50 protein-coding genes (2 of these 50 cut by a window edge) are annotated in these 57,671 nt (G+C 63.3%); 25 read left to right on the plus strand and 25 right to left on the minus strand.

Translation table 11 applies throughout. The features are described from left to right. The 5 genes from phnE (SINAR_RS0103330) to phnN form a co-directional block, all read left to right on the plus strand. Window positions 1-769, plus strand: partial view of a phosphonate ABC transporter, permease protein PhnE gene (phnE, locus tag SINAR_RS0103330; RefSeq protein WP_027997735.1) — the 3' portion only. 194 nt of this gene lie to the left of the window's left edge; only the last 769 of its 963 coding nucleotides appear in the window; its start codon lies off the left edge, out of view; the stop codon is at window positions 767-769. 9 nt (window positions 770-778) lie between these two features. Further along, a complete protein-coding gene (phnE, locus tag SINAR_RS0103335; RefSeq protein WP_027997736.1) occupies window positions 779-2,299 on the plus strand; it encodes a phosphonate ABC transporter, permease protein PhnE in 1,521 nt (506 codons plus the stop codon). Window positions 2,300-2,428: 129 nt separating this feature from the next. Continuing rightward, window positions 2,429-3,136, plus strand: a complete 708-nt coding sequence (locus tag SINAR_RS0103340; RefSeq protein ID WP_027997737.1) for a DUF1045 domain-containing protein — start codon at window positions 2,429-2,431, stop codon at window positions 3,134-3,136. Window position 3,137: 1 nt separating this feature from the next. Continuing rightward, window positions 3,138-4,277 carry an alpha-D-ribose 1-methylphosphonate 5-triphosphate diphosphatase gene (locus SINAR_RS0103345; protein ID WP_027997738.1) on the plus strand — a complete coding sequence of 380 codons (1,140 nt, stop codon included), beginning with the start codon at window positions 3,138-3,140 and terminating at the stop codon, window positions 4,275-4,277. Further along, on the plus strand, window positions 4,274-4,861 hold the full coding sequence (gene phnN / locus SINAR_RS0103350) for a phosphonate metabolism protein/1,5-bisphosphokinase (PRPP-forming) PhnN (RefSeq protein ID WP_027997739.1): 588 nt from the start codon (window positions 4,274-4,276) through the stop codon (window positions 4,859-4,861). Before SINAR_RS0103345 ends, phnN begins: the two co-directional genes overlap by 4 nt. 26 nt (window positions 4,862-4,887) lie before the next feature. Here phnN and SINAR_RS0103355 read toward each other — a convergent pair whose 3' ends face one another. Continuing rightward, window positions 4,888-5,259, minus strand: a complete 372-nt coding sequence (locus SINAR_RS0103355; protein ID WP_027997740.1) for an ArsR/SmtB family transcription factor — start codon at window positions 5,257-5,259, stop codon at window positions 4,888-4,890. An 89-nt stretch (window positions 5,260-5,348) separates the two neighbouring features. On the opposite strand from SINAR_RS0103355, the gene SINAR_RS0103360 reads away from it, so the two are divergent. From SINAR_RS0103360 to hutU, 5 genes are all read left to right on the plus strand, one after another. Further along, window positions 5,349-6,533, plus strand: coding sequence for an MFS transporter (locus tag SINAR_RS0103360; protein WP_027997741.1), 1,185 nt, complete (start codon window positions 5,349-5,351; stop codon window positions 6,531-6,533). A 216-nt stretch (window positions 6,534-6,749) separates the two neighbouring features. After that, window positions 6,750-7,997 carry an imidazolonepropionase gene (gene hutI, locus SINAR_RS0103365; protein ID WP_027997742.1) on the plus strand — a complete coding sequence of 416 codons (1,248 nt, stop codon included), beginning with the start codon at window positions 6,750-6,752 and terminating at the stop codon, window positions 7,995-7,997. Then, window positions 7,994-9,529 carry a histidine ammonia-lyase gene (hutH, locus tag SINAR_RS0103370; protein ID WP_027997743.1) on the plus strand — a complete coding sequence of 512 codons (1,536 nt, stop codon included), beginning with the start codon at window positions 7,994-7,996 and terminating at the stop codon, window positions 9,527-9,529. The genes hutI and hutH overlap by 4 nt, the downstream gene beginning before the upstream one ends. A gap of 1 nt (window position 9,530) precedes the next feature. Next, a complete protein-coding gene (gene hutG / locus SINAR_RS0103375; protein WP_027997744.1) occupies window positions 9,531-10,346 on the plus strand; it encodes an N-formylglutamate deformylase in 816 nt (271 codons plus the stop codon). A 2-nt stretch (window positions 10,347-10,348) separates the two neighbouring features. Further along, window positions 10,349-12,022: a urocanate hydratase gene (gene hutU / locus SINAR_RS0103380; protein WP_027997745.1), complete on the plus strand. Its 1,674-nt coding sequence runs from the start codon at window positions 10,349-10,351 to the stop codon at window positions 12,020-12,022. Window positions 12,023-12,144: 122 nt separating this feature from the next. On the opposite strand, the gene SINAR_RS0103385 is transcribed toward hutU, so the two are convergent. The 6 genes from SINAR_RS0103385 to SINAR_RS0103410 form a co-directional block, all read right to left on the minus strand. Beyond that, window positions 12,145-13,359: an MFS transporter gene (locus SINAR_RS0103385; protein ID WP_027997746.1), complete on the minus strand. Its 1,215-nt coding sequence runs from the start codon at window positions 13,357-13,359 to the stop codon at window positions 12,145-12,147. A 72-nt stretch (window positions 13,360-13,431) separates the two neighbouring features. Beyond that, entirely contained in the window at window positions 13,432-14,865 is a 1,434-nt protein-coding gene (locus SINAR_RS0103390; protein WP_027997747.1) for a M81 family metallopeptidase, read from the minus strand. An 8-nt stretch (window positions 14,866-14,873) separates the two neighbouring features. Beyond that, on the minus strand, window positions 14,874-16,793 hold the full coding sequence (locus SINAR_RS0103395; protein WP_027997748.1) for a beta-N-acetylhexosaminidase: 1,920 nt from the start codon (window positions 16,791-16,793) through the stop codon (window positions 14,874-14,876). Between the two features lie 24 nt (window positions 16,794-16,817). Then, complete coding sequence (locus SINAR_RS0103400) at window positions 16,818-17,594, minus strand: SDR family oxidoreductase (RefSeq protein ID WP_027997749.1); 777 nt, start codon at window positions 17,592-17,594, stop codon at window positions 16,818-16,820. Between the two features lie 19 nt (window positions 17,595-17,613). After that, complete coding sequence (locus SINAR_RS0103405) at window positions 17,614-18,477, minus strand: MurR/RpiR family transcriptional regulator (RefSeq protein ID WP_027997750.1); 864 nt, start codon at window positions 18,475-18,477, stop codon at window positions 17,614-17,616. A 21-nt stretch (window positions 18,478-18,498) separates the two neighbouring features. Then, complete coding sequence (locus tag SINAR_RS0103410) at window positions 18,499-18,888, minus strand: RidA family protein (protein WP_027997751.1); 390 nt, start codon at window positions 18,886-18,888, stop codon at window positions 18,499-18,501. A gap of 116 nt (window positions 18,889-19,004) precedes the next feature. On the opposite strand from SINAR_RS0103410, the gene SINAR_RS0103415 reads away from it, so the two are divergent. Both SINAR_RS0103415 and SINAR_RS0103420 read left to right on the plus strand, forming a co-directional pair. Further along, complete coding sequence (locus SINAR_RS0103415; protein WP_027997752.1) at window positions 19,005-19,502, plus strand: hypothetical protein; 498 nt, start codon at window positions 19,005-19,007, stop codon at window positions 19,500-19,502. A 17-nt stretch (window positions 19,503-19,519) separates the two neighbouring features. Then, on the plus strand, window positions 19,520-20,992 hold the full coding sequence (locus SINAR_RS0103420) for a M81 family metallopeptidase (protein WP_033057090.1): 1,473 nt from the start codon (window positions 19,520-19,522) through the stop codon (window positions 20,990-20,992). 42 nt (window positions 20,993-21,034) lie between these two features. On the opposite strand, the gene SINAR_RS0103425 is transcribed toward SINAR_RS0103420, so the two are convergent. The 11 genes from SINAR_RS0103425 to osmF all read right to left on the minus strand — a co-directional run bounded on the left by SINAR_RS0103425 (window position 21,035) and on the right by osmF (window position 31,528). Beyond that, complete coding sequence (locus tag SINAR_RS0103425) at window positions 21,035-21,418, minus strand: VOC family protein (RefSeq protein ID WP_027997754.1); 384 nt, start codon at window positions 21,416-21,418, stop codon at window positions 21,035-21,037. Between the two features lie 218 nt (window positions 21,419-21,636). After that, window positions 21,637-22,137 carry a GNAT family N-acetyltransferase gene (locus SINAR_RS0103430; protein ID WP_027997755.1) on the minus strand — a complete coding sequence of 167 codons (501 nt, stop codon included), beginning with the start codon at window positions 22,135-22,137 and terminating at the stop codon, window positions 21,637-21,639. A gap of 2 nt (window positions 22,138-22,139) precedes the next feature. Then, window positions 22,140-23,273 carry an ABC transporter ATP-binding protein gene (locus SINAR_RS0103435; RefSeq protein ID WP_027997756.1) on the minus strand — a complete coding sequence of 378 codons (1,134 nt, stop codon included), beginning with the start codon at window positions 23,271-23,273 and terminating at the stop codon, window positions 22,140-22,142. 87 nt (window positions 23,274-23,360) lie between these two features. Then, complete coding sequence (locus tag SINAR_RS0103440; RefSeq protein ID WP_027997757.1) at window positions 23,361-24,590, minus strand: ABC transporter substrate-binding protein; 1,230 nt, start codon at window positions 24,588-24,590, stop codon at window positions 23,361-23,363. A 29-nt stretch (window positions 24,591-24,619) separates the two neighbouring features. Further along, window positions 24,620-25,477 (minus strand): carbohydrate ABC transporter permease, encoded by an 858-nt coding sequence (locus SINAR_RS0103445; RefSeq protein WP_027997758.1) that lies wholly within the window; start codon window positions 25,475-25,477, stop codon window positions 24,620-24,622. Beyond that, complete coding sequence (locus SINAR_RS0103450) at window positions 25,474-26,358, minus strand: carbohydrate ABC transporter permease (RefSeq protein WP_027997759.1); 885 nt, start codon at window positions 26,356-26,358, stop codon at window positions 25,474-25,476. The genes SINAR_RS0103445 and SINAR_RS0103450 overlap by 4 nt, the downstream gene beginning before the upstream one ends. A 12-nt stretch (window positions 26,359-26,370) precedes the next feature. Further along, the gene (locus SINAR_RS0103455; protein ID WP_027997760.1) at window positions 26,371-27,531 is read right to left on the minus strand and encodes a Gfo/Idh/MocA family protein; all 1,161 of its coding nucleotides are present in this window, start codon (window positions 27,529-27,531) and stop codon (window positions 26,371-26,373) included. 129 nt (window positions 27,532-27,660) lie between these two features. After that, the gene (locus SINAR_RS0103460) at window positions 27,661-28,398 is read right to left on the minus strand and encodes an ABC transporter permease (RefSeq protein ID WP_027997761.1); all 738 of its coding nucleotides are present in this window, start codon (window positions 28,396-28,398) and stop codon (window positions 27,661-27,663) included. After that, window positions 28,398-29,336: an ABC transporter ATP-binding protein gene (locus tag SINAR_RS0103465; protein ID WP_027997762.1), complete on the minus strand. Its 939-nt coding sequence runs from the start codon at window positions 29,334-29,336 to the stop codon at window positions 28,398-28,400. Before SINAR_RS0103465 ends, SINAR_RS0103460 begins: the two co-directional genes overlap by 1 nt. Then, entirely contained in the window at window positions 29,333-30,532 is a 1,200-nt protein-coding gene (locus SINAR_RS0103470) for an ABC transporter permease (protein ID WP_027997763.1), read from the minus strand. Before SINAR_RS0103470 ends, SINAR_RS0103465 begins: the two co-directional genes overlap by 4 nt. Before the next feature lie 78 nt (window positions 30,533-30,610). Beyond that, entirely contained in the window at window positions 30,611-31,528 is a 918-nt protein-coding gene (osmF, locus tag SINAR_RS0103475; protein ID WP_033056973.1) for a glycine betaine ABC transporter substrate-binding protein OsmF, read from the minus strand. Window positions 31,529-31,764: 236 nt separating this feature from the next. Here osmF and SINAR_RS0103485 point away from each other — a divergent pair, with 236 nt between their 5' ends. From SINAR_RS0103485 to SINAR_RS01000000133025, 6 genes are all read left to right on the plus strand, one after another. Beyond that, the gene (locus SINAR_RS0103485) at window positions 31,765-33,138 is read left to right on the plus strand and encodes an FAD-containing oxidoreductase (protein ID WP_027997765.1); all 1,374 of its coding nucleotides are present in this window, start codon (window positions 31,765-31,767) and stop codon (window positions 33,136-33,138) included. 240 nt (window positions 33,139-33,378) lie between these two features. Further along, the gene (locus SINAR_RS01000000133015) at window positions 33,379-34,278 is read left to right on the plus strand and encodes a LysR family transcriptional regulator (RefSeq protein WP_419761321.1); all 900 of its coding nucleotides are present in this window, start codon (window positions 33,379-33,381) and stop codon (window positions 34,276-34,278) included. A gap of 188 nt (window positions 34,279-34,466) precedes the next feature. Continuing rightward, window positions 34,467-35,441, plus strand: coding sequence for a Bug family tripartite tricarboxylate transporter substrate binding protein (locus tag SINAR_RS0103495; protein WP_027997766.1), 975 nt, complete (start codon window positions 34,467-34,469; stop codon window positions 35,439-35,441). A gap of 168 nt (window positions 35,442-35,609) precedes the next feature. Continuing rightward, on the plus strand, window positions 35,610-36,065 hold the full coding sequence (locus tag SINAR_RS1000000134655) for a tripartite tricarboxylate transporter TctB family protein (RefSeq protein WP_050577418.1): 456 nt from the start codon (window positions 35,610-35,612) through the stop codon (window positions 36,063-36,065). 20 nt (window positions 36,066-36,085) lie between these two features. Then, on the plus strand, window positions 36,086-37,585 hold the full coding sequence (locus SINAR_RS0103505) for a tripartite tricarboxylate transporter permease (protein ID WP_027997767.1): 1,500 nt from the start codon (window positions 36,086-36,088) through the stop codon (window positions 37,583-37,585). Then, window positions 37,582-38,526, plus strand: a complete 945-nt coding sequence (locus SINAR_RS01000000133025; protein WP_033056975.1) for an amidohydrolase family protein — start codon at window positions 37,582-37,584, stop codon at window positions 38,524-38,526. The genes SINAR_RS0103505 and SINAR_RS01000000133025 overlap by 4 nt, the downstream gene beginning before the upstream one ends. Before the next feature lie 102 nt (window positions 38,527-38,628). Here the strand turns inward: SINAR_RS01000000133025 and SINAR_RS0103515 are convergent, their stop codons facing one another. The 6 genes from SINAR_RS0103515 to SINAR_RS0103540 all read right to left on the minus strand — a co-directional run bounded on the left by SINAR_RS0103515 (window position 38,629) and on the right by SINAR_RS0103540 (window position 44,767). After that, complete coding sequence (locus SINAR_RS0103515) at window positions 38,629-39,423, minus strand: dimethylarginine dimethylaminohydrolase family protein (RefSeq protein WP_027997768.1); 795 nt, start codon at window positions 39,421-39,423, stop codon at window positions 38,629-38,631. A gap of 29 nt (window positions 39,424-39,452) precedes the next feature. Further along, window positions 39,453-39,884: an OsmC family protein gene (locus SINAR_RS0103520; RefSeq protein ID WP_027997769.1), complete on the minus strand. Its 432-nt coding sequence runs from the start codon at window positions 39,882-39,884 to the stop codon at window positions 39,453-39,455. A 13-nt stretch (window positions 39,885-39,897) separates the two neighbouring features. After that, the gene (locus SINAR_RS0103525; RefSeq protein WP_027997770.1) at window positions 39,898-40,353 is read right to left on the minus strand and encodes an RbsD/FucU family protein; all 456 of its coding nucleotides are present in this window, start codon (window positions 40,351-40,353) and stop codon (window positions 39,898-39,900) included. A gap of 124 nt (window positions 40,354-40,477) precedes the next feature. After that, window positions 40,478-42,862, minus strand: a complete 2,385-nt coding sequence (locus SINAR_RS0103530; RefSeq protein WP_027997771.1) for an aldehyde dehydrogenase family protein — start codon at window positions 42,860-42,862, stop codon at window positions 40,478-40,480. A 4-nt stretch (window positions 42,863-42,866) separates the two neighbouring features. Then, entirely contained in the window at window positions 42,867-43,871 is a 1,005-nt protein-coding gene (gene deoC, locus SINAR_RS0103535; protein WP_027997772.1) for a deoxyribose-phosphate aldolase, read from the minus strand. 140 nt (window positions 43,872-44,011) lie between these two features. Further along, window positions 44,012-44,767 (minus strand): DeoR family transcriptional regulator, encoded by a 756-nt coding sequence (locus tag SINAR_RS0103540; RefSeq protein WP_027997773.1) that lies wholly within the window; start codon window positions 44,765-44,767, stop codon window positions 44,012-44,014. Between the two features lie 255 nt (window positions 44,768-45,022). Here SINAR_RS0103540 and SINAR_RS0103545 point away from each other — a divergent pair, with 255 nt between their 5' ends. Continuing rightward, on the plus strand, window positions 45,023-50,470 hold the full coding sequence (locus SINAR_RS0103545) for an alpha-2-macroglobulin family protein (RefSeq protein WP_027997774.1): 5,448 nt from the start codon (window positions 45,023-45,025) through the stop codon (window positions 50,468-50,470). A gap of 11 nt (window positions 50,471-50,481) precedes the next feature. Further along, entirely contained in the window at window positions 50,482-52,617 is a 2,136-nt protein-coding gene (gene pbpC / locus SINAR_RS0103550; RefSeq protein WP_027997775.1) for a penicillin-binding protein 1C, read from the plus strand. A 36-nt stretch (window positions 52,618-52,653) separates the two neighbouring features. Here pbpC and SINAR_RS0103555 read toward each other — a convergent pair whose 3' ends face one another. Next, on the minus strand, window positions 52,654-52,980 hold the full coding sequence (locus SINAR_RS0103555) for a DUF982 domain-containing protein (protein ID WP_027997776.1): 327 nt from the start codon (window positions 52,978-52,980) through the stop codon (window positions 52,654-52,656). A 370-nt stretch (window positions 52,981-53,350) separates the two neighbouring features. Between SINAR_RS0103555 and SINAR_RS0103565 the strand changes: the two genes are divergently transcribed. From SINAR_RS0103565 to ilvD, 5 genes are all read left to right on the plus strand, one after another. After that, the gene (locus SINAR_RS0103565; RefSeq protein WP_027997777.1) at window positions 53,351-53,830 is read left to right on the plus strand and encodes an Hsp20 family protein; all 480 of its coding nucleotides are present in this window, start codon (window positions 53,351-53,353) and stop codon (window positions 53,828-53,830) included. A gap of 120 nt (window positions 53,831-53,950) precedes the next feature. Further along, entirely contained in the window at window positions 53,951-54,457 is a 507-nt protein-coding gene (locus SINAR_RS0103570) for an Hsp20/alpha crystallin family protein (RefSeq protein WP_027997778.1), read from the plus strand. A 376-nt stretch (window positions 54,458-54,833) separates the two neighbouring features. Further along, window positions 54,834-55,763: a LysR family transcriptional regulator gene (locus tag SINAR_RS0103575; protein ID WP_027997779.1), complete on the plus strand. Its 930-nt coding sequence runs from the start codon at window positions 54,834-54,836 to the stop codon at window positions 55,761-55,763. A gap of 213 nt (window positions 55,764-55,976) precedes the next feature. Further along, window positions 55,977-56,300: a hypothetical protein gene (locus SINAR_RS1000000138420; RefSeq protein ID WP_419761322.1), complete on the plus strand. Its 324-nt coding sequence runs from the start codon at window positions 55,977-55,979 to the stop codon at window positions 56,298-56,300. A 77-nt stretch (window positions 56,301-56,377) separates the two neighbouring features. Further along, window positions 56,378-57,671, plus strand: partial view of a dihydroxy-acid dehydratase gene (gene ilvD, locus SINAR_RS0103580; protein ID WP_027997780.1) — the 5' portion only. Its footprint extends 380 nt past the window's final position; the window shows 1,294 of its 1,674 coding nt (coding positions 1-1,294); the start codon lies at window positions 56,378-56,380; the stop codon falls past the right edge of the window.

Below are 57,671 nucleotides of genomic sequence, written 5' to 3' on the forward strand. Positions count from 1 at the left end.
CTTCGATTTCGTCGGCCATCTCATGCCGCGCGATCCGATAGAGATCGTTCGCGCCCTTTTCGATCTGCCTTCGCCCTATGACGACGGCAGCTTCAAATATAATTACCCGGATGGGCGCCTCTATGTGACCGAAAGCCTCTACATCCCGGAATATGTTCACAAGATGCTGGAGACCGTGAACATCGCCATCTTTTCGACTGTTATCGGCGTCTTCTTCGGCTTCATCCTGTGCTTCCTCGCCGCGAAGAATCTCATGCCCAATCCCTGGATCAGGGGCATCGTCCGCCGGCTGATGGAAATCCTGCGCGCGTTTCCGGAAGTCGTCATCGCAGGATTTTTCCTGGCAATCCTTTCGCTCGGGCCCATTCCCGCCATCGCTGCGGTCTCGATCCACACGATCGGCGCGCTCGGCAAGCTGTTCTTCGAGGTGGTCGAGAATGCCGACATGAAGCCGGAGGAAGGCCTGCGTGCCGTCGGCGCCAACTGGATCGAGCGGGTCTGGTTCGGCATGGTCCCCCAGGTGCTGCCCAACTTCACCAGCTATTTTCTGCTCCGACTCGAAATCAACGTGCGCGCCTCCACGATCATCGGCGCCGTCGGCGGGGGCGGCATCGGCGAACTCCTGCGCCTGTCGATCGGCCAGGGCCATGAAGCAAAGACGCTCGCGATTGTCCTCCTGCTCTTCGCCACGATCTTCGCCGTCGATCAGTTCTCCGCCTGGCTTCGCCGCCGTCTCGTCGGCGACCAGGCGTTCCAGCTCGCGCAGTAGGACCGCATCATGATTGCCTCGACCAACCTCGATGCGCGCGAAATGCAAGCCATTGCAGCGCGCCACCCGCATCTCCTGCAGACGTCGGCCGCCAAGCGGCGCCGCACGGCACTGATAGCCGCCGGCGTCGTTCTTTACATGGTGTTCAGCTGGTGGTTCTTCTCGATCGGGCACGTGCTCGCCAATGCCAATTGGGGGATTGCCGGCACCTATCTCGCCGACTGGGTATCCTACGAAGTGCGTCCTGAGATCGCCATCGAGCCCGATGGGTCGATGAGCGTGTCCTTCGGGCGCAACTCGCCGCTTGGAGACGATCCGAACCCCGAATGGGTCGCGCTCGAAAAGCAAACGGTCACGCGCACCGTCGCCGTGCCGGCGGCCGCGGCGCAGGTCCAGAAGCCAAAGACCGCCTCCTCATTCAGCTTCATGGCGCCGAACGCGGCGCGCGGCGGTGACACGAATTCGACGCCGCAGGAAGATCTCGCCACGACCCGCACCGAAGAAGTCGTCACGCATGCCCTGGTGAAGTTCGATAGCTCGACGCGTATCGACGTCGCCGAAAAGCGCGTCACCGTCACGCATGCCGGCGAGACGCTCGTGCTTCAGGTCGACGGCGCGGACAGGGTAACGCCGGAGGGATCCCTTCCCTCCTGGGCGATCCAGAAGCGGCCGGGCGAGAAGGTGACGCTGTCCTTCGGCGCTACCGGCTGGGCCGAAGTGGAGGGCGATGAGGTTTCCATCCGCAACCGCTTCTTCGGCTGGGTGAATTTCCTGTTCGACACCAACTCGCCCTTTTTCGGGAAGTCCTATAGCGAAGTCGCCTCCCTGATCGTCTCCGGAGAACGAATCGATCCGGCGCGCTCCAACCTCTCGCTTGCCTGGAACAACATCCTCTACAACGCGGAATGGCAGCATCTGGACGTGTGGACTAAACTCCTGCAGACGATCGTCATGGCTTTCGTCGGAACGCTTTTTGCCTCCTTCATCGCCTTCCCGCTTTGCTTCCTCGCGGCACGCAACATCACGCCGAGCCGGGTCACCAACCAGCTGGTGAAGCGTTTCTTCGACTTCCTGCGGTCGGTCGACATGTTCATCTGGGCGCTGTTCTTCACGCGCGCCTTCGGGCCGGGGCCGCTCGCGGGCATTTCGGCGATCTTCTTCACCGACACCGGCACGCTCGGCAAGCTCTACTCCGAGGCCCTCGAGAACATTGACGACAAGCAGCGTGAGGGCGTCAAATCGGTCGGCGCCGCGCCGGTCGCCGTGCAGCGCTTCGGCGTGCTGCCGCAGGTCCTGCCGGTCTTTGCCAGCCAGGCGCTCTATTTCTGGGAGTCGAACACGCGCTCGGCGACCATTATCGGCGCCGTCGGCGCCGGCGGGATCGGACTCAAGCTTTGGGAGGCGATGCGTACCAATTCGGATTGGGAAAACGTCGCCTATATGGTACTGCTGATTTTGATGGTTGTCTTCGTTTTCGACGGCATCTCCAACGTGTGCCGCTCACGCCTGATGGGGCGGAAGGCACACTGATCCGAATTGTGCAGCCTGCCGATTTCATCATGATGTTGTCATGCAAATGGGCTAGCTGCGCATTTCATCCCGCGAATTATCGACTCGGGCAAAATGCCTTGAGGCGACTGATGAAGAGAGTGTGAACCCGTGCGCTACGCAATCTACTTCGCGCCGCCGTCCGATGACCGGCTGTCGCAGACCGCTTCCCGTTGGCTGGGACGCGACGCGTTCACCGGCGGCGCCCTTGACTGCCCGGAAAATCCGGCAGTAGGACGCGAGGAGCAGATGGCTTTGACGACCGAGCCCCGGCGTTACGGCTTTCACGGGACACTGAAGGCACCGTTCGGGCTCACCTCCGGCCGCAGTGAGTCCGACTTGATCGCGGCTTTCGACGAGTTCGCGGCGGAGATCGAGCCGTTCGAAGTGCCGAAGATCGCCTTGCATCAGATCGGCCCCTTCTTCGCGCTCGTCTCGGCTGAGCCTTGCCCGCCCCTGCAGCGCCTCGCGGACCAGGCGGTTCGCCGCTTCGAGCCATTCCGGGCGCCGCTCTCGGAAGCCGATCTCGCCCGCCGCAATCCGGAGAGGCTTACGCAGCGTCAGCGCGAGTACCTGGCGGCATGGGGCTACCCATACGTCTTCGAGGAGTTCCAGTTCCATCTGACGTTGACGGGGCCGGTGCCGGAAGAAATGCAGCGCCCCATGAGACAGGCGCTCGAGACGGTGTTCGCCGAATTCATCGGCAAGCCGCTTGCCGTCTCGACGATCGCGCTTTTCGCCGAAGAACGCCGCGGCGCCCCCTTCACCGTCCATTCCCTGCTGCCGCTCGGCGGCGCATCCGAACGAAAGATAGCATGACATGCCCAAAGAACAGGTTTTGACCAACGCCCGCATCGTTCTGGAAGACCGGATCCTCGACGGTTCGGTGCTGATCCGCGACGACAGGATCGCCGACATCTCCGAAGGGGCGAGTGCCACGGGCGAGGATTTCGAGGGCGACTACCTGCTGCCCGGGCTGGTCGAGCTGCACACCGACCATCTCGAGGCGCATTATTCTCCGCGCCCCGGGGTTCGCTGGCTGAAAATCGCGGCCATCCAGGCCCATGACGCCCAGGTCGTAACCTCCGGCATCACCACCGTTTTCGATTGTCTGCGCCTGGGTTCGGACGAGGACAGCGGCTTTCCGAAAGGCGAGATGCGAAGCATGGCCGATGCGCTCGCCCAAGCCAAGCAAGAGGGCCGTTTGCGGGCCGATCACCTGATCCATCTGCGCTGCGAAGTGTCGACCGCCGACGTGCTGGAGCACTATGAGGACTTCCGGAACGACCCGCAGGTCCGTCTGGTTTCACTGATGGACCACGCGCCCGGGCAGCGCCAATTCCAGACGATGGACCAGTACACGCTCTATTACAAAACCAAGCGCGGCCTTACCGACGACGCCTTCGCCGCATTCATCGAGCGTCAGCAGGCGCTCTCGGCGCGCTATGCGACACCGCATCGAAACGCCCTCGCAAAAGCCTGCGCCGAGCGCGGCATCACGGTCGCCAGCCACGACGATGCGACGGTCGAGCATGTCGAAGAATCGATCGGCTACGGCATTCGCCTCGCGGAGTTCCCGACAAGCTTCGAGGCGGCGGAAGCCTCGCACCGCGCGGGTCTCAGCGTATTGATGGGTGCGCCCAATATCGTGCGCGGCAAGTCGCATTCCGGCAATATCGCCGCGCGCGATCTCGCGAAGCGCGGCGTCCTCGACGTGCTTTCTTCCGATTACGTTCCCTTCAGCCTGATCCATGCGCCTTTCATACTGGCAGACGAGGTCGAATCGATCGGGCTTCCCGAGGCCATTGCGATGGTGACGGCGACGCCCGCCCGCACAGTTGGGCTCGAAGATCGCGGCCGGATCGCCGTCGGGCTCCGCGCCGACATCGCGCGCGTTCGCCGGCCGGAGGGCATACCGGTCGTCCGCTCCGTCTGGCGCGAAGGACGGCGTGTCGCATGACCGCCGCCGAGCGAGGATCCGGAACGCTCATCGTCGTCGTCGGTCCGAGCGGCGCCGGGAAAGACAGCGTCATGGGCTTTGCCGCCCGACATTTCGCGCAGCGCCCCGACATTCTCTTCGTCCGGCGGGCGATCACGCGGCCATCGGATGCGGGAGGCGAGGTGCACGAAAGCGTGTCCGCCGCCGAATTCGAGGAGATGAACCGGAGCGGCGCTTTCGCCGTTTCCTGGCAGGCGCATGGGTTGAGCTACGGCATCCCGGCCGACATCGCCGAAAAGATCGCAACAGGCATGACCGCGATCGTAAACGGCAGCCGTGCCGCCCTCCCCGCCATTCGCCAGGCGTTCGGTGCGATCGCCGTTGCCGTGATCACCGCCGAGCCGCCGGTGCTGGCAAAACGGCTGGCGGAACGCGGCCGGGAGAGCGAGGAAGACGTGCTGCGCCGCCTGACCCGGCAGGCACCCGACGTCATCGCCGATCCCGACGTAACGGTCATCGACAACAGCGGCAGGCTGGATGTGGCCGGCCGGCAATTCGTTGCGCTGGTCGAACGGCACTCAGCCAGAAGTCATCACCCTGCCTGAAGAAAGGCCGAGCGGTTGGGAAACTTTTATCCCGGCCCGCCCTGTGCCAAGGCCTCCTCCTCTGCTTCCTCGATCTTCTTGACCATGGGCAGGTCCGCCGCGGCGGCGATAATGGAGTCGAGGAGCCCGGGAAAGCGGATGTCGAGATCGTCCCGCCGCAGCGTGATCAACCGGCTGGTACCGGAGACCTCGGTACGCGTGATGCCCGCCTCGCGCAGCTTGGCAAGATGATAGCTGATATTCGTCTTGGAGCCGAAATCCGTGAAGTTCAGGCACATGGTCGGCCTACCCTCTCGGCGGGCCAGATAGCCCACGATCGCCAGGCGCGTCGGATCGCCGAGCGCCGCGAGGACATTGGACAAGATGATCTGATCGGCGATGGGATGCGGTAGGGTCATTGAATCAACGATTGCTGATTTCGGGATATTGACACGACGAGCAACGAAGTTCAATAGTTCAATATCCTTTGAACTAAGGGGATCTCCCCATGGACAAGCGCATCATCTGGCTCGCCGTTGGCTCTTTCACAATGAGCACGGTCGGCTTCGTCTTTTCGAGCCTTCTTCCGTCTATCGCCGCCGATACGCACACGACCATTCCCCATGCGGGGCATCTGATCACCCTGTTCTCGCTTTCCTATGCCATCGGCGCGCCGCTGCTTTCGGCACTGGCCGGCGCGGCGGACCGGCGTCGACTGCTGGTGGCTGCAATGCTCGTCTTCGTCGTCGGCAACGGCATCGCGGCGATGAGCGTCTCCTTCACCACGCTGCTGCTCGCCCAGATCGTGATGGGAATGGCAAGCGGCCTCTTTGCTGCCACAGCGCAAGCGACGGCGGTTTCGCTGGCAGGACCGGAACACCGCGCACTGGCGATCTCCATCGTGGTGGGCGGCACCACATTCGCCGTGGCGCTTGGCGCGCCGCTCGGCGCGCTGATCGCCGCCTTCTGGGGCTGGCGCGGCACGTTCGGGACAGTCGCGCTGGTTGGGCTCACCTGCGCTGCCATGCTCTGGCTTCGCCTGCCGCGGGGCCTCAACGGAACGAAGCTGACGATGTCCGAGCGCTTCGGCGCCATTGGTCGTCCGGGCGTGGCCTCGTCGCTCATGGTGACGTTTCTCTACCTCACCGGCGGCTTCATGATCATCTCCTATCTCGCACCGCTGGCGATCGATGGGGCCGGGCTGTCGCATCTGGCGCTGCCCGGTCTGCTCCTCGCCTTCGGGGTCGGCGCGGTGATCGGCAATCTCTCCAGCGGCTATCTGGCCGACCGGCTCGGCGCCACCCGCGTGGTGACAGCTTCGCTGATTTCCGCGCTCGCGGTCTCTCTGACGATCGCCTTCGGCCTGCACCTCCTCACGCGCGACTTCGCGGGCTTGCTGTTGATCGGCATCATGGTGCCATGGGGCATTGTAGGCTGGGCCTTCCCGCCGGCCCAGGCGAGCCGCATAGTCGGCTTTGCGCCGGAGGTTGCGCATCTGACCCTGTCGCTCAACGCCTCGGCGATCTATCTCGGCATCGCAGCCGGCACGGCAATCGGCGGACGCATACTGGAGAATACGGCCGCAGCGGATCTCGGCTTCTTCGCGGCGTTATTTCCAGTGGCTTCGCTGGCCGTTCTTTATGCAGGATTGCGCTCCCATCGGCGGCGCTTGGCCACCGCGCCGGCGGAATAGTTCCACATACGCAGGCGCGGCGGGGCAACTTCATACTGCCGCATCATCGCCAAGGGGATCCCGACACGGTCACCCGAAAAGCCCCGGATGGGAGTCCGGGGCTTTTTGCTGTGTTTCTGGCCGGCGGGTCACACCGCGCTACTTCACGGATCATATTTCCCCTTGTCATCTCCAGTGTTATGTATATACATTAACGGCAAAGAAGGACGGAACCTTATGGACGGAAACGAAAACCCGAGCTCTGTCGGAACCAGCCTCTGGCGTGATGCACGCCTTGCCACGCTTCGCGAGGACCTGGGGCCGCTCGGCGTCGTGGAAAACGGCGCCATCGCCGCGCGCGGAGAGCGGATCGTCTATGCCGGACCCGAAGACGATCTGCCTTCTGAGCTTGCTCGCGCCGACCAGATCTTCGATTGCGAAGGCCGTTGGATCACCCCGGCGCCGATCGACTGCCACACCCATATCGTTCATGGCGGCGACCGGGCCCGGGAGTTCCAGCTCCGCCTCGAAGGCGCGACCTATGAGGAGATCGCCCGTGCCGGAGGCGGCATCGCTTCGACCGTCAAGGCAACCAACGCCCTTTCCGTCGACGAACTCGTTGAGGCGGCACTTCCACGACTCGACACCCTGCTCGCGGAAGGCGTGTCCACCGTCGAGATCAAGTCGGGCTATGGTCTCAACGTCGAGACCGAGATCAAGATGCTTCGGGCCGCACGCCGGCTCGAGAGCCTGCGTCCGGTCCGCATCGTCACCAGCTATCTCGCGGCCCACGCGACGCCGCCGGAGTATCGGGGCCGAAACGGCGACTACATCGCCGAGGTCGTTCTGCCTGGGCTTGCTGCCGCCCACGCGGAGGGGCTCGTCGATGCGGTCGACGGGTTCTGCGAAGGCATCGCCTTCTCGCCTGCGGAAATTACCCTGGTGTTCGACAAGGCAAGATCGCTGGGCCTGCCGGTAAAGCTCCACGCCGAACAGCTCTCCGACCTCGGCGGCGCGAAGCTCGCTGCCTCCTACGGCGCGCTTTCCGCCGATCATCTCGAATATCTCGACGCTGCGGGCGCAGCCTCCATGGCCAAGGCCGGCACGGTCGCCGTCCTCCTGCCCGGTGCTTTCTACACCCTCCGGGAAAAGCAGCTTCCGCCCGTCGAAGCGCTCCGCGCGGCCGGAACGCGAATCGCGGTCGCCACCGATTGCAACCCCGGGACTTCGCCGCTGACCTCACTGCTCCTGACTTTGAACATGTCCGCTACGCTCTTCCGGCTGACGGTGGAGGAATGCCTGGCGGGCGTCACCCGCGAGGCCGCCCGAGCGCTCGGAATCCTGCGCGAGACCGGTACGATCGAAGCCGGCAAGTCCGCCGACCTTGCCATCTGGAACATCGATCAGCCAGCGGAATTGATCTACCGCATCGGCTTCAATCCGCTCTGCGAGCGGATTTTCAAGGGTAAAAGGATTCCCCGATGACCGTCATTCTCAGGCCCGGCTTCGTTCCTCTCAGTGACCTCGAAACGATCTACTGGACCGGCGCGCCGGCGCGCCTCGATCCCGCCTTCGATCCCGGCATTGCCAAAGCTGCAGCGCGGATCGCCGAGATCGGGGCGGGCAATGCGCCGGTCTACGGCATCAACACCGGCTTCGGCAAACTGGCTTCGATCAAGATCGACAGCGCCGACGTGGCGACGTTGCAGCGCAATCTGATCCTCTCGCATTGCTGCGGCGTGGGCCAGCCTCTCACGGAAAGTATCGTGCGGCTGATGATGGCGCTCAAGCTGATCTCGCTCGGCCGCGGCGCCTCCGGCGTTCGGCTGGAGCTCGTCCGGCTGATCGAAGCGATGCTGGACAAGGGCGTGATCCCGCTCATTCCCGAAAAAGGTTCGGTTGGCGCTTCCGGCGACCTGGCTCCGCTTGCCCACATGGCCGCGGTAATGATGGGCCATGGCGAAGCCTTCTTCCGCGGCGAACGCATGAAAGGCGATGCCGCCCTGATAGCGGCCGGACTGTCGCCGATCACGCTGGCGGCCAAGGAGGGCCTGGCGCTCATCAACGGCACGCAGGTCTCGACCGCGCTTGCCCTTGCCGGGCTCTTCCGCGCCCACCGCGCCGCGCAGGCTGCCCTCATCACCGGCGCCCTTTCGACCGATGCGGCCATGGGTTCGTCCGCGCCGTTCCACCCGGATATCCATACCCTGCGCGGTCATCGCGGCCAGATCGACACGGCCGCAGCGCTTCGCCGGCTTCTTGAAGGCTCTCCCATTCGTCAGAGCCATATCGAGGGCGACGAGCGCGTGCAGGATCCCTATTGCATCCGCTGCCAGCCGCAGGTCGATGGCGCCTGCCTCGATCTCCTGCGCTCCGTCGCAGCCACGTTGACGATCGAAGCCAATGCGGTCACCGACAATCCGCTGGTGCTTTCGGACAGTTCCGTCGTCTCCGGGGGCAACTTCCATGCCGAACCGGTCGCATTTGCCGCCGACCAGATCGCGCTCGCGGTGTGCGAGATCGGCGCCATTTCCCAGCGCCGCATCGCCCTTCTGGTCGATCCCGCGCTCAGTTACGGCCTGCCGGCCTTTCTGGCCAAGAAGCCGGGCCTCAACTCCGGACTGATGATCGCCGAGGTCACTTCGGCGGCGCTGATGTCGGAAAACAAGCAGCTCTCCCATCCGGCCTCCGTCGACTCGACGCCGACCTCGGCAAACCAGGAAGACCATGTGTCCATGGCCTGCCATGGTGCGCGCCGGCTGCTCCAGATGACGGAGAACCTTTTTTCGATCATCGGCATCGAGGCGCTTGCCGCGGTGCAGGGCATCGAGTGCCGCGCTCCGCTCACCACCAGCCCGGAACTTCAAAAGGCTGCCGCAGCCGTGCGCAGCGTCTCCTCCAGTATCGAGGAAGACCGCTACATGGCCGACGACCTCAAGGCCGCGGGCGAACTCGTCGCGTCGGGCCGGCTGGCCGTCGCCGTCTCCGCCGGCATTCTTCCGAAACTGGAGAACTGACATGGCCGTCTTCGAAATCCGGCAGGGCAGCTCGCCCGTCCTCCTCGGCTTTCCGCATACGGGTACCGATGTGCCTGCCTCGATTTGGGAACGGCTCAACGACAATGGCCGTATCCTCGCCGACACCGACTGGCAAATCCACGATCTCTACGGAGGTCTCCTGCCGGACGCGACGACGGTTCGCGCGACCTTTCACCGCTACGTCATAGATGCCAATCGCGACCCGGCAGGCGTCAGCCTCTACCCCGGCCAGAACACAACGGGGCTCGTGCCCGAAACCGACTTCGACGGCCAGTCTATCTGGAAAGAAGGCGACGGCCCGACGGACGCCGACGTAGCGGAGCGCCTGCGCGATTTTCACGCGCCCTATCACGCGGCGCTCGCCGCAGAGATCGCCCGTGTCAAGGCGATCCATGGCGTGGCGGTGCTTTACGATTGCCATTCCATCCGCTCGCATATTCCCTTCCTCTTCGAAGGCACCCTGCCGGACTTCAATATCGGCACCGATACGGGAAAGACCTGCGCTCCTGAGATCGAACGGGCAACCGCACAAATTGCAGCCGGGGCAGACGGTTACAGCCATATTCTCAATGGCCGCTTCAAGGGCGGCTGGACGACGCGTCACTATGGCCGCCCGGAACAGGGCGTTCACGCGATCCAGATGGAACTGGCGCAATCGACGCATCTGGCGACGGAAGCACCGCCCTTCGCTTTGGACAGGGAAAAAGTCGAAAGGCTTCGGCGTCCGCTGAAAGCCATTCTCGAATGCATCGAAACAATCGCTAAAGAGCTCAAAAGGACAGGGAGCGAGGCATGAACGTGAACAACCCGCGCCACAATATTCGCGAAGTGCGCAGCCCGCGCGGCACCGAGATCAGCGCCAAGAGCTGGCTGACGGAAGCGCCGCTCCGCATGCTGATGAACAATCTCGACCCTGATGTCGCCGAAAATCCGCACGAGCTCGTCGTCTATGGCGGCATTGGCCGGGCAGCCCGCACCTGGGCCGATTTCGACCGCATCGTCGCGGCACTGAACGACCTCAACGAAGACGAGACCCTGCTCGTCCAGTCCGGCAAGCCGGTCGGCGTCTTCCGCACGCACAAGGATGCTCCGCGCGTGCTGATCGCCAACTCCAATCTCGTGCCGCACTGGGCGAACTGGGATCATTTCAACGAGCTGGATAAGAAGGGTCTCGCCATGTACGGCCAGATGACCGCCGGTTCGTGGATCTACATCGGCACGCAGGGCATCGTCCAGGGCACTTATGAGACCTTCGTGGAAGCTGGTCGCCAGCACTATGGCGGAGACCTCAAGGGCAAGTGGATCCTGACGGGCGGCCTCGGCGGCATGGGTGGTGCCCAGCCGCTCGCCGCCGTCATGGCCGGCGCCTGCTGCCTCGCCGTCGAATGCAATCCGGACTCGATCGATTTCCGCCTGCGCACCCGCTATCTCGACGAGAAGGCGGAGACGCTCGAAGAAGCCATGGAGATGATCGAGCGCTGGACGAAGGCCGGCGAAGCGAAGTCGGTCGGCCTGCTCGGCAATGCCGCCGAAATCCTGCCGGAAATGGTCCGCCGCGGTATCCGCCCCGATATGGTTACGGACCAGACCTCGGCGCACGATCCGATCAACGGCTATCTGCCGAAGGGCTGGTCGATGGCCGAATGGAAGGCCAGGCGCGAGAGCGACCCGAAGGCGGTCGAGAGAGCCGCCCGCGCCTCGATGCGCGACCATGTCGAGGCGATGCTCGCCTTCTGGGATTCCGGCGTCCCGACCCTCGACTACGGCAACAATATCCGCCAGGTGGCCAAGGACGAAGGCCTCGAGCGCGCCTTCGATTTCCCCGGCTTCGTGCCGGCCTATATACGTCCGCTGTTCTGCAGGGGTGTCGGCCCTTTCCGCTGGGCGGCGCTCTCCGGCGATCCGGAAGACATCTACAAGACCGACCGAAAGGTGAAGGAGCTGCTGCCGGACAACAAGCACCTGCATAACTGGCTCGACATGGCGCGCGAGCGCATCGCCTTTCAGGGCCTGCCCGCACGCATCTGCTGGGTCGGCCTCGGCGATCGTCACCGTCTCGGCCTCGCCTTCAACGAAATGGTGCGCAGCGGCGAACTGAAGGCCCCCATCGTCATCGGCCGCGACCATCTCGACTCCGGCTCGGTCGCCTCCCCGAACCGCGAAACCGAGGCGATGAAGGACGGGTCCGACGCCGTCTCCGACTGGCCGCTCCTGAACGCGCTTCTCAACACCGCCTCCGGTGCAACCTGGGTGTCGCTGCATCATGGCGGTGGCGTCGGCATGGGCTTCTCGCAGCATTCCGGCATGGTGATCTGCTGCGACGGTACGGACGATGCGGCGCGCCGCATCGAGCGGGTCCTGTGGAACGACCCGGCAACGGGCGTCATGCGCCACGCCGACGCGGGCTATGACATTGCGCTCGACTGCGCTCGTGAGAAGGGCCTTCGCCTGCCGGGCATATTGGGCAAGTGATCTTAGTCGTTACGCTGTTTCAGTGAACACAGTCCGCACCTCACCCTCCGCCATCGTCCCTGTGCTTGTCACAGGAATGATGGCTGAGGGGGAGGCCCGGGAGGTACTGCCGCCTGTCATCTTCAGGACGCAGACTCTTTTCCTCGGCAATCGCCGTCGAGGAAAAGCAGCAGCATGAGCCCGGCGGCGCCTGCAAGGGAGCTTAGCAGCGCCGTTCCCGAATAATCTCCGATGCGCGTTCCGAGCGCGAAAAGAGCGGCGCCGAATCCCGCGCCCAGGAAGACGTTCACCGAGATGAGCGAACTGCCCAGTCCCGGCCGGTCTGCGATCAGCTCCTGCAGATAGGTGATCGGAATGCTGATCAGTGCCGCTGCGCCGAAAGCGCTGATGAGCGTCAGCGCATAAATGTGCCAGCGCTCGGTCGAAAGCCCGAGCAGGGCCATGTTGACGACATAGATCGCCGTGCCGAGCGCGAGCGCATCGATATGACTGAGCCGGTACTGGATACGTCCCCACACCACGATAAACACCACCTCCAGCAAAGCGACGATACCGACGATGATGCCGATATCGCTTACCTTGCCGCCGGCCGCACCGGTGACGATCAGCGGCAGGACCGCCGCAGTGACGTGCAGCATCGACGAAATGAGGGCGATGGCGAGAAGCCGCGCCAGAACGCGCAGCGACAATATCTCGCCGAAGGACGCGAGAAACGAGAGGCGTTTGCCCAAAGCACCGTCCACGCCCGCCTTTTCCGGCAGCAGCCGCAAGACGAGCACGAAGTTGGCGAGACAGCCGAGGCTCGCCAGCAGATAGGCCGGCAGCATGCTGCCGCGGGCGGACAGCACCAATCCGACCAGTCCGGGAACCACTACCCAGGAAAGCGATATGGCCGCACGAATGCCGGAATTGACGGCAGCCGTATGCCTGCCCCCCATATCTTTCGCAGCCGTGCGGACATAGGCGAAGAGCAGCGGATTGAGTGCGCCGTGAACGGGCAGCAGCATGAGGGCCGCAAGCACGAAGCTCCCCTTCGTCGGCAGCAGATAAACCGCCCCGTAGCCTACAACCCCGCAGAGAATGACCGCCAGCATCAGCGCCCGATAATTGCCGACGCGGTCGGCGACGATGCCGATCGTCACGCTGACCGCAACATTGACCAGTGCCGCTGCAAAGATCAGCGCCGAATAGAACCCGTCGCTCAACCCCAGTTCGGTGATGCCGACGACCGACTGGTAGGGCGACGTCGCTGCCCCCGAAAAGCCGAACAGAATGATGGCGATCATGCTTGTCCGGATGACCGGATTGCGCATGGCGATCAACAGCGGGGAAAACATGAGGGGGCAAAGTCCGCGGAAGGGGGAACGTCTCGATGAAACCCGCCGGAGACCCGGGGCGGGTTTACTGTTTCAGGTCCAGCGAGCTGACAGGCTGGCGCTGGGGTGAAACTCGAAATCGCGGTCGAAGGGGAAGATCGGCCGCTGCCGGCGCAGGCTTTCCAGCTTCTCGATATCCTGATTGACGACGCCGTTCGTCAGCGCCATCAGGTTCGGATTGGCGATCGGCGCAAGCTCCGGCGAGAGATAACCGGACTTGACGACGAGCAGCCGCACGGTCCCCGGGTCGAGACCGAGGCGGACAAAGTCCTCGATGTTGTGATAGGGGCGGCGTCGCGCCGACAATACGACCACTATGCTCCCGACCTGAACCACCGCCTGTCGCTCGGCAACCGGTCCCGGATCATCCAGATGCACCACCTCGGCCTCGACCTCTGCGGACGGGCTCGACGCGTCGAGACTGCCGCCGATCCGCAACGTCAGCTTCCCGCCCGCGCCGGCCGCGAAACAGGCATCGACGGCCGGCCGATCGGCAATGCCGGCGATCAACGCATCGCGCCAGCCGCGCTCGAGCAGCGCGATCATCACATCCGCCCGGTCGCCGACGCCGCCACCTGTGGGGTTATCGCCGGAATCTGCGAGGACTACGGGCGCCGTCGTTGCCCGCTCAGCGATGTCGAGCATGTCGGCAAGCGATCCGGTTACCGCTCCGAAATGAAAATTTTTCCTCTGCTGCCAATAGTTTGCAGCAATTTCCTCAGCCGCCTTCGAAGCGTCGGCCTTGTCCGAGCCGGTGACGACGGCGCAGGCGGTCGCTCTCGGCTCGTCGGCCCAGACGTAGCCCACCATCAGATTGGCGTCGAGGATGCCGGGCCGCCTGTCGAATTCAGGCAGAGCACGATAAAGGCTCGACGCCGGCTCGTCCTCCGTCGAGGTGCGTTCCCCGGGGAGGAGAAGCGGCACAGGTGCCCAGGCGACGCCGGGCCGCTTCCCGGAACGAAGCGCCTCTACCAGCATCGACCAGGCCCGCACCATGGTTTCGCGCGTATCGATATGCGGCGCCGTCCGGTAGGCCGCGAAGATATCGATTTGATCGATGATCCGCTGACTGACATTGCCATGGAGATCGTAGCTGACGGCAAGCGGGCAATCGGGGCCGATGACGGCGCGGGCGGCGGTGATCCAGTCGCCCTCGGCGTCGTCCATCCCGTCGACCTTGACCGCGCCGTGCATGGCAAGGTAGAGCCCATCGACAGGCAGGGCCGCCTTCAGCCGCTCCAGGAATTCGGCTTTGAAGGCGTCATAGGCCGGGCGCGAGACGGGGCCGCCGGGTACGGCCCGCGCATGCAGGAGCGGCACGTGGTCTATTCCTTCGGCGCTCAGGAAGTCGAAATAATCCGACCGCAAGAGGTCCTCGCCCCTCAGAATCCGGAAATCTTCGAGCGTCATCAGTACGGGCGAATAGGTGCTGCATTCCGTATGGATTCCACCGACGGCGATCCGCATGGCTCAACTCACAGAATGGGGCTCAATGGCGCGATCGCGGCAAAGCGCAGCCAGTCCTTCTTGTCCTTCGGGGTCCAGGCCGCCTCGGCGATTGCCGGCAGCCGGGGAAAGACGAGGCGGTTGAAATATGCGCGCGACAGGAAATGCTCAGACCAGATGCAGGCCTGGACGCCCTTCATCCGGCTCTTCAGCTCTTCCGGGAACTCTCCTTCCGCCTCATAGGCATAGGTGTGCGCCGGCGTCGCCGTGCCGGCCCAGCTCGCGCCGGGCTCCTGCCAGGCATCCGCCTGGGCCATGTCGAGATAGTAGGCCTGGCCCGGGGTCATCACGACGTCGTAGCCTTCGCGCGCAAGTTCGATGCCGACTTTCGGGTTCTCCCAGGCCATCAGCAGCGTGCCCTCGGTTCCGACGCCGCCGCCATGCGCGACCTCGTTCCAGCCGACAAGTTTGCGCCCGCGCGCCGTCAGCATCTGTTTCACCTTCTTGAGGAAATAGGACTGCAGCGCGAAGGTGCCGGAAATCCCTTCCTGCTCCATGAGTTTTCGCGCCAGCGGTGACGCGAGCCATGAGCCGTCGGCCACCTCGTCGCCGCCGACATGGATATAGCGGCTCGGAAAGAGCTCGACCATTTCGTCGAACACCTTCTCAAGGAACTCATAGGTGTGCGGGATGGCCGGGTTGAGGGCATTGTTCGGATAGCCTTGGACCGAATGGTAGCTTTCCGGCGCCTCCTGCCCATCGGAGAGTTCGGGAAGCGCCACGAGCGCGGCAGTGCTGTGACCGGGTATGTCGATCTCCGGGACGACTTCGATGCTGAGCGCCGCGGCATGCGCGACGATCGCCTTCACGTCCGCATGGCTGTAGAAGCCGCCGACCGGTTCGGCGCCGTTGCCGAGTTGAGGCAGCATAGGCTCGTCCGGACCGCGCATGACGCCGAGCGTCGTCAGCGTCGGATAGGCCTTGATTTCCAGCCGCCAGGCTTCGTCGTCGGTCAGGTGCCAGTGGAAAATGTTGAGCTTGAACCAGGCGAGAATATCGATGAGCCGCATGAGGTCGGCGGTCGGGTAGAATTGCCGCGAGACATCGAGATGACACCCGCGCCAGCCATAGCGTGGCCGGTCCGCTATTGCGCCGGCGGCGGGAAACCTGAATTCGCCTTCGTGGTTTCGCGCTCCGTCGATCAACTGCGCGAGCGTCGTCAGGGCATATTGCCTGCCGGCCGCCGCTCCGTACTCAAGCCGGATCTCCCGGTCGGAAAAAGCAAGCGTGTAGGCTTCGCCTTCGAGCTCCGCTTTTTTCGTGAAGACGATCGGCAGACCTTGCGGGGATGGCGCAAGACTGAAGGGAGCGTGACCGGCAGAAAACAGCCGATGGAAGAGCGCGAGAACGGTGGAGACGGCATCGATCTCGTCCGCATTGCTGTCCGCTGCGGGATAGAGCACGTCCGGGACCGTGTCTCCGGGCGCCGCGTCGATTTCCGCAGGCCAGGGCTGCAGCGCGAAGGGAAGCTCGAGCCAGCCTTCGGGAAGACGCACCGGCGGCAGCTCGCTCGCGGCGCCTTCGAGGCGGAGAGAGGAAACCGCCACGGGAGCATGGCGGCCATCCGACAGCGTCAGATAGGCCGATTTCGCTCCATCCGTGCAATGCTTCGCCTCGCGGTGCAGGCCGCTGACGGTGAAGGTCCAGTGCTCGCCGTGGGCGAGCGTCAGTCCTTCGGGTGGCGCGAATTCATGAAAATTGGCGTTGCGGCGCAGGAAAACCGCGTTTTCGCAAGCGGCCCCGTCAACAACTCGAGTGAGCGACGTGTAGACCAGCCGGAAGCCGCTGAGCGGCCCGCCCGACAGATTGAAGAGGCTGAAGGTGAAGCGCCCGAACGGGCCGCCATCCGGTTGCCAGGCAGACTCGAGGCGATAGAGAACCGGCAGCATGAACATCCTCCCAAGGTGGATTCGTCAGTAATGGATCGATTGCGAGAAGGTCCGCGCGACGTCCGCCTGTCCTGCGGTCAGCCCGCAGTCGACGGGCAGGCAGATACCGGAGATGGCTCCGGCGGCGGGGCTGGCAAGGAAATGCACCGCTTCGGCGACGTCCTTCGGGTCGACGATACGCTGCAAGGGATACCAGCGCTTTGCCTCCTCGAAGACCTGCGGATTGGCGGCTGCGCGTGCCTCCCAGGCCTGCGTGCGCACCGTGGCCGGCGCCACCGCATTCGCGCGGATGCCGAACTTGCCGTATTCGACGGCGATCAGTCGCGTCAGATGCAGAAGGCCCGCCTTGGCGGCGCTATAGGCCGGATGGCCGAAAACATTCATGCCGTTCACCGAGGCGATGTTGACGACCGAGCCCCGGCTCTCTTTCAGCATTTCCTCGACAGCCCGGAAACAGAGAAAGGCCGCTTCGAGGTTGAGTGCATTGTCCATGCGCCAGATATCCTGCGTGGTGTCGTGCAGGCTGACGGCGCGGGCAGCCCCCGCATTGTTCACGAGGGTACGCACGCTGCCGACGGACGCGGCAGCCTCCGCCATTGCGGCCACGCTTGCGGCGTCCGTCACATCGCAGGAAACGGCCAGGAAGCGCTCCGTTCCGCCGAGATCACGCGCCGTCCTCTCCGCCGCCTCACTGTCGATGTCGGCCACGAGAACGGTGTCGTGACAGTCGCCCAGGCGCGCGGCGATAGAGCGGCCGATATCACCGGCGGCTCCTGTGACGATCGCAACGGATTTCGGCATGGGCGTTCCTTCTGCCACGTCAGTCTCCGAGAAGCTGTCGGTCGTCGCCATCCCTGTGCACCACGAGCTGCTGCTTGATGCGTCTGAGCGTCACCGTCGCCTGCGGCTGGACGCGGTAGGCGACGAGGCTCGCGACGATATCGAGCAGTGCGATATAGGCGATACGGGTGGAGGTCGGACGATAGATGTTGTTTCCTTCCGGCAGGTCCACCGGCACGGTGATATCGGCTGCCTGTGCGACCGGGCTGCCGCTCTGGGTAAGCGCGATCGTCGGCACCTGGGCCTCCCGCGCAAGCGTGAAAGCGCGCACCATCTCCGCGTTGCGTCCGGAAAAGGACGAGCCGACGATGACGTCGGCAGGCCGTGCGGCCGCCGCCATCATCATCTGCATGCTGTGATCGGAACTCGCAGTGATGCGCATGCCCAGGCGGAAGAGACGGTTCTGGAACTCCCCGGCGATCATCGAGGAATTGCCGCCCGAACCGAAGGCATAGATCATTTCCGCCTGCGCCAGCCGGTCGGCTGCCTGCTCGATCGCGGCAAGATCGAGAGAACGGTGCAGCAGGAAGAGCGCATTCTGCGCCTTACTGATGATATCCTGCGCCACATCGCCGGGCTCCTGGCTTTTCGGCTCCGGCTTCAGGTAGCGCATCCCGATATAGGGCGTGCGGGCCAGTTGCACCTTGAAATCGGAAAAGCTCTCGCAGCCGAGCCGCCGGCAGAAGCGCGTGACCGTCGGCGGCGAAACGTCGGCTTTACCCGCAAGTTCGATGATCGAAGCGTTCACCGCGAACTCGAAATCATTGAGCAGGATGTCGGCGATGCGGTTTTCCGACTGGGAAAGCCGCCCCTTCTCCTCCTGCAGTGTCGCGAAAATATCCATCGAACGGCGCCCTCTCCCTGCTCAGGCGTCCTTCGGCTTGTACGCGACGCAATCGATTTCCACCTTGCAGTCGACCATCATGGACGACTGCACACAGGCGCGCGCCGGCGGATGAGCTCCGAAATATTCGTGATAAATCCTGTTGAAGCTCCAGAAATCCCGCGGGTCGTCCAGCCAGACGCCAACTCTCACCACATGCTCGACACCGTAACCGGCCTCTTTCAAGATGGCCAGAAGATTGCCGATCGCCCTGTGCGTCTGCGCGACGATATTTCCGTCGATGATCTCGCCGTCTTCCATTGCGACCTGACCGGAGACGTGAAGCCAGCCGTCCGCCTCCACGGCACGTGCGAAAGGCAACGCTTTTCCGCCTGCGCCAACCTGTTCGGCACCATAGCGTCTGATCGACATGAAAGACCCGCTCTGCAAATTATTTTCTTTATCCATTGACAAGGGACCACAGAATGCGGAATTTGACCAGAGAAAATCGTCGTTTATGAAAAGAATTTCAATGCAGGCGAAGATACATGCGGAATCCTTTCCAGAATCCGTTTCCCGATAGCGACACGGCGCGCCACTTCATATGGGAGATGTTGGTCACCCGCGATATCGACGCTTTCCTGGCCGCCGATTGGTCGATGGTAGCCGACGATTTCGTCGAGGAGAGCTTCATCGGCATTGACGGACGGCGGGAGACGAACCCGGACAAATGGCGGCTCACCTTTCCCTCGCTCGCCGTCTATCGCGATGAATGGCTGCGCCAGGCGCGGGATTTCGCCGGGCAGTCCTTTGCCGAGGATCCGCGGCAGGCGATCTTCACCACCACGACCCTGGAAGACATCGAGGTCGAGGGAGAACTTGCCCTCGCGCGCAAGAAGTTCGACGGCGGGCTGAAGAAAGCGGACGGCACCTTCGACGTGATGAAGTGGCAGACGGTTTACTATTGCCGTCTACACCGGGGCCGCTGGAAAATCTGCGGCTTCACCGGCTATCTCCCCAATCCGATGGGGGCCGAACTGAGTTGACGGACAAAGCGAAGCCATTGCGCATCTTCACGGCGGCGCTCGCGACGGAGACGAACACTTTTTCTCCCATCTGCATCGACAGGCGCGCATTCGAGGCATCGCTTTACGCTCCGCCCGGAAAGCACCCGGAAACGCCGACGCTCTGCACTGCGCCGATCACCATCGGCCGCCGCGTGACCGCGCAAAAAGGCTGGGAACTCATCGAAGGAACAGCCGCCTGGGCGGATCCTGCCGGTCTCGTCAATCGCCAGACCTATGAGGAGCTGCGTGACGAGATCCTCGGCCAATTGCGTGACGCCATGCCCGTCGATGCCGTCGTTCTCGGTCTGCATGGTGCGATGGTCGCCGACGGTCATGAGGATACCGAGGGCGACCTGCTTCAGCGCGTACGCGAAATCGTCGGTCCGGACGTGCTCGTCTGCGCCGAACTCGACCCGCATAGCCATCTCACAGCAAGGAGAGTGGCGGCCGCGGACTTCTTCGTCTTCTTCAAGGAGTTCCCGCACACCGACTTCGTCGAGCGCGCCGAAGACCTCTGGCGGATCGCGATCGATACGCTCGAGGGCCGCATAACGCCGGTGATGTCCATTTTCGACTGCCGGATGATAGACGTCTTCCCCACGTCGCGCGAACCCATGCGCAGCTTCGTCGACAAGCTGATGCAGATCGAGCGGGACGATGCCGATGTGCTGTCATTGTCCGTCGTGCATGGCTTCATGGCCGGCGACGTGGCGGAAATGGGCACCAAGATGCTGGTCGTGACCAACGGCAAGGCGGAGAAAGGCGAGGCTCTCGCCCGTGAACTGGGTCTGGAGCTCTTCTCCCGGCGCGGCACCTATCGCATGCCGGAGATCGACGAACGCCAGGCGGTGGCACAGGCGCTGGCCGCTCCGGCGGGGCCCGTGGTGATTGCCGACATGTGGGATAATCCGGGCGGCGGCACGGCGGGCGATGCAACGGTCGTGCTGGAGGAACTCATTGCGAGGAACGCGACCGACACGGCAATCGGCACGATCTGGGATCCGATGGCCGTGCGTATCTGCATGGCGGCCGGCGAAGGCGCCGAGATCCCGTTGCGCTTCGGAGCAAAATCCGCGCCCGGCACAGGCAGCCCGATCGACGGCATCGTCAAGGTCGTCAGGCTCGTGCGCAACGCCGAAATGCGCTTCGGCGAGAGTTTCGCCCCGTTCGGCGACGCCGCCCATATCCGCTTTCGCGGCATCGACATCATCCTGAACACGACCCGCGCGCAGAGCTTCGACCCGAGCCTGTTTTCCGTAATGGGCATCGACCCGACGTCGAAGAAGATTCTCGTGATCAAATCCACGAACCACTTTTTCGCCTCCTTCTCCAGGATCGCGTCCGAAATCCTCTATTGCTCGGCCGGGACGCCCTATCCCAACGACCCGGCGAGGACTCCCTATCGGCGCGCCAGGCGCGACATCTGGCCGATGACGGCTGACCCGCACGGGCTGGAACGTAGTGCATAGCGGCTTTCCGGCCGTAAATGCGTTGCTCAAAGTGTTGGATCGTCAGCGAGCCGCCGGCTGAAACAGTTCCACGACATTGCCTGAAGGGTCAATCAGCAATATCTGCGATCCGCCGGGTCCGGTGACGACGTCGTTGCGGAACCTCACGCCCGCGGCACGCAGCCGTTCGACCTCAGCGGCCAGATCGTCGACGACAAGGTGAATCCGGTTCCAGCCACCCGGTGCAGGGCATTCGCCGTCCGGCATCGGCCGACCCGCCGAGCTCAACGGGCCGCTCAACAATAGCCGCAGCCCTCCCCGCCTGACGTCCGCGAAAGCGGGAGCGTGGTTGGAGAGAAGAGAAAAGCCAAGATGTTTCGTGTACCACGCGACCGCGGCCGCGACGTCGTCGACCATGTAACGCACGTTGACGGTTGTTTCCGACATTCCTGCCTCCCGATTCAAGTGCACCAGAACAGCCCGCCAGGCGGACTTTCGCATGATTGCGACCCGGACGCCCCCTGTCCGGGGGCGCGTTGCCCCGGACCACATGTTCCCTTCAGACGCAGCGGCGTTCCATAGCGCCCGGCAGCTTGCTTCCAGCATGACACGACCGCCGTGTGCCGAACAGATAACCCGCCGTGAAAACATGCGGCAGGAGGCGATCAATCAGCGATGCGTCTTACCATTAGGACGTCGTCGATTTCCCGGCCCTCGTGAAGGAAGCCGCCCGGAATGCGCCCGACTTCGGCGAAGCCCTGGCGCTCGTAAAACCGGGCGCCGACCACGTTCTCGGCGCTGACCGCAAGCTCCAACTGCTTGATGCCCGCCTTTCGCGCATGATCCGCAACCGTTTCCAAAAGGCGCTTCGCAAGGCCCGTGCCGCGCTGTTCCTGGTGCACATAGACCATGACGAGCGTCGCCCGATGCGCCATTTTGCTCGCGCGCTGACGCATCAAGCCCATAATCCCCACAGGGACATCGCCCCGGAAGGCAACGAAGACCGAGGCATCGACCATTCTGCCGCGCCACTCCTCGGCTGACAATCCTTCCCAGTCTTCGGCGCTACTGGCAAATGAAGCTGACTCCGTCCGCAGCGCTTCCAGCCGAACGGTGCGGAAGGCCTCGACATCGTCCGTGCCGAGCAGCCTGATCGCAACTCCCATCGTCACGCCGCCGCCGGGTCGAAGAGGGCCATGTCGATGTCGGTCATTTCGACCCGGCGCTCGAAGGCGATGCCCTTTTCGTCGAAGAGGTGGCAATCGGCCGCGCGGATGCCGGTCTTGACCAGTTCCTCCGCGCGGATCGCAAGCGTCCCCGGCAACATGGCGCAATAATTCTCGCCCTCCCCGTCAAGCGCCGCATAGGCCACGGTATGAGCGCCGAGGCGCTCGATCACCGAGGGGTTGATCGGCAGCGTCAGGTCCGCCGCACCCATGCGGATATGTTCCGGCCTCACGCCGAGCGAGAGCGTTTGCCCGGCCATCCCCGCGCGGGGCTCGACGGGAACGACAAGCCTCTGCCCCTTGTAATCCACTTCCACGCCGGCATCGCCGACTCCCGTGCAGGTGACCGGCAGGAAATTCATCTTCGGATGCCCGATGAAGCCGGCAACGAATATGTTGGCGGGCTTGTGATAGAGCTCCAGCGGCGCTCCCGTCTGGGCGATCTCACCGGCATTCAGCACGACGATCCGGTCCGCCATCGTCATCGCCTCGACCTGGTCGTGCGTGACGTAGATCATCGTCGCCTTCAATTGCCGGTGCAGCTTCGCAAGCTCGATGCGCATGTCGGCGCGAAGCGCCGCGTCGAGGTTCGACAGAGGCTCGTCGAAGAGGAAGATCTTCGGTTCGCGCACGATCGCCCGGCCGATCGCCACGCGCTGGCGCTGGCCGCCCGAAAGCATACCGGGCTTCTGCTCCAGCCGCTGATCGAGATGCAATATGCGGGCGGCATGCTCGACCTTCGCCTTCAGTTTCTCCTCGGCCATCTTCTCGACCCTGAGCGGGAAGGCGATGTTCTCGAACACGCTCATATGCGGGTAGAGCGCATAGGACTGGAAGACCATGGCTATGCCCCGCCTGGCCGGTGGCAGATCGTTGACCCGCTTGCCGTCGATGACGATGTCGCCGGCGGTCGTCTCGTCAAGCCCCGCGATCATTCTGAGCAATGTGGACTTGCCGCAGCCGGAAGGCCCGACGAAGACCACGAATTCGCCATTCCCGACTTCGAGCTCGATGCTCTTCAACACCTCGTAGGTGCCGTAGAATTTCTGAACCTTGTTGAGAGTGAGCTGTCCCAATAAACTGTCTCCGGCCACCGGCGCAGCGGCGTTTTTTCCAACATGGAAGGCGGGACCGCCGGGCTGAAGCGCGGCGGTCCCGCCGGCTCATTTGTACTGCTCGAGGTCGGCCGCCGCCTTCTTCAGGGCATCCCCCGGCTCGGCTTTGCCGGTCACCACCGACTGGACCATCTCGATCATCGTGTTCTGGAAACCTTTGTAGTCCTTGAAGAGCGGCTCCGGACCACCATAGGCGATGCCGTCGATAAACGGCTTCCAGGACGGATCGGCCTTGACGAATTCGTCGACCTCAGGAGAGGGCCGAAGCGGCGTCAGCCCTGCGCCGCCCTGCAGTTCGTACTCGCCCTGCGGGCCGGGAGAGGTGATGAACTTGGCGAACTCGATCGCTTTCTCCTCGACGCCCGTATCCTTGAACACCACAAGGCTGTCGGTGATCAGCAGCGTGCCTTCGCCCTTGGCCGAAGGGCCGAGCGGCAGCGGCGCCACGCCCCAGTTGACCTTCGTTTCCTTCAGCCGGGCGGCGGCTCCGGAGCCCGCCTGGATCATGCCGACTTTGCCGTCAAGGAAGATGGCGCGGACTTCGTTCTGCTCGTAAGCCGTGGCCCCCTCTACGGAATAGGGAATGATGTCCTTGTAGGCCTGCAGGGCGGCGAGCACTTCCGGACTGTCGATGACGATATTGTCGCCGTCGATGACCTTGCCGTTATTGGTGTAAACCCAATGCATGAACTGGTGCATCGTGTTGTCGAAGGTCTTGGCCGGGAGTCCGTAACCCGCAATCCCGGTCTTTTCCTTGATCTGCTTGGCGAAGGCGATCTCTTCGGCCCAGGTTTTGGGCGGGACTTCCGGATCAAGGCCGGCCTGTTTGAAAAGATCCTTGTTCCAGTAGAGTGCCTTGGTCGTAAAGGCGATGGGCACGCCCCACTGCGTTCCCTCGAACGTCACCGTGTCGACAATGTTCGGATAGTAGCTCTTTTTCTCGTCCCCGGTCATCGGGATCGGAACGATCAGTTCGTTTTCAGCGAGTTCCTTGAGCGCGCGCGATCCGACATAGGCCATGCCGACCGGCGTGCCGGCCACGGCAAGCGTCGTCGCCTTGTCCTGGCACTGGGCCCAGCCGACGACTTCGGGCGTCACCTTCCAGCCGGGATTCTTCCCCTCCCATTCCTTGATGTATTTCTCATGGATAGGATCGATCGTGTCGCCGCAATAGATCCAGCTGATCTCCTGGTCAGCGGCCTGTGCAGCGATGCTGCCGAAGGCTGTCGACCCGAGCAAGGCAAGCGTCAAACAGGTAGCTTTGTAAGCGATTGTCACTGATTAGACTCCCCTATTTTGGTGGTTGTTTATTGTTTCACCGCGCCCGCGGTCAGGCCGCTGACGAGATAGCGCTGAAGGAAGAAGATCACGATCACGGCGGGCGCGATGCCGACGAAGCTTGCCGCCATCAGTTCGTTCCAGACCACTTCCTGCCGGCCGAAATAGGCGAAGAGGCCCACGGGCAGCGGCATGTATTCGGTCTTGGAGTTGAACGTCAGCGCGAAGATGAACTGCTGGGCATAGGAGCCGATGAAGGTGGTGATCGCCACGACCGTAATGCCCGGCATGGCGATCGGAAGGATCACCCGGCGCAGCGTGTAGAAGTGGCTCGCACCGTCGACGAAGGCTGCCTCGTCCAATTCGCGCGGGATCCGCATCATGTAGGTACGCAGAAGCCAGATAGCGGAGGGGATCAGGAAGGCGACACCGGGAACGATCATGGCGAAATAGGTGTTCAGCACGCCGAAGCTGCGCATCAGCCGAAAGAGCGGGATGAGCAGCACCGCGCCCGAGAACATGTTGACCGCCAGGAAAGCGGCGAGCAGCGCCCCGCTGCCGCGGAACCTGAACCGAGCAAAGGCATAGGCCGCCGGCACCACGAGCGCCAGCACGACGGCTGTCACGATGACGGAAATGAAGAAGGAGTTGAAGATGTAGCGGGCGAAGCCCGGCACGCTCACCCACATCGTGCGATAGGCCTCGAAGGAGCCGTTCTCCGGCCAGAAGCGGTAGGGAGAGGAAAAGAGGCGGCTCAGCGGCTTCAGCGAAACTAGGAAGCCCTCGACGAAGGGCGCAAGAATGAAGGCCAGGAAGACGAAGATGCCCGCATAGATGCCCACAAGCTCGTACCAGCGATAGCGGTTGATCATCGCGGGTTGGCTCATCGACTTTCTCCCGTGGCAAGGCGGTGGGTGACGCGGAAATAGGCGAGGCAGAAGATCGACAGGAAGATGCAGATCAGCACGGCTCGCGCGGCGCCCTCTCCGTATTTCTTCGAGCCGATCGCGGTCCGGTAGGTGTCGATGATCATCGTCGTCGTATCGCCGTTCGGCCCGCCCTGGGTCAGAATCCAGATGATGTCGAACGAGTTGAAGGTCGCGATCAGCGACAGCATCGACATGGTGATCATCGGCGGCACGAGGAGCGGCAGGGTAATGCGGCGGAAACGGTAGAAGCGTCCTGCTCCGTCGGTCCAGGCGGCCTCGTAGAGATCCTGCGGAATGGCCTGCATCGAGGCGAGCATGTAAAGCGTCACAAGGGGCACCCCGATCCAGACATCGGTGACGATCGTCGCCCAGAAAGCGGTGGACCCATGCGCCAGGAAAGCGACCGGGCCGTCCACAAGTCCCCAATTCTGGAGCATGCCGGAGATCATCCCGAACTGGCCGTTATACATCCAGCCCCACATGAAGATGCCGATCGCCATGGGCACGATCCACGGCGGCATGGTGAGCACGCGAAACAGGGCCCGCCCCGGCACTGCTGCGTTCAGCATCACCGCGCCGAATGTGCCGATGATCATCTTGATTGCCACGGAGAAGGCGGTCCAGACGAAGGTGCGGAGGATCACTTCCGCGAAGGTGGCATTGAAGATCTTGTCGTAATTGGCCGTTCCGACCCAGTTCGTCGTCTTCTTCAGCGAGGCATCCGTGAAGGACAGGATGAAGGTATCGACCAGCGGATAGGCGACGATCACCGTCACGTAGAACACGGCCGGAAGGAGCAGTATCCAGGCAAAGACGATCGTGCTGCGCCGAACGCTCATCCGCTCCCCCTCTCAAGCAGCACGGGCGTGCAGCGCTTCGTCGAAGCGGTCCCAGAGCGGCCGCAGATCGACGACCGTCCTCTTCATCCGCGCCTCATCCATGGACAGCGCCAGAATGCCCGCTTCCAGCGCATCGAGCGGCGACACCGGCAACGGGCCGCCATCCCGGACATGCGCGATGATCTCGGCCGCCATCTGCTCGTCGGCGCCGTAGTGTTGCGAGAGCGCCGTCTCCTTGGCGTAGCGCCTCTCCACGACCTTTTTGCCCGAGAGCACTTCGTGCACGTCGAGATAACCGCGAATGAAGTCGCCCTCCGCCATGCCGCGCGATCCGACGACGCAAAAGCGGCGGAACTGGTCCGGCACGTTGAGGTTGGTGTGGAAGGTCATCGCGACGCCGTTGGCGTACTCGACGATGGCGACCTGATAGTCGATGATGTCGCCGTCGCTGTCGAAGACCTTGTCGGAACCGAGCCAGCCGCTCGGCTTGCGGTGGAAAAGCTGCAGGTCGTTGACGCCGTCGCGCCTCGGGTCGTTGGTCGGGATAAAGCTCTTGCGGCCGCCGAAACTGGCGACGCGTTCCGGGCGCGCCCCGACCACCCCATTGTAGAGGTCGAGGTCGTGGCAGCACTTCTCGAGCATGAAGCTTCCGGCATAGCGCCCGTAGCGACGCCAGTCGCGCATGAAGAAAGCGCCATGATAAGGCTCTATGTGCTCGGCGGCCTCGATCGAAACAACGTGACCGAGCGTTCCCGCGGCTTGCGCGGCGCGCAGGTCGCGGTAGAGCGGCGCATAACGCAGCACGAGGCCGACCATCAGGCGGTCGGGTCCGTGTTTCGAAAGCAGCGCCGCAAGCTCCAGGCTCTGCTCGATCGTGCTGACGATCGGCTTCTCGCAGAAGACCTTGAGCCCGGCCTCGATGCCGATGCGGATATGATCGAGATGCATGTGGTTCGGCGAGCCGATCATCAGGAGATCGAGCTTTTCGCCGGCGATCAGCTCTTCAGGCGTCGCATAGGCCCTGCCGGCGGAAATGCATTTTTCGGTAAGCGTGCCAAGGCCCGCCGGCTCGGGATCCACGTATCCCGCAATCTCGAAGGCTTCGTCGATCGCCTTGAAGACGTAGCCCAGATACCCCAGACGGAATCCGAGTCCGATTATACCGACTTTCATGCTGACGCTGTTCCCTTGTCTCGACGTAATTATTTTTCGTAGACTGGGACAGATTTTTCGCCTCGTCAATAAAAAATCGGAAAATGCGGCACCGCGTGAAATTCATTTTCATCAAAGACGCGAGGCGCTTCAGATGTGCACTCGACCGGCGAATGCCCGTTCAAGCCCTTGGAGCGCATCGTGAATGAGGACGGCAAGCGCTCCAACGATCAGGCCGCCTTGGAGGACAAAGGCGAGATTGTTGGACTGAAGTCCGGCAATGATGACTTCGCCGAGCGTCTTTGCCGCGACCGTCGAGCCGATCGTCGCCGTCGCGAGGCTGATCACGACGGAAAGGCGGATGCCCGTCAGTATCACCGGCAAGGCCAGCGGAAGCTCGATCCTGAAGAGCCGCTGGCGACCGGTCATTCCCGCGCCGCGTGCGGCCTCCATCACGGTCGGCGGCAGCGTCGTCAGACCCGTCAGGGCATTTTCGAAAATCGGCAGAAGACCGTAGAGGAAAAGCGCGATCAGGGTCGGCTTCTCGCCGAAGCCGTAGACCGGGACCGCGAGGGCAAGAACTGCCACCGGCGGGAAGGTCTGACCGATGTTCACCAGGCTGCGCGAGAGCGGCAGAAACTCGGCGCCCGCCTTCCGCGTGACGATGATCGCCAGTGAGACGGCGACGACGGTTGCGGCCAAAGTCGCAACGAAGACGGTCCTCAAGTGCAGGATTGTCAGCCAGAACAGGCTGCCCTGGTTGTAGACGGCCGGCGCACTCTCCTGCACCAGCGGTTTCAGCAGCGGCTCGAACCAGGCGGGCTGCACCAGGAACGCCAGCAACACGGCAAGCACAACCAACCGGAACAGATTGGGCAAGGTGACCATCACTGCCGCCTCGCCGCACGCTTCACGAGCGCTTCGAGAGTGACCTTGCCCAGGATCGCGCCGTCCGCCGCAGCCACCGGCAGGGCCGAGCGGCCCGTCCACAGGAGCTCCGACAGCGCATCACGCTGGCTGAGGACTTCCGGAAGAGGTCGGCCTTCGGCCGAGCCGGGCTCGACCGCCTCGCCGACCGTTTCGATGCCGAGCAGCCGGAACGGCCGCTCGCTCGCGCCCACAAGCGTCTCGACGAAGGGCGTTGCGGGCCGGACGAGCATTTCGGCCGGCGTCGCGTACTGCACCACTTCGCCTTTGTCCATGACCGCAATCCTGTCGGCAAGGTGGAACGCCTCCTCCATGTCGTGCGTGACGAGGATGATCGTGGTGCCGAAATGTTTCTGGATGGCGGCCAGGTCGTCCTGTGCCTTGGCGCGGATGATCGGGTCGAGCGCGCCGAAAGGCTCGTCCATGAGGAGCACGTTCGGCTCCGCCGCAAGCGCCCTTGCAACGCCCACCCGCTGCTGCTGGCCGCCGGAAAGCTCGTGAGGATAGCGCGGCCCGAATTCCTCCGGATCGAGCTGGAACAGTTTCAAGAGCTCTTCGACTTTGGCGTCGATGCGGGTTTTCTCCCAGGCGAGCAACGTCGGCACGGTCGCGATATTCTGGGCGACCGTGCGATGCGGGAACAGGCCATGCCCCTGAATGGCGTAGCCGATGCGCCGGCGCAACTCGAAGCCCGGGATCGATCGGTTGTCCTCGCCGTCGATCTTGACCGTGCCGGCCGTCGGCTCGACGAGGCGATTGATCATTCTCAGAAGCGTCGTCTTGCCGGAGCCGGAGGTTCCGACGATGACGGTGACCGTATGCGGCGCGACCGTCAGCGATACGTCACTTACAACTGTCGTATCGCCGTAGCGCTTGGTTATTTCCTCGATTTCGATCATGCGGCATTGCCCCGATTGCGGTTTGGCGCGGTCATCTCGATCAGGGCGTCGAGTACGATCGCGGCGGTGAAGGCCAGCACGACGGTCGGAATGGCGCCGAGCAGCACCAGGTCCATCGCTGTCTGGCCCACCCCCTGAAAGACGAAGACGCCGAAGCCTCCGCCGCCGATAAGGGCCGCGATCGTGGCGAGCCCGATATTCTGCACGAGCACGATGCGGATGCCGGTCAGGATCACCGGAAAGGCCAGCGGAAACTCGACCGCGACGAGGCGCTGCCGGTCCGTCATGCCGATGCCCCGCGCCGCGTCGTTGGCCGCACGCGGCACGCCGGCAAGTCCGACGACCGTATTGGCGACGACAGGCAGCAGCGAATAGAGAAAGAGCGCAACGAAGGCAGGGGCGGCTCCGATGCCGCGAACGCCGATCACCGCAGCGCCGGGAACATTCGCCGCGATCCAGCCGAGCGGTGCGATCAGAATGCCGAAAAGCGCAATCGAGGGGATCGTCTGGATGGCGTTCAGTACATTGAGCACGCCGGCCCGCAGCCGTCCGACGCGGTGACAGAGGATCCCGAGCGGCAATCCGACAACGGCCGCCGCGGCAAGCGAGCCGAGCGCCAGCGTCACGTGGCGGGCCGCCTCGGCCCAGAACAGGTCGGCGCGGTTCGCATATTCCTTCATGATCGAAAGGTCGTCCCAGCGGCCGGCGACAAGCATCCCGCCGACAACGACGAGAACGCCCGCAAATACGAGGAGCCGCAGGCCAGGCCCCGGATTGAGACGGGTCAGGGCGTCCGTGAGCAACAGCGAGAAGGCGAAGACCAGAATCCAGAAGCCGGAGGCGGGCGACACGCGTGCATAGCTATTGTCGGGCGGTGTCAGGTGATCGGCCGCGACCCCGATCAGCAGGGCCAGGGCTGCCAGCGCGGCCAGCGCCGCGGCCATCCGCAAGAGCCGCGGCGTCCTCAAAAACGCGACGCCGGCGCCGGCGACCATGAGGACGAGGAACCCGTTGCCGAGCAGCGGCGGCAGAGCTTCCAGGATTGCCCGCGCTTCGCCCTGAACGATCCGGTTGGCGCGAAACGTCGCAAAAGGAGCGAGGAGCGCCCCATAGAGGGCGAGGATCGCAATGATCAGACCGAGCTTGTCGAAACGGAAGGCCAAGCGTTCCTTTTCCTGGATGATGCCAATCGCCATTCAGCCGTCCGTTCGACGCGAGATGAGGGAGAGCGCGGTCGAAGTCCCATCGGACCAGCGCTCTTCCCCGACGTCAAGCTATTTCAGGAAGCCGTTTGCCTTCAGGAACTCCTCGGCGACGGCCTTGGCCGACTCGCCGCCGACCTGCACGCGGCCGTTGAGTTCCTGCAGGGTCGTGAGGTCGAGCTTTTCGAAGACCGGCTTCAGGAGTTCTTCGATCGCCGGATTTTCCTTGAGAACCGCCTCGCGAATGATCGGCGCCGGCTGGTAAACCGGCTGAACGCCCTGATCATCCTCGAGCACGACCAGACCGGAAGGCGCAATCCCGCCGTCGGTGCCGTAGACCATCGCCGCATTCGCGCCGTTCGTCTGATTCGCCGCGGCTGCGATCGTGGCGGCGGTGTCGCCGCCCGAGAGCGTGATGAGCTGCTCCGGCTTCAGCTTGAAGGAATAGGTCGTCTGAAAAGCAGGCAAAGCGGCGGCGGAGTTGACGAATTCGGACGAGGCCGCGAGCACGACCTCACCGCCATCGGAAACGTATTTGCCGAAATCCGAGAGGGTCTTGAGGTTGTTCTTCTCGGCAACGTCCTTGCGCAGAGCGATCGCCCAGGTGTTGTTTGCCGGCGACGGCGTCAGCCAGACGATCTTGTTGGCGTCATAATCGAGCTTCTTCGCCGCTTCGTAGGCTTTCGCCGCATCTTTCCAGGCCGGGTCGTCGGCCTTCTCGAAGAAGAAGGCGGCATTGCCGGTATATTCCGGATAGATGTCGATCTCGCCGGCGATGATCGCCTTGCGCACCACGGGGGTGGCGCCGAGTTGCACGCGGTCCGTCGTCTTGATGTCGTTGGCGTTGAGGACCGAGAGGATGATGTTGCCGAGAACGCCGCCCTCCGTATCGATCTTCGAGGAAACGACGACGTCGGCTTCGGCCGCCGCGGTGGTGAGTGCAAGCGCAAAGGCGGCACCGATCAGTGTCCTGGTGAAGTTCAGTCGCATGATTGTCTCCCTCGGTTTTGACCTCAACTGTGATCACGCTTTCCGCGCTGCGTCCGGCCAAGACGTTCCATATATGTCAGTTTTCCGAAAAAAATCGAGCTTGAGCTCTCTGCCCTCGCGATCCCGTTCGGTGACGCCCTCGGTCGGGCGGCGCGCGTTGCCGTAAATCCGCATTGCAATCGGACGTAATGTGGACCACTCTTTCGCCCGGCGCCAGCATCTCCTCGGAGGTTGTCATGCACAAGCGTTTCGATGCGATCATCATCGGTGCCGGCCAGGCGGGACCATCCCTCGCCGGACGGCTGACGGATGCCGGCATGACCGTTGCGCTTGTCGAGCGCAAGCTCTTCGGCGGCACCTGTGTCAATACCGGCTGCATGCCCACCAAGGCGATGGTCGCGAGCGCCTACGCGATCCACACCGCCCGCCGCGGCGCCGAATACGGCATGACGACGGGTGCCGTCTCGGTTGATTTCGGCCGCGTTATGGCGCGAAAGGAAAAGGTCCGGCTCGATGCCCGCTCAGGCGTCGAGAAGTGGCTCAAGGGGATGAAGAACTGTGCGGTCTTCGAGGGCCATGCCCGTTTCGAAGGTCCGCGGGAGATCCGCATCGGCGACGACCTGATTTCAGGAGAGCGGATCTTTATCAATGTGGGCGGTCGCGCAGCGGTGCCCGACTTTCCCGGCGTGGACGACGTCCCCTATCTTACCAACAGTTCACTCATGGACCTTGCGGAGTTGCCGGACCACCTCATCGTCGTCGGCGGCAGCTATGTCGGGCTCGAATTCGCCCAGATGTTCCGCCGCTTCGGTTCCGATGTCACCGTCATCGAAAAGAGCGCGCGGCTGATTGGGCGGGAGGACCCCGAAGTCTCCGACGCGATCCGTGAGATCCTCGAAAAGGAGGGCATCCGGATTCGCACGGATGCGGAATGCATCCGCTTCTCGAAACATGCCGGTGGCGTCGCCGTCGGCATCGATTGCACATCCGGCGCGCCCGAGGTCGTGGGCTCGCATGTGCTGCTTGCGACCGGCCGCCAGCCGAATACGGATGATCTCGGCCTGGACAAGGCAGGCGTGAAAACCGACGCACGCGGCTATATCGAGGTCGACGACAGTCTGCGCACCAATGTTCCACACATCTTCGCGATGGGCGACTGCAACGGCCGCGGTGCGTTCACCCATACCTCCTATAACGACTTCGAGATCGTCGCCGCCAATCTCATCGACGACGATCCGAGGCGGGTGAGCGACCGCATCCTGACCTATGCGCTCTATATAGACCCACCGCTCGGCCGCGCCGGCATGACCGAGAGCGAGGCCCGCAAGAAAGGCCACAAGCTCCTGATCGGGACGCGCCCGATGACACGGGTCGGCCGTGCGGTCGAGAAGGGCGAGACGCAGGGTTTTATGAAAGTGATCGTCGATGCGGACACAAAGGATATTCTCGGCGCGTCTATCCTCGGAACGGGCGGCGACGAGGCCATCCAGAGCATCCTTGACGTGATGTATGCGAAGAAACCCTACACCACGATCGCCCGCGCGGTGCACATCCACCCGACCGTATCGGAGCTCATCCCGACGGTGTTCGGCGATCTCTCACAGGCGTAGGTCATTTCCGAAAAGAGCGCCCCCCAGAGGACTGCCGCGATCGGCAGGAAGAAATCGCTGATCGGGCCGTCACCCCCGGCGGCAATCCAGGGCACATCAATCAAAGAGCCCGACGATCTTAACCCGTCCCAATCCGACGCGCTAAGATCGCTTGCGACCCGTCCGATTCCTGCGCAGGAGATTGTCCTGAAGAAACCAGCCAACCTCGCGGTCAACCGCCTGAAATTCAAGCAACTGTCGCTGGTCATGACGCTCGTTGCCACCCGCAATCTGCATCGGGCGGCGGAGCAACTGAATCTCTCGCAGCCGGGCGCAACGAAGCTGCTTCGCGAAACCGAACTCACCCTCGGTTCGCCCTTGTTCGTGCGGACGAGCAGAGGCATGGAGCCGACGATCTACGGCGAGGCAGTTGGCCGCTATGCCCGCGTCTTTCTCAACGATCTCGCACGTCTCGGCGAAGAGCTCCGGTCGCTGCGGGAGGGCGTCATCGGAACCGTCCGGATCGGGGCGATCACCGAGGCAATACCGGGCCTCGTGGACGAGGCTATCCGGCAGGCAAAGACGATCCATCCCGATGTCTCGGTGTCCCTGATCGTGTCGACCAGCAACAAGCTGCTGGCCGCTCTGGAGGAAGGCGAGATCGAGATCGCCGTCGGCCGGATGACGGTGGCGCGTCACCAGGACGTGATGCTGTTCGAGCCGTTGCGCGAGGAATACCTCTCGATCATCGCAAGGCCGGATCATCCCCTGCGGCACCGGAGCGATCTTGATCTGAAGGATTTGCAGGATTTCGACTGGATCCTTCTGCCGCCGAGCACTCCCATCCGCAGGAGCATCGACATCGCGTTCTCTCAGAAAAATCTTGCCCTTCCACGTCATACAATCGAGACGGCCTCAATGCTGACGACAACGTCGCTCGTCGGGCGAAGCGACATGCTGGCCGTGATGCCCGAGACCGTAGCTCAGTATTACGAAGACGCGGGCCTCGTCTCCATCCTGCCGGTGCAGTTGCCCTCCTTCATTGGGGTCTTCGGCATCATCAGGCTGCGCGATCGCCCCATGACCGCGGCGGCAAATGCGTTCATCGATCTCATCCGCCACATCGGAGCGAGCGGTGGAGGGAGTGATACCGTCGCCTGATGCATGCCGCCCGCACGGAGGCACGGTGATTTCGTTTGGTTATCGCCGCTTTCGGACTTTTCATTAGTTTATGATCAATGCACATGGCAGTCTCTGCGAACGATGGTGGGGGACCATCGAGAGTCAACTGCAATTCGTCGTCCGGGTTCAGCTGCCGCGGGTACGGAATGCAGCCTTTGGAGGAACATATGCTCAAATTACGTCTATCGATCGGTCTTGCTGCGGCCGCTCTTGCCCTGGCGAGCGCGACAAGCGCCCTTGCCGAATACCCCGAGCGCCCCGTTTCGATCATCGTCCCCTGGGGCGCCGGCGGCGGCGCCGACACGATCACCCGGATATACGCCATTGGTCTGGAGAAAGAACTCGGAGTGCCGATCAACGTGGTCAACCGTACCGGCGGCAATGGCGTCGTCGGACATTCGGCGATCATGTCGGCCAAGCCGGACGGCTACACGCTCGGTCTCTGCACCTCGGAGATCACCTATTTCAAGACGATCGGTCTTGGCGACATAACGCCGGCAAATTTCGACCTTCTGTCACGCCTGGCGCTCATTCCCGCCGGTGTCACGGTTGCGGCAAATGCTCCGTTCGGCGACATGAAGTCCTTCGCCGAAGCCGTGAAGTCCTCGAAGAAGGGCAGCTACATCGCATCTGGCTCGGGCCTCGGCGGCCCGTGGCACATGGCGGTCGCCGGCTATCTGAAGGCTGCCGGCATGCCCGCCGACCAGATCAAATTCGTCGCGAGCCAGGGCGGTGCGCCAGCCCTGCAGGATCTCGTCGCGGGGGGCATCACCGTATTCACCGGTTCGCCTGTCGAAGCCAAAGCGCTCGCGGAAGCAGGCGAAGTAAAGGTGCTGGCCATTATGGCCGACGAGCCATCGGAGGCCTTCCCCGGCGTACCGACGATCAAGGATGCAACCGGAACCGACTGGTCACTGGCGAACTGGTTCTCGCTTTGCGCACCCGCCGGGCTGCCGGAGGACGTCAAGGCGACTCTGGTCGAGAAGGGCAAGGCCGCGCATGAGGCAGAACCCGTGCAATCAGCCCTCAAAGAGCGCGGCATCACGTCCCTTTGGGACGGTCCGGAGGCGTTCGGCATCTTTGCCGGCGAATTCTCCGAAACCGCCGCCGATATCCTGAAGGATGTCGGCCTCGCCAAGTGATCGGATCGTCGGGGAAAACTCTGCGTCCTGCCGCTTGTGCTGAACCATGGCCGGCGGGACGGAACCGATCGGAAACCCCGAGTGCGGCGGCGATTATCGGCCCCTGGTGGACGCGCTGCGCCGCCGCCCCTTCCTTCCTCTCTTCAACATGCTTTCAGAGTTGCGTCCATGGCGACATTGTCGAAAAGATGGCTTGGTCTGGCGGCCACGCTGCTCGGAGCCTGGTTCTTCTGGAGTGCCCAGCAGTTGCAACCGCTGCCGGGCGAGCGCTTCGGACCCGGCCTGTTCCCGTCCATCATCGGCAGCGCGATGGTGTTTTGCGGCCTTCTGCTAACGGTGACCGGAACCGGAGACACCGTGAAGCGCCGGCACGGCATCCGCGCTGCGAGCTGCCTCAGGCTCGTCATCATGTTCGCAGCAATAGCGCTCTATGTTTACGGAGCGCCTATCCTCGGCTTCCCGCTGACGGCTTTCCTCATCGTCGGCGCTTTTTCACTGTCGCTGGGCGTGCGCTGGTCCCTTGGATTGCCGTTCGCCGCCGCTGCCGCAGTTGTCTTCAGCCTGGTCTTTGAAACCCTCCTGCGCGTACCGCTCCCGCCGGGCGTCCTCGGACTGCACCTTTAAACCCGAGCCGGAACATATTCATGGATACCATCCTCTCAGCAGCAAGCCTCGTTTTTCAGCCGTCGGTTCTCGTCGTCATCTTTGCCGCAAGCTTACTCGGACTGGTTATCGGCGCGATTCCGGGCCTGACCGCCGTCATGGGCACAGCGCTTCTCGTTCCGATCACCTTCTTCATGGATCCGGTGCCGGCCATCGCGGCCATCGTAGCGATGACCGCCATGGCAATCTTCGCGGGCGACGTCCCCGGCGCGCTCCTGCGCATGCCCGGCACACCGGCCTCCGCAGCCTATACGGAAGACGCCTATGCCTTCACCAAGGCGGGCAGACCGGAATTGGGCCTCGCCATGCTCGTCGCGTCCTCCGTCTTCGGGGGGCTGGTCGGATCGGCGGTCCTGATCCTTGCCGCACCGCTCCTCGGCCGGTTCGCAATCGGGTTTTCGAGCCAGGAGTATTTCTGGCTCGCTATCCTCGGACTCTCCTGCGCGGCCTTTATCGCAAGCGGCTCTCCGCTGAAGGGCCTCCTGTCGCTGCTATTCGGTCTGACGGTCGCAACCATCGGGATAGACCCCGCATCGGGCGTGCCACGCTTCACCCTGGGCAATGTCGACCTGATGGGCGGCATCAGCATGATCCCGGCGATGATCGGCCTGTTCGCCATCTCCGAAATCATCCGCCAGTGCATCCATCCGCCGGACGCAAACGTCGCGGAGTTGGGCCCGATGGCTCGCCTGACCGACGGTCTGTGGACCAATCTGAAAGCGACCATGCCCAATCTCTGGCGTGGCAGCGCGACGGGCACGCTGATCGGTGCGCTGCCGGGCGCCGGCGCCGACATCGCCGCCTGGATGTCCTATGCGGTTGCAAAGCGCTGCTCAAAAACACCGGAGAAATTCGGCAAAGGACATCTCGAGGGCATCGCTGAGGCCGGCGCGTCCAACAATTCCGCACTCTCGGGCGCCTGGGTCCCGACGCTGGTCTTCGGCATCCCCGGCGACAGCATTACGGCGATCGTCATCGGCGTCCTGATCCTCAAGGGGATGGAGCCGGGTCCGCTGATCTTCGTCAAACAACCCGATCTCATCTACGCGGTCTTCATCGCCTTCCTTCTTGCAAACCTGCTCATGCTGCCGCTCGGATTGGCGCTTATCAAGGTCACTCGCCACATCGTCCGCATCCCGCCGCGCCTGCTGCCGCCTCTGGTGCTTCTCGCCTGCATCGTCGGGTCCTACGCGCTCAACAACTCCTATTTCGACGTCGGCATCATGCTCTGCTTCGGCGTGATCGGCTGGATCATGGAAGAAAACGGCGTACCCGTTGCACCGGCTATCCTCGGCATCGTGCTCGGGGGCATGGTGGAGTTCAACTTCATGACGACGCTCGCCAAGGCGGACGGCAACCTGCTCGCCTTCTTCGAGCGGCCGGTCGCAGCGGCACTCGGCGTCGTCAGCATCCTTGTCTGGGCGGCGACCTTCCTCGGGATGATCGTGCGGTACGGCGCGGCCAGGAGGAAGGCCGCATGAGCGACGATCTTCCTATCATCGATGCACACCACCACTTCTGGGATCCGGTTTCCAACAATCATCCCTGGCTTTCGAAGCGTCCGCTGATCCCGTTCCGCTACGGCGATTATTCGGCGATCTGTCGCCCCTTCCTGGCCGACGATTACGACCGCGTGAGCGCAGGGCACAACGTCATTGGCTCGATCACGATGGAAGGGGAATGGGACCCGGCCGACCCTATCGGCGAAACCGCCTGGATCGACAAGCTTAGTGCCGGCTCGGGGCGCCCCCTGGCGCATGTCGCACATGCGGATTTGAGGAGCAAAGACATCGACACGGTTCTGGCCCGGCTCGCGCGATTTCCCATCGTGCGCAGCATCCGGCAGAAACCTGCGGCAACGCCCGACCCGCGATCTTTCCAGCAGGGCCGGCCCGGCTCAATGAGCGATCCGGCGTGGCAGCGCGGCTTTGCCCGTCTTGCCGCCCATGGATTGATGTTCGATCTGCAAGTGCCGTGGTGGCACCTTATCGAGGCTATCGGCATCGCCGAGCGCTATCCCGACGTCCCGATCATCCTCAACCACACCGGCCTGCCCGCGGATCGGAGCGCTGAGGGGCTGGCGGGCTGGCGCAGCGCCCTGCGCGATTTCGCCCGTGTGCCCCATGTCGCGATCAAGATCTCCGGGCTCGGCCTCAGGGGAAGACCGTGGCGGCTGGAGGATAATCGTCCCATTATCCTGGACGCTATCGATATGTTCGGGCCGGAACGTTGCATGTTCGCCTCGAACTTCCCCGTTGATGGCCTTTGCGGGAGCTTCGACACCATCTTTAGGGGCTTCAAGGAAGCGACGCGCGGCTTCGATCGCCGGGAGCGGGAGGCGATGTTTGCCGGCAACGCCGCGCGCATCTACCGCGTAGCGTGTCAAATCGAAAGGATGTCCGCGATGCGACGAAGAACGTGACGGCTATGCGGTCGAACCGGATCCGAGCGGGGTCCGGAAAACCCTCTGCCCGGCAGAACGGGCAGAAGGCGAGGCCCGGGCTGAAACCACAACCGCCACAAATCACATCCTGTCGCTGAACCACCTCAGCGACATACAGGAAAGGCCCGCATCGATCTTCCCGATTTCCGTGGTCTTCAGCGGCACGACCTTGTAGCCGGCCTTGTCGAGCATCTCGATTGTCCTGGGGAAATCGGAGCCGACCATGACGACGTCGTTGACGCGGAGCGCGTTGGCGGCCGGTTCCTCGCCCTCGGGGATGATCATCTGCCTGAACTTCCCGAAGACACCGGACCGAGCAAGTCGGTTGGTGGAAAGGATCGTCTCGTCGTCGAGGAGCGAGCAGTCGGTCTTGAAATGCAGCACGCCCTCCGGGGTCGCGACGACCTCGCTCTTGCGCCCGAGCTTTTCGAGGCAGGCCTGCAGCGCCGCCGCGCCCGCCCTGTCGGTTCTCGCCGACAGGCCGATCATCACGCTTTCCCGCGTCGTCAGCACGTCGCCGCCGTCGGCATAGCCTTGCGGCAGGTCGAGCACCGTCTCGAACATGTCGCGCAGCGTCGGCGCGATTTCCTCGACTTCCTTGACGCGCGTGGCCGCTCCGGGCCGAAGCAAGACCGCTCCCTCTGTGAAGACCAGAGCTGGGTCCTCCACGAAAATCGAATCCGGAAAGGCTTCGAGCGCCGGCAGAACCGTGACCTTCACGCCGGCATCGCGCATCGCCGCGACATAGGCATCGTGCTCGGCCTTCACGCCCTCGTAGGCCGGGCTGCCGCGATCCTCCGCGCGCAAGCCGTTGACGACCGACCGTGACGGCGAGCGGACGATGATGGAATTGAATCGGTAGGCGGGACGCGTCATTGCAGAGTCTTCTCCCTCTGTTTGATTTTCTATTCGGCGGAAACCTTGCTGGAGAAGTCCGGACTGCCGCGCAACGTGTTGCTGACCGTGCAGATCTGCTCCTCCGCCGCTTCCATGATGGAGTGGCGCACGGTGTCGTCGAAATCGCCCTTGATAACGAAGGCGATGTCGAACCGCGCGACGCGCGACGGTTCGTCATGTGCCTTCTCACCGGTCACCTTGACCGAAACTTCTCTGAGCCGGTCGAGCACGCCGAAACGGCTCGCGGCGATACGGGCGCTGAGCACGAGACAGCTCGCCAGCGAAGCGTAGAGAAGGTCGAGCGGCCCGTATCCCGGCTGCGAAGGACTGGTTACGATATCGAGTTCGCCGCCGGTCAGCGATGTCACATGCGGAAAGCCGGTCCGGCCGACTACGGCGGTCGCGCCTGTCTCCCGGGTCCTCGCTCTAAGCTCGGCCATCGGCTTGCCTCTTTCAGTCGATTTCCGGCGGAACGACGCCTTTGGTGAAGAGAAAGCAGCCATAAAAACGCGTCTCGCCGGTAGTGATGACGCAATAGGCCTTCTTCGCTTCCTCGTAAAAGGCGAAGCGCTCTATGCCGTACATCGGCGCTGGTTTCCCTTCGGCGCGATCGATTTCGGCCTGAACCTCGCGCTGCACCGCCGGGATTTCGCCCGGCGCACCCATGACCTCCATGCGCCCGGCGGAGGGCTGCAGCGGCGTGTCGAGAGGTAAGACGGAAAGGACGGCCTTCGCCGCGCGCGCCGCCGAAACATTGTCGATGTGCAGCAGTTTGCCCAGCGTGGTCTTCCGGGCGATGGCATCCGAGGGAAAATTGGTGTCGGAAATCACCAGTGTGTCGCCATGGCCCATCGAGCGCAGCGCGTGCAGCACATCGGCATTGAGAGCCGGGTCGATATTCTTGAGCATTCCTGTCCTCCTCCACCGCAAAGCGCGCTCGCATCAGGCCGTTTCCGGCGCGCGCCGTCAACACCCTGTTGCTCTTTCTCCACGCTTCCGATGGGACGGCCACCGCTCAACCAAGAGCGGGAGGCTATTCGCCGTAGGGAATCCAGATGTTCTTGACGTCGACCGCGCGCCGCAGGAACGCTTGTCCTTCGGCGGCCGAGCGATCCGTCCAGTCGATGGCCTGGCCGTAATCAACGAAGGTGCGCTTGAGGTTGCCGACGGACAGCTTCTCGACAAGTGTCGAAAGTTCCGGCGAGCCGAACGCCCAGAGCGCGTCCACGTCGTTGTGCGCGGCGAGCGCCTTGGCAAGCTCGATCGTCGACCCGGTGACGATGTTGACGACGCCGGGCGGCAGGTCCGAGGTCTCGAGGACGGAATAGAAGTCGGTCGCAGCCAGAGGATGCGTTTCGCTCGGCACGGCGACCACCCGGTTTCCGACGGCAATCAGCGGTGCCACGAGACTGACGAGCCCGAGCAGCGGCGCTTCCGGGGGGCAGATGACGCCGACGACGCCCTGGGGCTCCGGCATGGCGAGTGCGACGCCGCGCAAGGGCGGCTGGTGCACGGTGCCCTCGTATTTGTCCGCCCAGGCGCCATAACCGAAGAGCCGGGCGATCGAAGCTTCGACTTCCGCTCGGGCATTGGCTGCCGAGACCCCGGTCATGGCGGCGATGCGGTCGGCAAATTCCGCCCCGCGGCTGCTCAGATTCTCGGCGATATAATAGAGGATCTGGGCGCGGTTATGCGCGGTTGCCGAAGACCAGCCCGAGGCGCCTCGCGCCGCAACGACGGCATTGCGGATATCTTTGCGGTTGCCCTCGCCGACTTCGCCGATCACCTTGCCCTTCGGGGAAAGCACGGGCCGCGAATAGTTCCCATCCGGCCGCGCCTGCTTGCCGCCGACGAAGAGCTTGGCAGTGCGATCGAGCGCCGGCACGGCGAAATCACCGGCGGCCGGCTTCGGCGCCGGCAAGGCGTGCCCGGCGCGCAGCTTGCGCCCCATCCAGGCCTTCGGTTTCAGATATTCGTAGCAGCCCTCGCGCCCGCCCTCGCGGCCGAAGCCGGACTCGCGTTTTCCGCCGAAGCCGCTCGACGCGTCGAAGAGGTTGGTCGCATTGACCCAGACGACACCGGCCGCAAGCTTGGCGGCAACATGCAAAGCGAGACCGATCGTTTCGCTCCAGACGCTCGCGGCGAGGCCGTAGCGGCTATGATTTGCAAGCTGGATCGCCTCCTCCGGCGTGCGGAAAGTCATCGATACGGCCACCGGCCCGAAGATTTCCTCGGTCGCGACAGCGGAAGTCGGCTGGACCCCGGTCAACAGCGTCGGCCGAAAGAAGCTGCCGCCCTTCGGCAGATCGATCCTCGGCTGGTGCATCGATGCGCCTTCGGCGACGCCCGTCGCCACCAGTTCTTCGATTCGTTGCAGTTGCACCGGCGCGACGATCGCCGCCATATCGATCGCCTTGTCGAGCGGATGACCGACGCGGAGCGTCTCCATGCGCCGCTTCAGGCGGTCATGAAAGACCGGTGCCACGCCCTCCTGTACCAGAAGGCGTGAACCGGCGCAGCAGACCTGCCCCTGATTGAACCAGATCGCATCGACGACGCCCTCGACCGCCCCGTCGATATCGGCATCGTCGAAGACGATGAAGGGCGACTTGCCGCCAAGCTCGAGCGTGAGCGACTTGCCGCTCCCTGCGGTTTTCTCGCGGATGAGGCGCCCGACTTCGGTCGAGCCGGTAAAGGCGATCTTGTCGATGCCCTCGTGCTCGACGATCAGCGCCCCCGTCTCGCCCTCGCCCGTCACCACATTCAGCACGCCCGGAGGGAGACCCGCCGCGGCGGCAAGCTCCGCGAAGAGCAGAGCCGTCAAGGGCGTAAATTCCGCAGGCTTCAGGATGACGGAATTGCCGAGCGCCAGCGCCGGCGCAACCTTCCAGGCGAGCATCAGGAACGGGAAGTTCCACGGGATGACCTGGCCGACGACACCCACGGGCACCTGGTCGGCGAATTCCGTTTCCTGCAGCTGTGCCCAGCCGGCATGATGATGGAAGTGGCGAGCGGCAAGCGGAATGTCGATGTCGCGCGTCTCCCGGATCGGTTTGCCGTTGTCGAGCGCTTCGACCACCGCAATCAGCCGCGCATGGCGCTGGATCAGGCGGGCAAGCGCATAAAGGTGTCGGGCGCGGGCATGACCCGAGAGCTTCGCCCACAGGCTCTGCGCCTTCCGCGCCGCGGCCACCGCCGCGTTCACGTCATCGCGCCCGCCCAAGGCGATTTTGGCAAGCAATTCGCCCGTCGCCGGCTCGAACGTGTCGAAGGACTTGCCGGAGGCTGAGCCGACGAATGCGCCGTTGATGAAGTGGCCGAACTTGCTTTCGTGCCGAGCGAGCCAGGCGCGCGCCTCGGTATCGGCTTCGGGTGCCGGGCCATAGGACATATCGTCGAAGAAAGTGGCAACGCTCATCTGATTATCCGATCGGGTGTCTGTTGAGGGCCGAATAGGCGCCGCTGACATGGTGTTCGAGCTGGCGCTCGATGTCCGCCAGCAGGCTCGATGCCCCGACGCGGAAAAGGTCGGGCTCGAGCCATTCCCGCCCAAGCTCTTCCTTCATGAGGAACTGATAATTCAGCACGTCCTTCGCGGCGGAGATGCCGCCGGCAGGCTTGTAGCCGACCTTGATTCCGGTCCTCTCGTCATAGGCCCGGATCATCCTGAGCATGGCGAGGGTGACGAGCAGGGTTGCGTTTACGCCCTCCTTGCCCGTGGAGGTCTTGATGAAATCGGCACCCGCCATCATGCAGACGAGCGAGGCGCGCGCGACGTTGCGCAGCGTCTTGAGATCGCCGGTCGCGAGAATGGCCTTGACATGCGCATCGCCGCAGGCGGCGCGGAAATCCCGCATTTCGTCGTAGAGCGCCCGCCAGTTGCCGGTCAGTACGTGCTCGCGTGTGATGACGATGTCGATTTCCCGAGCACCGTCGGCAACCGAAGCCCTGATCTCCCTGAGCTTGACGTCATGCGGGACGAGGCCGGCCGGGAAGCCCGTGGACACTGCCGCCACCGGAATGCCGGAACCCTCCAGGGCCTCCACCGCGGTCGAAACGAAGCGGTGATAGACGCAGATCGCCCCGGTCGTAATGCCTCGATCGCCCATGCCGAGCGCGTCGAGAATGTCCTGACGCACCGGCTGGCGCGCCTTGGCGCAGAGGCGTTTGACACGCTCGGTCGTGTCGTCGCCGTTGAGCGTCGTTAGATCGATGCAGGTAACGGCCTTCAAGAGCCAGGCAGCCTGCGCATCCTTCTTGACCGTCCGCCGGCCCGGCAGCGTCTGGACGCGGCGCTCCGCCGCAGAGAGGTTGACGCGCTGATCGAGCACCCAGGAAAGATCGAGTTCGACGCCGTCATTGCGCGGCCGGTTGTGGCCTGCGTCGGCGGGGCGCTCCGCCGTGGTTTTCAGGGCAACGTCTTCCAACCGGTTCCTCCCCGATTCCCGGACCATCTACGGCGCGCTCCAGGAGCGAGCGATGGATGTTATTTTTCAAACAATATTCATGTTAGGATTTCATCAAACTGCCCATCTGTCAAGGCAGGGATGTCCGTTCTCCCGAGTGATCACATCTTACCGGGCACAAGCGCCAAATCGGCGGCGAGCGCAGTCTCGCCGTCTTCCGTGATGACCGATCGGAAGGCGCTGAGCGGAGCAAAGAAAGCCGCCTTCAGCTTGCCGACCTTGCTGCTGTCGGCGACGAGGTAATTCTCGCGCGCCAGCGAAATCACCTTCTGCTTGACCGGCACCTCGTGGAAATGAACACAGGTCGCTCCCCTGGCCGGGTCTATTCCGGCCGCCGAAAGAAAGGCGACATTGATGCCGAGCCGGTCGAGCGTCTCGATACCGGCTGCTCCGGAAAAGGACGCCGACGACGGATGATAGACGCCGCCCAGCATCACGATTCGAAGGTTTGCCTTCCGCGTCAGCCGCTCGGCCGTGTTCAGAGAATAACATATCGCCGTTATCGTGTGATCATCCGGTATCAGATCGACCAGGTATTCGAGCGTCGTGCCGCAATCGATGAAGATCGTCTCGTCGGGGCGAATGTGCCGGGCGGCATGTATGCAAGCCTGCCGCTTCGCTGCGGCGTGGCTGTCGGCCGCGCGGGCAAGCTCGTAAGGCGCATCGCTCTCGATCTCCGCGGCCGGAACGATATGGCCGCCCAGATACCCAAACAGTCCAGGGTTGTCGGCGACATCCCGGCGGACCGTCATCTCCGATACGCCGAGCAGCGCCGCTGCCTCTTTCAGATGAACGACCCGCCGCGCCGAAAGCGCGTCGGACAAGGTGGCGATGCGTGTGGCCCTGCGGCTGGACATAGCGTTTCCAAATGACAAGAAACATTTCGGATAACATCAATCTGTGAGAAATATCACAGGATTGCCTTTGCCCGCAAGCTGACGTATTGGCGCAAAAGCGGCCGGATCAGCCGGCTTACAGGCTCGCAGGGCACACCCTGCGCCGCACAGCCAAGGCTGTCCCTGAGGTCGCCGTTTCCTCGATTGACAACGCCCGGCGAAGGTTGAAAAAGTGATGTACAATCGAAGCGGCCAGCGTCGGGGGGACTCTTGTCTATGCGCGCGTTTCTCGGTCTTTCCATCCTTCTTTTCACACTCGTTTCCCTCGGGACCACGGCCGCAGCGGCCGAACCCGAACGAAGGATCGAGATTATCAATGACGCCGATTATTTCGGCTTCGACCTGCGCACCGAGCAGAACGTATCGCTCGACCAATGCCAGAGCGCCTGCATCGCCGACCGCTCCTGCAGGGCCTTCACCTATAATCCAAAGGTGAAGTGGTGCTTCCTCAAGTCCGATTTCAACCAGTTGAACAGGTTCACGGGGGCGATGGCCGGCAAGGTCGTCGAAGCCGCCGCGGGCGAAGCCGACATCGGTGCACCGCCTCGCCTCGATTTCGTCTCGGATGACCTCCTGCAGGAGGCACGCGATGTGAAGGCGAATCTCGTTCTGGCCGACGACCAGCAGGGTTTCGGCGTCAACGGCCTCGTTGAGACGGCACGCAGCGAGCTGGCGGCCGGCGACGTCGTCGCCGCGCTCAAGGCCTTCCGGGGCGCGCTTGCGATAACGCCGGAGAACGGCGCGCTGTGGCTCGAGACGGCCGAGGCCGCCAACCGGTTTACGGGCGGCACGGATATGGCGAGCGAAGCCGCGCTTGCCGCGGTCAACGGCTATCAACTGACGCGGACCGCGCAAGACCGCGCGCACGCGCTCGCCGTTCTCGCCCAGGCGCTGGATAACTTGGAGAACTATCGGGCGGCGCTCCAGGCCTACAAGGCGAGCCTTAAGCTCGTGCAGGCAAAGACGGTCGAGACAGCCTATCTCGACCTCAAGGCGCGACAGGGCTTTCGGGTCACCGGCCACACGGTCGATGCAGACAGCGCCAGCCCCCGCGCCTGCGTGCAGTTTTCCGAGCAGCTTCTGAAGAACGGTCCCGATTATTCCTCCTTCGTGACACTCAATGGCGCGTCTCCCAAGGCGGTCGAATCCAAGGGCAGCGAAATCTGCGTCGAAGGCCTGAAGCACGGCCAGCGTTACAAGCTCGTGCTGAGGCAAGGTCTGCCCTCCTCCGTCGAAGAAGTCATCGAAACCCCCGTCAGCCTCGACGTCTACGTCAAGGATCGTGCGCCGATGGTCCGCTTCACCGGCGACAGTTTCGTTCTGCCTTCGACCGCACGGCGCGGCATTCCGATCGTCTCGGTCAACACGGAAAGTGCCGGGCTCAGGCTCTACCGCATCGGCGACCGCAACATCTCTTCGTTGCTCACGAGTTCCCAGTTCCTGACCCAGATCGACGGATACAGCGAGGAGCGCATCAAGGACGAGAGCGGCGAACTGATTTGGCAGGGCAGCATCGACATCGCCACCGAGCTCAACAGGGAAGTGGTGACGAGCTTTCCGGTCGACGAGGCGCTGCCGCAGCGAAAAGTCGGCGTCTATGTGCTGACGGCCAACTCCGTGACCGGACTTACCCAGGATTGGGATGCGCGCGCCACGCAATGGTTCGTCGTATCGGACATCGGACTATCGACCTTTGCCGGCACGGATGGGCTTACGGTCTTCGCGCGCTCGCTTGCAAGCGCCAAGCCTCTTGCGGAAGTCGAATTGCAGCTGGTCGCGAAGAACAATGAGGTGCTCGGGACGGCGACGACCGATGCGGAGGGACGCGCGACCTTTCCCGTCGGGCTCACCCGCGGCACAGCCAGCATGACGCCGGCGGCGATCACCGCCCGAAAGGGCAGCGACGACTACGTGTTCCTCGACATGACGCGCGCCGGCTTCGACCTTTCCGACCGCGGCGTTACCGGCCGCGCCGCACCGGGCGCGATCGACGTGTTCGCCTGGACGGAACGCGGCATCTATCGCGCGGGCGAAACCGTCCATGCCGCGGCGCTCGCCCGCGACGTCAACGGCGCCGCAATCGAGAAGCTGCCGCTGACCTTCGTTTTCCTTCGCCCGGACGGTGTCGAGGACCGCCGTCTCGTCAGCGACGGCGGCAAGCTGGGTGGCCATACGCTCGATCTGCCGGTCCCGGAAAACGCCATGCGCGGCACCTGGACGATGCAGATCTTCACCGATCCGAAGAGTTCTGCGATCGCCGAGAAGCAGTTCCTCGTCGATGATTTCGTGCCGGACCGCACAGAGTTCGATCTGACGAGCCAGGCAAAGGCAATCGAGGTCGGAATGCCGGTCGAGGTCGCCGTCGACGGACGCTATCTCTACGGCGCACCGGCCGCAGGGCTGACGCTGGAAGGCGAAATTGCCGTCAGGCCGACGCGCCGGAACGAAGCGTTCAACGGCTATTTCTTCGGCCTCGCCGACGAGGAGGCGAGCGAAGACACGCGCCTGCCCCTGGAAGGGCTGGAACCGCTCGATGAAAACGGCCAATCGGTCTTCAATGTCGACCTTGCCGAAGTCCCGGGAACGACACAGCTGCTCAACGCCAACGTGACGGTGCGCATGCGGGAAGCCGGCGGCCGTGCCGTCGAGCGCACGCTGACCCTTCCCGTCAAACCCGAGGGGCCGATGATCGGCATCAAGCCGGAGTTCTCCGGCGACCTCGCCGAAAATTCCGTCGGAAAGTTCCACGTGATCGCCGTGAATGCGGACGGCACCAGGACCGCGATGCCGGGTCTCACCTGGAAGCTGATCAGCGTCGAACGGAACTATCAGTGGTACCGCGACGGCACCGCCTGGAAATACGAGCCGGTCATCTCCACGAAACAGGTGGCGAACGGCACAGTCGACGTGACCGCGGACGGCGCCGGGATCTCCGTGCCGGTCGGCTGGGGTCGCTACCGCCTCGAGGTCGAGGCGGCGGCCTTCGACGGACCGGCCTCGAGCGTGGAGTTCGATGCGGGCTGGTATGTCGAAGCCACCTCGACGGAAACGCCGGACGGACTGGAGATCGCACTCGACAAGGAGAACTATGCGGTCGGCGAGACGGCAAAGCTCAAAGTCTCCCCGCGCTTTGCCGGCGAACTCCTGGTGACGGTCGGCACGGAAACCCTGGTGACGACGAAGACCGCAGCCATTGCCGAAACCGGCGGTGAGGTGGAACTGCCGGTGACGGCCGACTGGGGTACGGGCGCCTATGTCACCGCGACGCTTTACCGCCCCGGCGAAGCCCAGGAGAGCCGGATGCCGATGCGGGCGATCGGCATCAAGTGGCTCGCCGTCGATCCGGCGGAGCGAAAGCTCGCCGTCAGCCTGGACGCGCCTGAGAAAACCGAACCCCGCCGGCCTCTCGATATCGGCCTTCAGGTACGGGGCGCCGGCGCGAATGAAGACGCCTATGTCACGATTGCCGCAGTCGACGTCGGCATCCTGAACCTGACACGCTACGAGGCTCCGGATCCCGATGGATGGTATTTCGGTCAGAGGCGGCTCGGCCTCGATATGCGCGATCTCTACGGACGCTTGATCGACGGCTCGCTCGGCGCGACCGGCCGGCTGCGCACGGGCGGCGACGGCGGGCAAATGCCGCTCCAGGGCAGCCCCCCGACCGAGAAGCTCGTCGCGTTCTTCTCGGGCGCGATCAAGCTCGACGCCGAAGGAATGGCGAATGTCCGCTTCGACATTCCGCAATTCAACGGAACGGCACGTATCATGGCGGTCGCCTGGACGAAGTCCGGCGTCGGCCATGCCGTGAAGGACGTGGTCATCCGCGATCCGATCGTCGTGACTGCGAGCCTGCCGAAGTTCCTGGCGCCGGGAGACCGGGCCGAATTGCGGCTCGATATCGCCAACACCGACGGGCCGGCGGGCGATTATCAACTGCAGGTCACGACCAACGGCCCGGTCACCGCCGTCCACACAGCGGCCGAAACGGTGAACCTCGATGCCGGCGGCAAATCCGCTCTGACCCTGCCCCTAGCCGGCCAGTATCCGGGAGACGGTGCCGTCACCGTCAGGGTCTCGAACGCTGCGGGCCTGTCGCTGGAGCAGACGCTGAACATGCCTGTCCGCCCGGCAGCCCTGCCGGTCACTCAGCGTCATGTCGTCAATATCGCCGCCGGCAGCAGCCTCACGGTGGACGAACAATTGCTCGCAGACAGCCTGCTCCAGGGCGCCTCGGTCAGCGTCAACGTCACGCGCTCGGCTGCGTTCGACATCCCGGCGCTGCTGATGACGCTCGACCGCTATCCCTATGGCTGCGCCGAGCAGACGACGAGCCGTGCCTTGCCGCTGCTCTATCTGAGCGAGCTTGCCAAGCAGGCCGGGCTTGCCGACGACGACGGCGTGAAGAAGCGCGTGCAGGAGGCGATCTACCGCGTCCTTGCCTACCGGTCCTCCGCCGGCAGTTTCGGCCTTTGGGGGCCCGGCTCCGGCGATCTCTGGCTCGACGCCTATGTGACCGATTTCCTCACCCGCGCGCGGGAACAGAAATTCGACGTACCGGAACAGGCGATGGTGCAGGCGCTCGAAAACCTGCAGAACGCGCTGAGCTACGAGACGAATGTCAAGGACCGCGGCAATGAGATTGCCTACGCGCTCTATGTCCTTGCGCGCAACCGCAAGGCCGCCATCAGCGATCTGCGCTATTATGCGGACACGATGCTCGGCGATTTCCCGACCCCGCTCGCCAAAGCCCATATCGCCGCGGCACTCGCGCTCTATGGCGACGCCCGGCGCTCGCAGGACATTTTTGCTGCCTCGGCCAACATGTCGACGGGGCTCGTCAATGTCAGCCTCGCCCGCTCCGACTACGGCTCTTCGCTTCGCGATGGCGCGGCCGTGCTGGCGCTGGCCGCCGAGAGTCGGCCGGTACCGCCGATCATTCCCGAGCTTTCGAGGGTCGTCGCCCGGGAGTGGCAGCAGGCGAAATACACGAGCACCCAGGAGCAGACCTGGATGCTCCTTGCAGCACGCGCGATCCAAGGGGGCGACGAGGACATGAGGATCGAGGTCAACGGCGCAGCGCGCACGGGCAGTTACGCCGCCCGCATGACCGGCGACGCTCTGATCGAGCACCCGGTCGTTATCCGCAACCAAGGCACCGCCGCGGTCTCCGCCGTCGTGACGACGGTGGCGGCACCGGCCCAGCCGCTCTCGGCGGGCGGCGAAGGTTTCACCATCGAGCGGAGCTATTACACGCTCGACGGAACGGCGGCCAATGTCAGCGAGGCCCGGCAGAACGAGCGCTATGTCGTGGTGCTGAAGGTGACCGAGAGCAACGACTGGCCGTCCCGGGTGCTCATAACCGATCTCCTGCCCGCCGGCTTCGAGATCGACAATCCGAGCCTGGTGGACAGCGCCCAACTCTCGAATTTCGAATGGATCGGCCAAGTCGAGGCTGCCCATACGGAATTCCGCAGCGACCGCTTCGTGGCCGCGTTCGACCGCTCGTCCGGCGACAACCGGGAGATCACGCTTGCCTATGTCGTGCGCGCGGTGACGCCCGGCACCTACGACCATCCGGCCGCGAGCGTCGAGGACATGTACCGACCGCAATTCTCGGCACGCACGGCGACCGGCCGCATGGAGGTGCTGGCAGCCCAGTAGGAAGCGTGACGATGTTCTTCCGGCGAAAGTCGAACCGCAAAGACATTGGGCCGACCTCACAAGGGCCGGCCGGGCGCGGCCGGGCGATTGTCATCGTATCCCTTGCCCTGGTCCTGTCCGCTCTCGCCGTCTTCGCCCTCGAATGGGCAGACAAAGCCTTCCCGCCGCCGCTCGCCGAGGCCGAAACGGTCTCGGCGGAAGTTCTCGACAGGGACGGCCTCCTGCTGCGCGCCTTTGCGACCGAGGATGGTCTGTGGCGACTGAAGACGACCGCAGAGGACGTCGATCCGCGCTTCATCGAGATGCTGATCGCCTATGAGGACCGGCGCTTTCGCGAACACCACGGAATTGACCCGTTGGCGCTCGGTCGCGCCGCGCTGCAGCTCATGACCAATGGCCGTATCGTTTCCGGCGCCTCGACGCTGTCCATGCAGGTCGCACGGCTCATCGAGCCGCGGGAGAGACGCACGCTGATGGCGAAGCTCTTCCAGATAGCCCGGGCCATCCAGCTCGAAAGGCGCTTGGGCAAGGAAAAGATTCTCGATCTCTATCTGACCCATGCGCCCTATGGCGGCAACCTCGAGGGCGTGCGTGCGGCAAGCCTCGCCTGGTTCGGCAAGGAGCCGCGCCGCCTGTCGACCGGAGAGGCAGCACTCCTCGTCGCCTTGCCGCAATTGCCGGAAAAGCGCCGGCCCGACCGCAATCTCGCCGCCGCCGAGGCGGCCCGTAAGCGCGTACTCGCCCGCGCCGCCGTCGCAGGGGTCATCGGCGAAGGCGAAGCTGAGCGCGCGGCGATGACTGCCATACCGACCGTCCGGCTGCAGCTCCCGGCCCATGCTGCCCATCTGGCCGAGACGGCGCGGCGGAAGAACCCTGCAGCTCACCAGCATCTGACGACGCTCAAACGCGAGGTCCAACGCGGCCTTGAAACCGTGGCCCGCGAAAGTGCCGCGAAGCTCGGCCCCAGGGTTTCCGTCGCCATGGTGATGGCGGAGGTCAGGACCGGCGAGATCCTCGCCGAAGTCGGTTCGGCCGACTATTTCGACGCAGGCCGCTCCGGCTGGATCGACATGACGCGGATCACCCGTTCCCCCGGGTCGACGCTGAAACCCTTCATCTACGGCCTTGCCTTCGAGGAGGGTCTTGTCAGCCAGGAAACGATCATCGAAGACCGGCCGGCGGATTTCTTCGGCTACCGGCCGCGCAATTTCGACATGAGCTACCAGGGCGACGTCACCGTGCGTCAGGCGCTGCAATTGTCTCTGAACGTGCCGGCGATCCGCCTGCTTGATGCCGTCGGCCCCTCGCGCCTGATGGTACGCTTCCGCCGCGCCGACGTTCGGCCGAAATTGCCGCAGCATGAGGCGCCGGGCCTTGCGATCGGCCTCGGTGGAGTCGGCATCACGCTTCGCGAACTCGTGCAGCTTTATGCGGGCCTGGCGAACGGCGGCTGGCCGGTACGCCTCGGCGACGCCATCGAAGATGTCCCGGGAACCGTCGACGGCGAACCTCTCCTGTCGGCGGTCGCCGCCTGGCAGGTCGCCGACATACTCTCCGGCGTGCTGCCACCGGCCGGAAGCCGCCGGCATGGCATCGCCTATAAGACCGGCACGAGCTACGGCTATCGCGACGCCTGGTCCGCTGGCTTCGACGGCCGCTATGTCCTCGGTGTCTGGGTGGGCAGGCCCGACAACGGCGCGGTACCCGGTCTGACCGGTTACGGTGCGGCGGCTCCGATTCTGTTCGAAGGCTTCGCCAAGGCGGGGATCGCCATCACGCCCCTGCCCGGTCCGCCCGCGGGCGCGGTCCGGCTCGCCCAGACCGATCTGCCGATCAGCCAGAGACGCTTCTCGGTCACCGCGAACGGCCTGCTTTCGGGCTCGGCGCGTGAAGCGGCGCCGCAGATCGTGTTCCCGCCGGAGGGAGCCCGCGTCGAGCTTGGCGCGCAGGGCAGCGCGACGATGCCCTTGACGCTGAAGCTCCAGGGCGGCCGGGCACCCTTCCGCTGGCTGGCCAATGGCCGTCCGCTGCCCGAGGTGACCCGCCGGCGCGTCAGCCAGTGGCACCCGGACGGCAGCGGTTATTCGACCCTCACCGTCATCGATGCGCTCGGGCGTGCCGCCAGCGTGCGCGTCTTCGTCCAGTGAAACGGTCGGACGTTGCCCGAAAGCCGGTCCGCTCCCTCACGCCGACTGCGCAGCCTTGGTGGTGGCGCCCTGCGGCTCGCGGGCCGGCGGCGTCATCTCGCGGGCCGGCGGCGTCATGACGAGCGGCATGCCCGCCTCCAGGCAAGCGGCAATGAACGCCTCCCGCGCCACCGCTGCCGGCGTCATCCGGTTCAATGCCCGCCGGCAGGTCCGCACCGCGCGATCGTAGCGCTCGCCCTTCCTGAGCGGCCACTCGTTTTCCAGAAAGTCGAGAGCCTCGTAAACGGAGGCAAATGTGTGCGTCAGGCCGTTGGAGAGGCGCACGGTGAGAGGGACCGTCCAGGGGATCTCATTGAGAAGCATTTTTCCTCCTTTCCTATGCCGTCGGTGAGACGCACGCCGCATGCTCCGCGGATCGGACGAGAACCATGCAGCGCTGCAAAGTGCCATGTTGATCTCTGGGCGTCTTGCAAAGACGCATGCGCCAGATATTGGAGCGGAAAAGGTAAATTCAAGAACCCCGATCATCGGCTTCGACCCTCGTTCGAAGAGCTGATTTTCGCGGCCGCCGCTGGCCGGAACAACGGGCGAAAATCGATGTCCGGAGGCCCTTGAAACCCGGCTTCGAATAACTAAATCGGGTGCGAGAGCCGCCTGCAAGGGGCTCGCAGTCGAGGAGCTCCGTTCTCTTCGGCGCTCCTCATCGTCCATGTTGCTCAAGGAGGATATGGCTATGAGAACAAGCTTCGATTTTTCGCCACTGTCGCGTTCCAGCGTCGGCTTCGAGCATCTGTTCGACCTCTTGGATTCCGCAAGTCGCCTGGCGCCGAGCGACAACTGGCCGCCCTACGACATCATGCGGGTCGGCGAGAACCAGTACCGTATCGCGATGTCGGTAGCGGGCTTCTCCCCTGACGAGATCACCATCACGCACGAGCAGCAGATGCTGACCGTCGCCGGCGCGAAGGCCGGGGAAGATGACACCGAATACCTCTATCGCGGCATTGCAGCACGCAACTTCGAGCGTCGCTTCCAGCTCGCCGACTTTGTCACGGTCACCGGCGCGAACCTCGCCAACGGCCTGCTCAAGATCGATCTCGTCCGTGAGCTTCCCGAGCAGATGAAGCCGCGTCGTATCGAGATCCATCAAGCAGAAGCATTGCCAGCGGGCGAAGCCTCGAAACAGATCGAAGGCGAAAAGCACGCTGCATAGCTGCACGTGCCAACCGCGCCGAAGCGCCGGCGCCATCGGCGCTTCGGTTCCCGGGAATTCGAGCGGGAGACGGGCGCAAGCCCGGACGCCCACTCCGATTGCAAAGAAAGGAACGGACCGATGAATGTACGTGATCTCATCCCATGGGGCCGCGCGCAGGGCCAGGTGCCCGCTTCCTATCGTGACAACGATCGAAACCCCTTCCTGGCGCTCCACAGGGAAATGAACCGCCTGTTCGACGACGCCTTCCGCGACTTCGAAACTCGCCTGCCCTTCAGCGGCTTTTCCGGTTTTGCAGGCGGCTGGCCGAGCGTCGAGATCTCCGATCGGGAAAAGGACATCAAGGTGACCGCGGAACTGCCGGGTCTTGAGGAGAAGGACGTCGAACTCTCCTTGTCCGAAGGCGTGCTCTCGCTGCGAGGCGAAAAGCGGGCCGAGACCGAGGATCAGGAAAATCAGTTCTCGGAGCGATATTACGGCCGCTTCGAACGTCGCATTCCGCTCGGATACGAAGTGGATGAGAGCAGGGTCAACGCGACCTTCCGCAACGGCGTCCTGACGGTAACTTTACCGAAGACCGAGCAGGCCCAGTCGAAAGCCAAGCGCATCGCGATCAATGGGCAATAGTCTCCGAGGTCCCCGCGGGGCAAAGCCCCCATCCGCCTGCCGGGACCTTTCCCCTGCAGGCGGGGCGAAGGAACCGCAGCAGCTTTCCGGTCCCCTCGCGAAAGCTCACGGAGACTGCGGCTTTGTCCCCACTCCCCATCTAGACCCAGACTCCCATAGGGAGGCGGGCGGAAGGCCAGTACGCAAGTGCCGGACGCTTTGCGCACCAGCAGCCGCCGCAGGCGACCAGCACAGGTCGTACACGTGGTTAGAGAACGGGCAAGCATGCTCCCTGCGCAGAGGTGTATGTCGCGACAATGCAATCTTTGCGAGCCAATTATATTGCAGGAACGTTGCATTTAGGTCTAAATGGAAGTGCATTGAATTAGGGGCCGTCGTGAACCTGAGGCAACTTCGTTTTTTCGTCGCCGTAGCTGAAGAACTTCATTTTGGTCGTGCCGCCGAGCGCCTCAACATGACGCAGCCTCCCCTAAGTCAGGCAATTCTTGCGCTGGAGCAGGAATTAGGTGTCATGCTTTTCAAGCGCACCAAGAGGCATGTTGAACTCACGCCTGTGGGTGCGCATTGGCTGAACTACGTGAATAAGTTGCTGGAAAACGCCGAAGCACTTCCAGTTCTGGCGCGCCAGATAGCACGCGGCGAAGTGGGCACGTTCACGGTTGGGTTTGTTTCAACGGCAGTCTACAGCCTTTTGCCTGCCCTCGTCGCGAGCTATCGGTCTATCTTCCCCGATGTCAAAGTGAACTTGCAAGAGATGACCAGCGATCTTCAGATCGAGGCACTTCTCCAGGGGGATATTGACGCCGGCCTCATTATCCCAGCCCACGCTACACTGGATGCCTCGCTAGCCTATCTGCCGCTTCTTCGTGAGCCGCTGGTGGCAGCAATACCCGAAGCATGGCTAGATGAAGGGCGCTTGGCCTGTGCCGAAGGGAAGTTGAAGCTTTCAGAAATAGCTGACAAGCCCCTCGTGATTTTCCCACACAGAAGTGCCCCCGCATTCCACGACATTATTACGAGCTATTTCGTCAAAGCTGGACTTCGGCCAAAGTTCGGGCAAGAGGCGATCCAGATGCAGACGATCGTGAGCTTGGTATCGAGCGGTATCGGTGTAGCCTTGGTGCCTGAAACCCTGCGTAGACTGGGCCGAAGCGGCATCCGTTATGTGCCGTTAGAAGGCGATCCGCCTGTCATCGAGACAGGTCTTGTCTGGCGCAACGAGGATCCTTCGCCGGCAGCGAATATGTTCGTCAATCTAGCCAAATCGCACGACCTGAACGGTGGTAGGAACTCCGACGTGCTTTAGTGGTCACATTCATGGACGCTTATGGGTGAGTCCGCACGTGCCCGCCGTCTCGAACAATCCACACCGTCAGCGCCCACTGGCCACCTTCGCCTTCCGGGTATTTGCATAGCAGTGCCGCATCCGCGACGTCTCCGAAACAACCCAGGCAGATAAGCCCGTAGCGGAAGCTGACCACGATCGTTTAGCGGCCGATTCGCTGATCTGACTTTCAATCTGGAGTCGGAGCGGCCTTTTAGAATGATGCTGCTTGGAGGTGCATCTGGGCAAGGACGCCTGATGTTCTCGATGCATCATTCGATCAGTGACGGCATGTCCCGCGAGTATATTAGGCGCGACATCGCGGACAGCCTTTCCGGCACGACATTGCCCCAACGAAGCCCCTTCCAGGCGGTCCTGTCATCCCGACCCAAAGTCTCGAAGGATGAATCCACAGTATACTGCATCTCAAAGGCGCATAACCATGTTCATCGGCTCATCAGCAGCTTTCCGCACAAGGATGCCTATTCGTCGGCGCGACTAAGACGAAAAACAACTTAGTCTGTAGTAACAAATATATTTCTGCGATTGCAACCTTACGATTTATACTTCGGTCAGACAGCGTGAGGAGATGGCCAGTGCCGCACAACCACCGATCCAAGATGATAACACAGGGGGTCGAGCGTTCCCCTAATCGAGCGATGTTCCGCGCTTTAGGCTATCAGACGGAAGACTTCGATAAGCCGATGATCGGGATCGCCAACGGTCACTCGACAATCACCCCATGCAATGCCGGGCTTCAGCCTCTCGTTAATGCGGCCGTCGCTGCGATCAAGGTGGCGGGAGCCAATCCGCAAACGTTCGGCTTCCCGACCATTTCAGACGGCATGTCCATGGGTACCGAAGGAATGAAATACTCCCTCGTCTCCCGCGAGGTAATCGCTGACTGCGTGGAAGCCACCGTTCAAGGGCAATGGATGGATGGAGTTCTCGTTATCGGCGGGTGCGACAAGAATCAGCCCGGTGGAATGATTGGGATAGCCCGCGCCAACGTACCAGCAATCTATGTCTACGGGGGGACTATCAAGCCGGGAAAGTGGAACGGACAGGATCTTTCGATCATCTCGGCGTTCGAGGCGGTCGGCGCGCTCAAGGCCGGCCGAATGAGCAACGAGGATTTCGAGGGCATCGAGCGTAATGCCTGCCCAACGACCGGCGCCTGCGGGGGCATGTATACGGCCAACACCATGAGTTCATCCTTTGAGGCGCTCGGTATATCGCTGCTCGGCTCCTCGACGATGGCGAACGTCGACCGGGAAAAGATCGACTCCGCGTCGGAGTCCGCACGTGTGCTCATCGGCGCGGTGAAGAGAGGAATCAGGCCTCGCGACATCATCACGCGCGAAAGCGTGGAAAACGCCATCGCCCTCGTTATGGCGACCGGCGGCTCCACCAATGCGGTGCTTCATTACCTCGCGATCTGCCAAGCCGCGGAGGTCGAGTGGACGCTGGAGGATTTTGAGCGAGTCAGGCGGAAAGTGCCGGTCATCTGCGACCTTAAGCCGTCGGGCAGATACATGGCGGTTGATCTTCACAGACAAGGCGGCGTACCGCAGGTCTTAAAGCTTCTACTCAATGCTGGATTGCTTAATGCCGACTGCATAACAATCACGGGCAAGACGATCGGAGAAGAGCTCGCGAATGTGCCGGATAGCCCTCCAGGAGGCCAGGAAGTGGTGCACACGGTAGGCACGCCAATCTACAAGGAGGGCCATCTGGCTATTCTGCGCGGCAACCTTGCCGAGGACGGGGCAGTCGCAAAGATTACCGGACTGACATCGACCTCGATCACTGGGCCGGCTCGCGTTTTCAATGACGAGGAATCGGCGCTCCAAGCGATCTTGTCAGGTTCCATCCAGCCCGGCGATGTAC

The sequence above is a fragment of the Sinorhizobium arboris LMG 14919 genome (assembly GCF_000427465.1).
Lineage (GTDB): Bacteria > Pseudomonadota > Alphaproteobacteria > Rhizobiales > Rhizobiaceae > Sinorhizobium > Sinorhizobium arboris.

Bases quoted from the DNA above. Each gene is read 5' to 3' on its own strand.
- phnE (WP_027997736.1), top strand. From the start codon at position 779: ATGATTGCCTCGACCAACCTCGATGCGCGCGAAATGCAAGCCATTGCA.
- SINAR_RS0103345 (WP_027997738.1), top strand. From the start codon at position 3,138: ATGCCCAAAGAACAGGTTTTGACCAACGCCCGCATCGTTCTGGAAGAC.
- phnN (WP_027997739.1), top strand. From the start codon at position 4,274: ATGACCGCCGCCGAGCGAGGATCCGGAACGCTCATCGTCGTCGTCGGT.
- SINAR_RS0103355 (WP_027997740.1), bottom strand. From the start codon at position 5,259: ATGACCCTACCGCATCCCATCGCCGATCAGATCATCTTGTCCAATGTC.
- SINAR_RS0103360 (WP_027997741.1), top strand. From the start codon at position 5,349: ATGGACAAGCGCATCATCTGGCTCGCCGTTGGCTCTTTCACAATGAGC.
- hutI (WP_027997742.1), top strand. From the start codon at position 6,750: ATGGACGGAAACGAAAACCCGAGCTCTGTCGGAACCAGCCTCTGGCGT.
- hutH (WP_027997743.1), top strand. From the start codon at position 7,994: ATGACCGTCATTCTCAGGCCCGGCTTCGTTCCTCTCAGTGACCTCGAA.
- hutG (WP_027997744.1), top strand. From the start codon at position 9,531: ATGGCCGTCTTCGAAATCCGGCAGGGCAGCTCGCCCGTCCTCCTCGGC.
- SINAR_RS0103385 (WP_027997746.1), bottom strand. From the start codon at position 13,359: ATGTTTTCCCCGCTGTTGATCGCCATGCGCAATCCGGTCATCCGGACA.
- SINAR_RS0103390 (WP_027997747.1), bottom strand. From the start codon at position 14,865: ATGCGGATCGCCGTCGGTGGAATCCATACGGAATGCAGCACCTATTCG.
- SINAR_RS0103395 (WP_027997748.1), bottom strand. From the start codon at position 16,793: ATGCTGCCGGTTCTCTATCGCCTCGAGTCTGCCTGGCAACCGGATGGC.
- SINAR_RS0103400 (WP_027997749.1), bottom strand. From the start codon at position 17,594: ATGCCGAAATCCGTTGCGATCGTCACAGGAGCCGCCGGTGATATCGGC.
- SINAR_RS0103405 (WP_027997750.1), bottom strand. From the start codon at position 18,477: ATGGATATTTTCGCGACACTGCAGGAGGAGAAGGGGCGGCTTTCCCAG.
- SINAR_RS0103410 (WP_027997751.1), bottom strand. From the start codon at position 18,888: ATGTCGATCAGACGCTATGGTGCCGAACAGGTTGGCGCAGGCGGAAAA.
- SINAR_RS0103415 (WP_027997752.1), top strand. From the start codon at position 19,005: ATGCGGAATCCTTTCCAGAATCCGTTTCCCGATAGCGACACGGCGCGC.
- SINAR_RS0103425 (WP_027997754.1), bottom strand. From the start codon at position 21,418: ATGTCGGAAACAACCGTCAACGTGCGTTACATGGTCGACGACGTCGCG.
- SINAR_RS0103430 (WP_027997755.1), bottom strand. From the start codon at position 22,137: ATGGGAGTTGCGATCAGGCTGCTCGGCACGGACGATGTCGAGGCCTTC.
- SINAR_RS0103445 (WP_027997758.1), bottom strand. From the start codon at position 25,477: ATGAGCCAACCCGCGATGATCAACCGCTATCGCTGGTACGAGCTTGTG.
- SINAR_RS0103450 (WP_027997759.1), bottom strand. From the start codon at position 26,358: ATGAGCGTTCGGCGCAGCACGATCGTCTTTGCCTGGATACTGCTCCTT.
- SINAR_RS0103455 (WP_027997760.1), bottom strand. From the start codon at position 27,531: ATGAAAGTCGGTATAATCGGACTCGGATTCCGTCTGGGGTATCTGGGC.
- SINAR_RS0103460 (WP_027997761.1), bottom strand. From the start codon at position 28,398: ATGGTCACCTTGCCCAATCTGTTCCGGTTGGTTGTGCTTGCCGTGTTG.
- SINAR_RS0103465 (WP_027997762.1), bottom strand. From the start codon at position 29,336: ATGATCGAAATCGAGGAAATAACCAAGCGCTACGGCGATACGACAGTT.
- SINAR_RS0103470 (WP_027997763.1), bottom strand. From the start codon at position 30,532: ATGGCGATTGGCATCATCCAGGAAAAGGAACGCTTGGCCTTCCGTTTC.
- osmF (WP_033056973.1), bottom strand. From the start codon at position 31,528: ATGCGACTGAACTTCACCAGGACACTGATCGGTGCCGCCTTTGCGCTT.
- SINAR_RS0103485 (WP_027997765.1), top strand. From the start codon at position 31,765: ATGCACAAGCGTTTCGATGCGATCATCATCGGTGCCGGCCAGGCGGGA.
- SINAR_RS0103495 (WP_027997766.1), top strand. From the start codon at position 34,467: ATGCTCAAATTACGTCTATCGATCGGTCTTGCTGCGGCCGCTCTTGCC.
- SINAR_RS1000000134655 (WP_050577418.1), top strand. From the start codon at position 35,610: ATGGCGACATTGTCGAAAAGATGGCTTGGTCTGGCGGCCACGCTGCTC.
- SINAR_RS0103505 (WP_027997767.1), top strand. From the start codon at position 36,086: ATGGATACCATCCTCTCAGCAGCAAGCCTCGTTTTTCAGCCGTCGGTT.
- SINAR_RS01000000133025 (WP_033056975.1), top strand. From the start codon at position 37,582: ATGAGCGACGATCTTCCTATCATCGATGCACACCACCACTTCTGGGAT.
- SINAR_RS0103515 (WP_027997768.1), bottom strand. From the start codon at position 39,423: ATGACGCGTCCCGCCTACCGATTCAATTCCATCATCGTCCGCTCGCCG.
- SINAR_RS0103520 (WP_027997769.1), bottom strand. From the start codon at position 39,884: ATGGCCGAGCTTAGAGCGAGGACCCGGGAGACAGGCGCGACCGCCGTA.
- SINAR_RS0103525 (WP_027997770.1), bottom strand. From the start codon at position 40,353: ATGCTCAAGAATATCGACCCGGCTCTCAATGCCGATGTGCTGCACGCG.
- SINAR_RS0103530 (WP_027997771.1), bottom strand. From the start codon at position 42,862: ATGAGCGTTGCCACTTTCTTCGACGATATGTCCTATGGCCCGGCACCC.
- SINAR_RS0103540 (WP_027997773.1), bottom strand. From the start codon at position 44,767: ATGTCCAGCCGCAGGGCCACACGCATCGCCACCTTGTCCGACGCGCTT.
- SINAR_RS0103545 (WP_027997774.1), top strand. From the start codon at position 45,023: ATGCGCGCGTTTCTCGGTCTTTCCATCCTTCTTTTCACACTCGTTTCC.
- pbpC (WP_027997775.1), top strand. From the start codon at position 50,482: ATGTTCTTCCGGCGAAAGTCGAACCGCAAAGACATTGGGCCGACCTCA.
- SINAR_RS0103555 (WP_027997776.1), bottom strand. From the start codon at position 52,980: ATGCTTCTCAATGAGATCCCCTGGACGGTCCCTCTCACCGTGCGCCTC.
- SINAR_RS0103565 (WP_027997777.1), top strand. From the start codon at position 53,351: ATGAGAACAAGCTTCGATTTTTCGCCACTGTCGCGTTCCAGCGTCGGC.
- SINAR_RS0103570 (WP_027997778.1), top strand. From the start codon at position 53,951: ATGAATGTACGTGATCTCATCCCATGGGGCCGCGCGCAGGGCCAGGTG.